The organism is Bacillus sp. PK3-067 (genome assembly GCF_056738645.1).
On sequence record NZ_CP096490.1, the window covers coordinates 4,540,118 to 4,597,788 of the forward strand.

Consider the following 57,671-nt stretch of genomic DNA (forward strand, 5'->3'; position numbering starts at 1 on the left):
CGAATGTATTTTTCACATCTAATTGTTTTTCTGCTTCTGGGTGCAATTGACCGATGAAACCAATTACTTCGCCATCTAATACGATGTCAGCTGTACGACCTGGGTGCATACCTCCACGTTTTGCTGGTGCATATGTGATTTGGTTTGCAACGCCAAGTACGTCGAATAGTCCTTCTAGTACACCTTTCACAACGAAGAAGTCTACTACTTTCTTCTCACCTTGCCATGCATGGTGAAGAGCAAGACCTGTCATAACACCTGCAAGATGTTGTTCTTCTTTCGGAAGTTCTCCTTCTTCTGTCGGTAAGAAGATAGAACCTACTTCGTATAAAGCAACGCTGTCGTTTTTACGAGCGACATTGTATGAAACTGCTTCTAGTAATTGCGGTACTAAGCTTAAACGAAGTTGGCTACGTTCTTCACTCATTGGAAGTGCAAGACCTACAGGCGCCTTTTCGTTTTGCTCAACCATATATTGTTTCGCTTTATCAGCGCTTGTTAATGAATATGTGATTGCTTCATATAAACCAGCACCCTCTAAGAAGCGGCGTACTTTACGACGTTTCGTTTGTGCTGATGTTAATTTACCACGAGTCATCGTTCCAGAAGGTAATGTAACTGGAATGTGGTCATAACCGTATAGACGGCCCACTTCTTCTACTAAGTCTTCTGAAATTGTAATATCAGGACGACGTGCTGGTACATTCACGTGGAATGTTCCTTCTACTTCTGTGAATGGGAATTTCAAGTTTGTGAACATTGTACCCATTTCACTCGCAGAAATATTTGTACCTAATACACGGTTTACTTTTTCAGCAGTAACAGATACTGTACGCTCTTGTACTTGTAAGTTGTCAGCTTCTACTACACCTTCAAGTGCTTCACCGCCAGCATATTTCGCCATTAAAGCAGCTGCGTGTTGAATTGCTTCAAATGTACGTGTTGGGTCGATTCCTTTTTCGAAACGTGCACTTGATTCACTACGAAGACCTAAGTCTTTTGATGTACGACGTACTGTTTGACCTGCAAAGTATGCAGACTCAATTAGAACATTTACTGTCTCATTTGTAACTTCAGAATCCGCCCCGCCCATTACACCAGCAACAGCTAAAGCTTTCGTGCCGTTTGTAATTACAAGGTGGTGGCTTTGTAATGTACGCTCTTGATCATCTAACGTTTCAATTTTTTCGCCTTCTTTTGCAAGACGAACAACGATTTCTTTTGAACCTAATTTATCGTAATCGAATGCATGTAACGGTTGACCGTATTCCATTAAAATGTAGTTTGTAATATCAACTACGTTGCTAATTGGACGAATGCCAGCTGCCATAAGACGAGTTTGCATCCACATTGGTGATGGACCAATCTTTACGTTTTTAACCATTTTTGCAATGTATAATGGGTTTTCTTCTTTCGCTTCTACACTTACAGAAATATAATCAGAAGTTTTTTCTGCTGTTTCTTGTAAGTCGATAGCTGGAAGTTTTACTTCGCGGCCATAAATAGCAGCTACTTCGTAAGCAACACCTAACATGTTTAAGCAATCTGCACGGTTTGGTGTTAAGCCAAGCTCAAGTACTTCATCGTGTAAGTTTAAAATTTCAAGTGCATCTGCACCAACTTCAGCGTCACTTGGGAAGATGAAGATACCATCTGCGTATTCTTTTGAAACTAACTTTCCATCAATACCAAGCTCTTGAAGAGCACAAACCATACCGTGAGAAGCTTCACCGCGTAGTTTTGCTTTTTTGATTTTGAAGTTACCAGGAAGTACAGCTCCAACTTTTGCAACTGGTACTTTTAAACCTTTTGCAATGTTAGCAGCTCCACAAATAATTTGAACTGGCTCTTCTTCACCGATATCGATTAAGCATTTGCTTAATTTATCAGCTTCTGGGTGTTTTTCACATTCTAATACGTGACCAACTACAACACCTTTTACACCTTTATTTAATACTTCAACGCCTTCTACTTCAATACCACTTTTCGTGATTTTGTCTGCTAGTTCTTGTGCTGTTACATCTTTAATATCTACATACTCTTGTAACCAACGATATGATACGAACATACTTATCCTCTCCTTCCCTTACGCTCGTTTGAATTGTTGTAAGAAACGTACATCATTTGTATAGAAATGACGAATGTCATCTACTCCGTATTTCAACATTGCGATACGCTCTGCGCCCATACCGAATGCGAAACCTTGATATTCTTTTGAATCATAACCAGCCATTTCAAGTACGTTCGGGTGAACCATACCTGCGCCTAGAATTTCAATCCAGCCAGTTCCTTTACAAGTGCCGCAGCCTTTGCCATGACACATCATACAAGAAATATCCATCTCTACAGATGGCTCTGTGAATGGGAAGAAACTTGGACGAAGACGGATTTCACGATCTTCACCGAACATCTTTTTCACGAATACTTGCAGTGTACCTTTTAAGTCACTCATACGAATGTTTTTATCAATTACAAGACCTTCAATTTGCATGAACTGATGTGAATGCGTCGCATCGTCGTCATCACGGCGATACACTTTACCAGGACAAATAATTTTAATTGGGCCTTTTTCTTTATTATTTTCCATCGTACGTGCTTGCACAGAAGATGTATGTGTACGTAGTAACGTTTCTTCTGTGATGTAGAATGTATCTTGCATATCACGCGCTGGGTGATCTTTCGGTAAGTTTAGTGCTTCGAAGTTGTAGTAGTCTTTTTCTACTTCTGTTCCTTCAGCTACTTCATAACCCATACCGATGAATACATCTTCAATTTGCTCAACAACAGCCGTTAACGGATGGTGACAACCTGTTTCAACAGGACGACCTGGCAATGTAACATCAATTGTTTCAGTAGCTAATTTCGCTTCAATTACTGCTTTTTCTAAGTTACTAATTTTGTCGTCTAGACGCGTTTGAATCGCTTCACGTACTTCATTTACTAATGCTCCCATACGTGGACGCTCTTCTGCTGATAATTTTCCCATGCCGCGTAATACTTCTGTAATTGGACCTTTTTTTCCTAAATACGCTACGCGTACGTCGTTTAAGCCTTTCAGCTCTTTCGCTTCTTCAATAAGCTCTAACGCTTTTTGCTTTAGCTCTTTTAAACGTGCTTCCATTTTGGAACCCTCCTAATTTTAAAAATAAAAAAACCTCGCTCCCAAAAAGGGACGAGGTAAATTCGCGGTACCACCCTAAATTGACAGAACATGTCTGCCCACTCATTAGTTATAACGATCAATTCTGACCGGAACGCCTTTACATATACATGGTCCTGGCGTCAACTCCAGAGGTGAATTCACTTTCGTCTACCATAAGAATGCTTTCAGTCTACGACATTCTCTCCCTATATGGCGATTTTGTAAGCTACTCTTCTCTATCAACGTTTTTCGTTATTTAACTTTTAATATAATGTACTTCAACTTATTATAAGAAGTTTTTTATTTGTTCGCAACCGGGCTTTGCAAATAATACGTTAAAATCCCTGCTGCAACCGCAACATTTAATGATTCTGCCCCGCCGTAAATCGGAATATACAAGTTTTGATCCGTTTTTGCAAGAATTTCTTGGCGTACGCCATTTCCTTCATTTCCTACAATTAATGCAAAACTGCCAGCCGGCGTTACTTCACCATACGGAACTCCATTTTCAAGAGCTGTTCCATATACAGGAACGTTATTTTCTTTTAACTTGTCTACCCATTCTTCTAAGTTCCCTTTTACAATTGGTAAGTGGAAAATAGAGCCTTGTGTAGAGCGGAGTACTTTACTATTGTAAACATCAACACAACCTTCTCCAAGCACAACGGCGTGAATACCAGCTGCATCAGCTGTACGAATAATTGTTCCTAAATTACCTGGGTCTTGCAGGCCATCTAATAAAAGGAATTTCCCATCAGTAAGAGCTACTTCTTTCTCATGCTTCTCACAAACAGCAAATACACCTTGCGTCGTTTCTGTTTCACGAAGTATTTTTACAATCGCCTCAGGTACGATGTACATTTCCACATCATTAACTGTCCAATCTTTCGGAAGGTCTGTCTGATCTGAAACGATAAGTTCTGTTACAATTCCTGTCTTCAAAGCTTCCTCGACTAAGTGGAATCCTTCTACAAAAAATAAACCTTTTTTATCGCGTTCTTTTTTCGTTTGCAGCTTTTTCCACTGCTTTACACGCGGATTTTGTACTGAATCAATGTTTTTCATAATATGTATTTCCCTCTCTTCTTGTCTTATCATTATAGCCTATTTTTCATACATATTTACATAAAAAAGAACAAAAACTAACATCAGTTTCAATTCTGAAGAAGAGGTGAAAGCAATGAGTTTTAATTTACGCGGTGCCGTATTAGCGAATGTATCTGGAAATTCACAAGATCAATTACAAGAAACAATCGTCGATGCAATTCAAAGCGGTGAAGAAAAAATGCTTCCAGGTCTTGGCGTTTTATTTGAAGTCATTTGGAAAAACGCTGATGAAAATGAAAAGCACGAAATGTTAGAAACACTAGAGCAAGGATTAAAAAAATAAGCAATTTGAAAATCACCTTTGCATAAGCTAAGGTGATTTTTTTGCAGAAAAATTTTTTCTTCTCCTAAACATTTCTACTTTACTAACGAACTATGATGGAGTACAATGTTCAAAATACATTTAAACCGATCGATTTTTCTTCATATACACCATAAGATAAAAGGAGTGAATGTTCTATGCACCGTATTACGCTTGAACAAATTTTTAAACACCACATTACACAAAAATACGTAAACCGTTCTGGAATGGTCCACGCGATCGCTGTCGCTTACCATGCGTTTCACCTAGCCAAAAAGCATCACGCCTCAGTCGATGCTGCCACAAAAGCTGGCTTCCTTCATGATATCGGACATCATACGTGGTACACAGGCGGCGAATGGGATTATGACTTATATAAAAAGAATGATATCCATGCAATTAAAGGCGCTGAAAGAGCACATAAATTACTTATTAGATTAGGAGAACATCCAAAACTAGCAAAAGAAATTTCTATTGCAATTCTTCTTCATACAGATTCTTTCTTAGTGGAACAAGAAATTGAAAGAACATCTCTTCAAAATATTATTAAATGGGCAGACGAAGCAGATGAAGAACCGGGCGGAGCGCATCATTATCGAACAATTTCTTATGAAAAAGCACTTAAAGCAATTCAGCAATTAGATCGATTGGTAGAGCGTGAATTGCAAATAGAGCAAGCAAAATTGAATAACAAGACAGAACATAGTTATCAATGAGAAAGAGGCATCACTACAGGGTGATACCTCTTTTATTATTTTATGGAAAATAAACCTTTATCCCGCATTAACGAGCAGTAAGACCCCCACCTCGAAATTCAGCAAAGACGAGGAAGTTAGGTGGAGAATCAACTGCCCGTAAAAGCCCGATTGGTGAGGGCTGATAATCAGTGGGGGATGAACCTCCCCAATGATTAAAGTTTCACTTTATATGTAATATTTAAATGTTACATTCAAAAACATCTTACTTTATAATTAAATATACAAATATAAAAGAGGTGATTTTACAAATGCAACCCGCTACACAGCTTTCTAATGAACAAAAACACTCGATGTCATGGGGACAATTTATTAGCTCTGTTTTATTCGCCTTTTTTGGAACTGGACTTATTACTATGTTCCTCGCAATGCCATTAACAATTTATACAGCAGGTCTTACAGATAAAAAACAAGTTGCCCTGTATGAATCTATTGCAAATACTGCAAGTACCGTATTACAACTAGCTGTATTGTTATTCTTCATTTTTAAATTCGAACCCGCAAAAAAATTACTACTAAAATCTTTTAACTTTAAAACACTGAAAGAATGGCGCACATACGTATACTTACTTCTTTTCTTCGTTATCAACATCATACTCAATTACATCTTGTTAAATTATGTGTTCCAAGACGCAACAAAGCAGCAATCTTCCGCACTAAGCTTAGACGTCTTTAAGCAATATCAAATATTATTACTTCTCAGCTTTGCAATACTCACACCCATTTTTGAAGAACTTATTTTCCGTGGTTTTATACTTCGCTTCTTCTCAGAACGCTTTCCATTTTGGATTGCAGCCATCGTAACAAGTTTCTTCTTCGGTATCGCTCATACATACTCACTTGGGGTAATGGTAATTACTTTCTTTATGGGATTATTAATGGCCATTTTATGTAAAAAAACAAAGTCCATTATTCCAGCTATGTTATTTCATATTATGAATAACATGTTGGCATTCTTGAGTTAAAAAGAGGTATCATCGCGATACCTCTCTTTACTCTTTTATCATAACTTCAAACTCTTCTGCGGTTAGCGTTTTTGATAATCCGTATCGTTATTACCCATTTCCTTCAATTTATATATACTCATTAATAATATCCAAAATAAACCTCATGTAGTAAAATATAACTTAATTCACATAAAGGAGTTTACATATGTTCAGTATTATTTGGATGCTTTTCACGCCACTTCTCTTACTATGCGGGATTGCTGGTGGTATTTTTTTAATAGTAACGGGGATTAAATATCGGAAATTACTCGTTGGTTTAATGGGGCTACTTAGCCTATCCTTTGTCACACTACCTTTTGTTCTTTTAAGTGTAGGGATTCATATCGATACAATTTTCCCGATTCCAACTGCTCTTTACTGGACCCTATTTTCTTTAACTGGATTATTAGCAGGGGTAAGTGGAGTACAAGCCAAAATTAAAAGTATACGTAATATGGGATTCATTATTTTTACCATTGGAATATTAGGTGTTATCTTCTGGGAGCTCATGTCTGTAGGTGATTCATTCTATATATAATATTTTTTAGCAACCTACAAATCGGAGGTAATACAGAAGTGTTTGGAATATTAACTTGGATGATTTTAGCTCTTACTTTAATGTTATACGCATTTATCGTTGGTATTTTTTTAATTATTTATGGTATTAAATGTCATAAATCACTCACTATTATAGCTGGTTTAATTAGCATATTACTTATCGTTGTTCCTATCGTTTGTATAGGTTCTGGAATAGATTTAGAGGGGATGGTTCCAATTTCGGGAACTTTATATTGGTGCTTCTTCTCTTTAGCTGGACTATTAGCTATTATAAGCGGCAGGCAAATATCGAGTATTTGTTCTATGGGGATAATTTTGTTTCTAGCAGGGCTGTGCTCCGTAACTGGTTATTATTTTTTATATCTCACTCTTTAAAAAGACAAAAAAGCAGGGAAATTAATTCCCTGCTTTTCTATTTGGTTTATTGCCTGATTGTAAGAAGAACGATAACACCCAAGCGATACCTGCTAGTATCGTTGCGATTAAGAAGGCATCGTTAATACCGTTAATTGCAGATAGCTTTGAAATTTGTCCATATAATAGTTGTGTGCTCATCGCGTCTCCTGCTTGAGCTGATCCAGCTAAGGCCGCTAAGCTTTGACCCATGCCGTGTACTTTATCAACTAAAATTGGGTTTGATGTTGTTAACATGTTGCCGTAATCAGCTACGTGAGCAGTCGTTTGTTGCGTCATAAGTGTAATTAAAATAGCTGTTCCGATTGAACCCGCTACTTGTCTTGACGTATTTTGCGTTGCTGTACCGTGAGAAATTAATTTCATCGGCAGCGCGTTCATACCAGCTGTCATAATTGGCATCATAATGAATGACATACCAATTGAACGTATAATATAATCCGTCATAATAACGCTATACGGTGTATCCATCGATAATTTTGTAAATTCATATGTCGCATACGTCGTAATTGCCAATCCAATTATCGCTAATGGACGAATACCATATTTATCGAATAATTTACCCGCTACTGGTCCCATGACCCCCATAATTAATGATCCTGGAAGAAGTAGTAAACCAGATTCAATTGGCGTAAAGCCACGAATGTTTTGCAGATATACTGGAAGCAATAACATACCTCCGAATAATGCCATCGTAACGATTGCATTAATTACTAAAGTAAAAGTAAATACTGGATATTTAAATACTTGTAAATCAAGCATTTTATTGTCCGTTGTTAACTCTCTCCAAATAAATAACGCTAAACCAATTACACCGATAACAAGTGAAATAATGACTTCTGCACTAGTCCAACTATTATTTCCAGCTTCACTAAATCCGTACAATAAGCTTCCTAGTCCAATACTTGAACTAACCACACCGAATATATCTAATTTCGTTTTAGACACCGGCTGAGCTAGTGTAAAGAATTTTAAAGATAGGAACGTAATAATTAAACCAATAATAAACATCGCATAGAACATTAAGTTCCAGCTATAGTTTTCAATCACCCAACCTGTTACAGTTGGTCCGATAGCTGGTGCTAAAATCATCGCTACACCTAGTAATCCCATCGCCGCTCCGCGTTTATGAGGCGGGAATAACGTCATGAAGATATTCATACCAACCGGCATTAAAATACCCGCACCAACTGCTTGAATTACGCGACCTGTCATCATCATTGTAAAGTTTCCTGAAGTAGCACAAATGATAGATCCTACCGTGAAGAATAACATTGCTGCTACGAATAATTTACGATACGTAAATCGTGAAACTAAAAAGGCACTAATCGGTACTAAAATACCATTTACAAGCATGAAGCCTGTAATTAACCATTGTGCTGTTGAAGTTGATACATTAAATTCATTCATTAACGGAGGTAATGCAACATTAATGATTGTTTGGTTTAAAATAGAAACGAACATGCCTAGAATTAATACAGCTACAACTGCTTTTACGTTCACATTCTCTACAGGCATAGACATTTGTTTTTTCGGCACTTCTTTTTCTTGTTTTACTTCTTCTTGCTTTCCTGTTTCTAACTCAACTACATTAGAAATTTCCGATTCTTGCTTTCGTTCAATTTCTTTCTCTTCTGTTTCAACTTTACTTACTTCTATTTTACTTACGGCTGGGACTTGTTCTTCTCCCATTTTCGTTTTTTTCTTTCGTAAAAGACGATTTACAAGGAAGAAGACGATTATACAAAATAGTGCATATCCTGCAATTACAATTGAGGACATCTCATCTCCCCCTTACTTATGAATACGAACTGTCACATTCATGCCAGGAACAATATTTACTGATTTGCTATGATCTAAAGAAATTTTAACTGGTACTACTTGTGTTACTTTCGTATAGTTCGCTGTTGCGTTGCTTGATGGCAACATAGAGAATGTATTCGCTGTTGTTAAGCCAACTTGTTCTACTTTTCCTGTTAACGTTGTATCTGGGTATGCATCTACATACACATCTACATCTTGACCTTTTTGAACATCATCAACATCTGTTTCTTCAATGTTTGCTGTTACCCATAAATTGTTCATATCAAATGCATAAGCAATCGGGCTACCCGCTCCAACGAAAGCATTTGTTGTCGCGTTTGATTGTACAACTGTTGCATTTTGTGGAATTGTTACATCTACTGTTTGTTCTCCATTAGCTGCCGCTACAGTAACAGTACCTAATTTATCGTTCTCATTATAATTTTTTCCTACTTCAGCTTTCCAGTCAGTTAGTTTACCTGCTACTGGTGAAGCAACCGGAATTACCTTTCCATCAATCTTTGCATTGTCTGTTTTTAAGTAATTTTCCGTTTGATTGTAATAGTAATAACCGCCAATACCGCCGCCAACTAGTACAATTAATGTGATAATGTTGATAATTACCATTCTTCGAAACTGATTCATTGCATTCCTCTCCTTATATCGCATATAATTTTTTTCTAAACTATTTATGTCCTTATTGTTTAGATTGTTTAATTGTTAATTATATTAACCTTTTAACAAAAAAATCACACCATCTGCAGCGTAAATCGAAATTTATCTACCTGCGAGCGGTGCTGATTTCTGAAGGACTATCGTTTATAATTATAAATAATTATTTTGAATCTACAACCGACAATTCACGTATGAAATGTCGTTTAAACAACAATATAATACCAATATGTTGTTTAAGTATAGAAAATTAAACGAGGGGAAATAAAAATGTCTATTAAAAATACAAATGATCCACGTGTAAAACGGACGAGACAACTCATACAGGATGCTTTTGTCGCTTTAGTAGGCGAAAAAGGCTTTGAAAATGTAACTGTGCAACATATCGCAGAACGCGCTCCTGTAAACCGCGCTACATTTTATAGCCATTACCACGATAAATATGACTTACTAGACAAAAGCATTGAAGAAATGTTAGAAAAGCTAACTGAAGTAATTAAACCGAGAAATAGAAATAAAGAAGATTTCCAACTAACATTTGATTCGCCACATCCAAGTTTTTTGGCCTTGTTCGAACATATTGCAGAAAACACTAACTTCTATAACGTCATGCTTGGTGATAAAGCTGCTGGAAACTATACGTATAAGATGATGAAAGCAATTCAAACGCATTTAACATTAAGCCTCTCTATTTCACAACCTAACGATGAAAAACTAATGGTTCCACGCGATATTCTCATTAGTTATGTTACTGGTGCCCACCTAGGAATGATTATGTCATGGCTAAAAAGAGGGATGATATATACCCCGCATTTTATGGCGATGCAATTAACTCGTTTAATTATTTTAGGGGCTCATACTGCTGCAGGATTAGAAAGGCCTTTTTAAAACATAAAAAAGCGAAGGAGAAGCTCCTTCGCTTTTTCTATTAATTAAATGTAATGTTATGTACAGCCTCTTTATCAAGACGTTTAATAACTTCTACAATTAACTTCACTGCATTTTCATAATCATCACGATGTAACATTGCCGCATGAGAATGGATATAGCGCGTTGCAATTGTAATTGCCATAGAAGGAATACCATTTACAGCAATGTGAATCGCACCCGCATCCGTTCCTCCGCCTGCTACTGAATCATATTGATACGGGATTTGTAATTCATCAGCAACATCAACTACGAAATCACGTAAACCTGTATGTCCAATAACAGAAGCATCATATAAAATGATTTGTGGTCCATCGCCCATTTTACTTTGTGCTTCTTTTGACGTTACACCCGGTGTATCTCCAGCGATACCAACATCTACTGCGAACGCGATATCTGGTTTAATATAATTCGCAGATGTTTTTGCGCCACGAAGACCAACTTCTTCTTGTACAGTTCCAACGCCATATACAACATTTGGATGCTTTTCATCTTTTAATTGTTTTAATACGTCAATTGCAATTGCACAACCGATTCGGTTATCCCATGCTTTTGCAAGTAACATTTTTTCATTCTTCATCACTTGGAATTCAAAGTAAGGTACAACTTGATCTCCTGGTCGTACGCCCCACTCCATCGCTTCTTCTTGGCTAGAAGCACCGATATCGATGAACATGTCTTTAATTTCAACTGGCTTTTTACGAGCTTCTGGAGGTAAAATGTGCGGTGGTTTTGAACCAATTACACCTGTTACATCTCCTTTACGCGTTACAATCGTCACGCGTTGCGCAAGCATAACTTGTGACCACCAGCCACCAACCGTTTGGAAGCGCAGGAAACCTTTGTCATCGATTTGTGTAATCATAAATCCAACTTCATCTAAATGACCTGCAACCATAATTTTCGGGCCGTTTTCTTCCCCTACTTTTTTCGCAACTAAACTCCCTAAATTATCAGTAGAAAGTTCGTCCGCAAACGGCTCAATATATTTCTTCATTACTTCACGTGGTTCACGCTCATTACCAGCAATACCACGTGCATCTGTTAATTCTTTTAGCATTGTCAATGTCGCGTCTAATTTTGTCATTGCCAACACCCTCCTTTTTCTTCAGTCAATTCATTATACAATAATTAAATTGAAATATTCAAAAATTAAATTAGTATCCTTGTGTTTGACGCTGATGATTTACTTCATTTTTATCTAAATATGCTTTTTCAATCTCTTCTTGTTCAAATTCAAGTGCTTGTCCAAGTCGAAGATAGCTCGTAAATAATTCAATATAGTTTGTAATAGATGGTTGATCTGTAAAACGAATTACTTTCGCATATGTGTCTAAGAAAATTTCCACTTGTGTTTTATTCGTCTGTGCACATTTATAGAATAGGAAGTTTTTATCAATACCTAAATCAATTCCGATTGATAAAATAAAATGCAAACCATCTACGTATTCTTCTAATATTACTTCACGTTCTGATGCCGGTTTGTTGCTCCAATATTTAAAACAACGTGTTTCATTTGCAAGTTCTCCAATTTCTACAAGAAGAGCTAACATTTTTTCTTTTAACAATTTTTTCGGTTGTAAGTCATGTTCTTTTGCAATACGGTCATCTAATTCTTTTTGTAATTTAAATAGTTGTAGTAAGTCCATTCTATTGTCCTCCTCCAACATCGCATTTTACGCAACAATGTTGTTTCATCTCAAAGTTCATTATTATGTTTCAGTTCTTATGAATAAGTCAGCTATCTAACTCTTTATAAAATAGCTTGTCCTTAATTTACAAATACGTTTCAGTCATCGCTCTTAAATTGTTCATCTGATGAAAGTTCCATATCATCTTTCCATTATAGCAGTGTCGTTTCAGCTAGGAAAGATACTCTTCTTTCCAAACGAGCAGAATTGAAAAAAGCCAGGAGTATTCTCCTGACTTCATATGTATATTCTTCTATACTGCTATAACTTTTATATTGATTTTGTCATATTGATAACAACATAGCCGTTAATCTTTAGAATTTCTTTCACTTCTAACTTCTATTTGAATACAAATAAAAAAACCTTAGAAGAAAATTCTTCTAAGGTTTCAACTAATTAATTAGTTAATGTTGTTTTTTGCAACTGTTGCTAATTCAGCGAAAGCTTTTTCGTCATGAACAGCTAAGTCAGCAAGCATCTTGCGGTTAACTTCGATGCCAGCATTTTTAAGACCGTGCATTAAGCGGCTGTAAGAAAGACCATTCATACGAGCTGCTGCGTTGATACGTGTAATCCATAATTTACGGAAGTCACGTTTCTTTTGACGGCGGTCACGGAATGCATACATTAGAGATTTCATAACCTGTTGGTTAGCAACCTTGAATAATGTATTTTTTGAACCGTAGTAACCTTTTGCTAATTTAATTACTTTTTTACGACGTTGACGAGTAACTGTACCACCTTTTACTCTTGGCATAATATTACCTCCTAATTGTTCTATATATCAGCCGAACTTATTTTAAGTTGTCAAGCATTTGACGAATGCGTTTGAAGTCACCAGCGCTTACTACACCAGCTTTACGTAGTTTACGTTTAGCTTTTGTAGATTTGTTAGCGAATAAATGGCTTGTGTAAGCGTGAGAACGTTTCAGTTTACCTGATCCAGTCTTTTTGAAACGCTTTGCAGCGCCGCGATGAGTTTTTTGTTTAGGCATAGGTATTTCCTCCTCTATCTATTACTTATCGTTTTTCGGTGCTAAAACTAAGAACATACTGCGTCCTTCCATTTTAGGCTTAGATTCAACTGTGCTAACTTCAGCACAAGCTTCTGAGAAGCGATCTAAAACACGTTGACCGATTTCTTTATGAGTAATGGCACGTCCTTTAAAGCGAATTGATGCTTTAACCTTGTCGCCTTTCTCTAAAAACTTGATAGCATTACGAAGTTTTGTGTTAAAGTCGTGTTCATCAATTGTTGGACTTAAACGAACTTCTTTCATGCTAATTACTTTTTGATTTTTGCGCTGCTCTTTTTCTTTCTTCTGTTGCTCAAAGCGGAATTTACCGTAGTCCATAATGCGGCATACTGGCGGTTTCGCATTTGGAGCAACTAATACTAAATCAAGATTAAGATTTGCAGCTAAGTCTAAAGCGTCATTACGAGACTTGATTCCAAGTTGATCGCCATTTGCGCCAACTAAACGTACTTCACGTGCACGAATTTGCTCGTTAATCATCATATCCTTGCTAATAGTAAGCCACCTCCAAGGTTTTCTCAGAACATATTTTGTAGTCATAGAACCCGAACAAAAAAAGTGCGGGCATACGACACCCACACTTGTAAAATCTTAAGTAAGAAATACATTTACCTGTTAACTGCGAATGCGTCCATCAGGTGAGAAGCGGGTGCTTCTACTTGTTCCACAAAACAATATTCTATTATCCTTGATGAGTTTATCATAGGACATGACGTCTGTCAAGAAGACGCGATGTGTTTTACTAACAACAAGAAATATTGTAACAAACAACTAACATACTTGCAATACTTTTTTATGATAAGTGTTACATGGTTATTTTTTCTAATTTTTCTCAAGTATATTACATAAAAAAGCCGCGGTATACCGCGGCTTTTTCTTATCGTTTTCCTTCTACTTTAATCATGTCAACAAAAGCATCTAATGCGATTGTTTCTGATTTTTGTTCACCATATTTACGTACGTTTACGCCGTTTTCAGTTACTTCATTGTCACCTACTACAAGCATGTACGGAATTTTTTGCATTTGTGCTTCACGGATTTTGTAACCGATCTTCTCTTCACGAGTGTCTAATTCAACACGGATACCAGCACGACGCAATTCGTCTTGTACTTTCTTCGCATAGTCTAAATGTACTTGCGGAGAAACTGGAATTACTTGTACTTGAACTGGAGCTAACCATGTTGGGAATGCACCTTTGTATTCTTCAATTAAGAAGGCTACAAAACGTTCCATAGTTGATACAACACCACGGTGAATTACAACTGGACGATGTTGTTTACCGTCTTCACCAACGTATGATAATTCAAAGCGTTCTGGAAGCAAGAAGTCTAATTGTACAGTTGAAAGTGTTTCGTCTTTTCCAAGAGCAGTACGAACTTGAACGTCAAGTTTTGGACCGTAGAATGCCGCTTCACCTTCAGCTTCATAGTAATCAAGACCCATTTCATCCATAGCTTCTTTTAACATACCTTGTGCTTTTTCCCACATCTCATCATCCGCATAATACTTTTTAGTATCTGCTGGGTCGCGGTAAGATAGACGGAATGAGTAGTTCTCTAAACCGAAATCTTTGTACACTTCTAGAGTTAAGTTTACAACACGTTTTAACTCTTCTTTAATTTGATCTGGACGAACGAAAATATGCGCATCGTTTAAAGTCATTCCGCGTACACGTTGTAATCCAGATAACGCACCTGACATTTCATAACGGTGCATTGTTCCAAGTTCCGCAATACGGATTGGTAATTCACGGTAGCTGTGAATATCATTTTTATAAACCATCATATGATGAGGACAGTTCATTGGACGAAGAACTAATTCTTCGTTATCCATTTCCATTGATGGGAACATGCCATCACGGTAGTGGTTCCAGTGACCAGAAGTTTCATAAAGCTCTCTGCTTCCTAGTACTGGAGTATATACGTGATCATAGCCTAAGCTTGCTTCTTTATCAACGATATAACGCTCGATAATACGACGAATTGTTGCACCCTTTGGTAACCAAAGTGGTAAACCTTGTCCTACTTTTTGGCTATTAGTAAATAGTTTTAATTCTTTACCTAATTTACGGTGATCGCGCTCTTTCGCTTCTTCAAGCATACGTAAGTGCTCATCTAATTCCGCTTTTTTAACGAATGCAGTACCGTAAATACGTTGTAGCATTTTATTATTGCTATCGCCGCGCCAGTAAGCACCTGCAACGCTTAATAATTTAAACACTTTAATTTTCCCTGTAGATGGAAGGTGAACACCACGACAAAGGTCGAAGAATTCGCCTTGCTCATAGATTGAAATAACTGCATCTTCTGGAAGATCGTTAATTAAATCTAATTTTAACTCATCGCCGATTTCTTCAAAGCGACGAATTGCTTCTGCACGTGGTACTTCATGACGAACGATTTCTAAGTTCTCGTTCACGATTTTTTGCATTTCTTTTTCGATTTTCTTGAAGTCTTCAACTGTAATTGCTTCTTCCATATCAATATCGTAGTAGAAGCCATTTTCAATTACTGGACCAATGCCGAGCTCAACCTTAACATCTTTATATAAACGTTTTAACGCTTGTGCTAAAAGGTGGGCTGTTGAATGGCGTAAAATATATAGGCCATCTTCAGAATCTAATGTAATGATAGAAACTGCACCATCTTCTTCGATTGGTGTAACAAGATCGATCATCTCATCGTTTAATTTTCCAGCTACAGCTTTTTTCTTTAAGCCTGGGCTAATAGAAGCTGCGATTTCTTCAGTTGTTACGCCTTTTGGAAACTCCTTCACAGCTCCATCAGGGAAAGTAATTTTAACTACATCTGCCATCACTGGTCACTCCTCTTTTTCTCAAAATAAAAAACACTCATCCCGTAAAAAGGGACGAGTGTTGAATTCGTGGTTCCACCCTTGTTCCAATTAACATAATTGTTAATTGCTCAAGTTCAACATAACGGTGTTGTCCGTTAGCAATTACTAGAAAAACCGTTCACTGCTAAAGTTTAGAGGTGGTAAGTAATAATCCCGTACTAGGAAGCTCACACCCTAAGGCTTCCCTCTCTGAAAATCGTAGAAAACTACTCATGTCCTCATCATGACATTTCAATATATTTCATTTATGTAGGTAATTATATGCTCAAAAACTTAGAAAATCAAGGGCGTTACCTTTATTTTTTAAATTTTTCACATTGCGCTCAAAATCATGTAATCCATGTAATTGGACCCGTTCTTGGAACACATTTCGCAAAGTAATAATCATATTATGGTCTTGTTCTTTCGTATATAAATAAATCTTTTTAGGCGAAATAGAAAGAAGCGGCGCAATTACTTTCGTATCAATATATACATCATTTTGCTTTAATAATTCCTCATCTATATATTGGACCAACTTCTCCTGTTTTAAACGTCTACCTTTATCATCATAAAAGATAAAGCTTTCATCAAAAATAAGATGCACGCAAGACAAACGTGATTTACGGCTACTTACTTGTTGCCGAAGCGTCTCAATGAACATTTGGTATTCTTGCTCCATCTTATATTCATCAATTGCCACTTCCGCAAGTTTAGCCACCATTTCCCTATATGTACGAAGACGAAAACGGATATATGATGAAAACGAGAATGAGAGCGGATCACAAAGCCAATTATTTAAAGAAGACTTAATATATGACTCAAATGCGTTACGCGTTAAATCCTGAGCTACACCTTTTCTTCTTCCCTTTAAAATCTCATGTGCCATGTGCAATATTTGATGACACTCTTCTTGTTCTTCATAAAAAAACTTTTCTTTTAAAATCGTATAAATCCACTCATTTTGTTTCACATTCACAATGAAATACACCATTACTGGCAATAAGATTTTTTCAATATAATTCGATTCACGTACTGGTATGTGAATCACCACTTTTTGTTCCTGTAAATACACACTCGTTTCCTTATATAACACTTCCGCTCTTTTCAGCAATTGTCTATATACGTGCATAGCATCATTTTTTTCTTCGAAGCAAATTTCAATCACTTTTGTCCCCCCTTTTATCCCCGCTCTAAAGGACTGTATCTATACGTTACAAATCCTATAAGAGTCCGTCCCGCGTGAATTTCACTCTTAGTAGAATCACATTTCCTATCGTTAGAAAATCCACTCAATATGGCTTGCTAATTTTATATATATTAAGGGAGGGAGAAAAAAATGATACAAGCTACTATGAATTTTTATTGTATACTTTACTTATCAATAAAAGGGGGTATCTGAATGTTTGAATATAAATTCGTAAAAGTCGAATTACATTGGGGGTTCACTCGCTCAAAACCAGCTGAAGACTACCAAGAAATTATTCAAGAACATGCTAGAGATGGCTGGAGGTTCGTACAGATTGTTGCCCCTACGTTTGGCAGTTCTGGACAACCTGAATATTTCGACCTCATATTTGAAAAGAAAATATCACTATAATACAAAAGAGCAAGCTTCTCAGCTTGCTCTTTTACTTATGACGACGGTTTTTCCCACCAATCGGAATTGGTTTCGCTAAATATTTAATTCGTTCCATAATACGTGCTGCCTTCATTTCTTCAGCCTCGCCACGCTGCGTATACGTTAAATGGTGTTCCAGTTGTTTAAAATCAAAATTAGACGTAAAGAACGTCGGTAAGTTTTCTAACATACGGAATTGTAAGATTGCACCGAGTACATCGTCACGGACAAAGCTTGACATCGCTTCTGCCCCGATATCATCTAACATTAAAACTTGTACGCGTTTAACCGCATCAATCTTCTCACCAATCGAATTATCTTGAATTGAACTTTTAATTTCACGTAAAAATTCCGGGAAGTATACGAGCATCGAACTTATTTTCTTTCGAGCAAGCTCGTTCGCTATTGCTCCTAACAAATACGTTTTTCCTACACCAAATTTACCGTACAAATATAAACCTTGTGCTTTTTTACCTGGTTCATATGTACTTAAAAATTCATTCGCTGCACCAATCGCATCGATACGTGCATTTAAATCAGAAGGATCTAAGTTTTCCATAGTTGCCTGTAAAATATCCGTTGGCATATATACACTTTGAACAAGTTTTTCATATTTCTTTCTCTCGTCATGCGCTACTTTTCTAACGCAGCGATCGTATTGAATATCAATCATCTTCCCTTGAATAACAAGCTTTGGCTCGTACCCTTGTAGCATATTTTTACATGAGCCTAAATCCGGACAATCCACGCAACCTACACTTTGTCCAATATATTCATATAACTTCACAAGACTGCGCTCAATCATAGAAGTCGTTACTTCACCCTTATGTTCATCTATAAATTCTTTCACACGCGGATGCGCCATTACTTCTGCCTTTAATACTTCATATCTATTTTTAAAGTTTTCATTTTCCATTAATTTTGCAAATGAATTTTGAATATGCTCCATTTTCTCACCTCAAAGAGCGTTCATTCTCTTCTATTAATCACGCTTATATTTTTTTAACACTTCTTCTAGTCGTTTTCGTTCATCTTCTAGCGTACTTGCATCTTTTTCTACACTTACATCTTTCTTCACTGTTTCTTTCTCTTGTTCTTTCGGCTCTTCTTCCTTAAGCCAATCTGGCACCATTTCTTTCCGCACCGTTTTCTTCGCCGTACGGCCTTTTTTCTTCGTCTCAGCCCACTCTTGATATTGACGGTTCTCTTCTTTCGCTAACGCCATCGCGTCCGCTACTGTACCGACCTTTTTACGTGCCCAATGCCCAGCAATCTTCTCGACATACGTTTTCGCAAGTTTCATATCTGAGCGTAGCATAACGTAATAAATAAGTACATTCACAACTCCTGGTGTCAATTTTTGATTAATCATGACATCTTCAACGATTTGCAAGTCCGCTTTCGTTGCCTCTGCACCACCAGAAATCTCTTTCAATAGTTGTTTTGGTGAGATTTCCTCTAGCTGCTTTATTAGCATCTCCTCTTGCGATGAAGGCTCTTTCTCTTTCATCGTACGTGCAGCATGAGGCTGTACTCTTTCACTTAATACCGGTAATGCTTGACCATTTTCAAATTGATACCAATCGCGCGCTCCTTTTCTAAGCCTTTCCATATCAATTGTTTGCATCTCTGTCACTGCACCAAGAACGATATTTTGCATCGATAACACATCTACACCATACACGTAAGCAAGTGTTATAACGCAGTCTCTCACTTGATCTGTAATCGCCTTTTTAGGAACAAGAGCGGACAATCCATCTACAAATAAAGAGAAATCAAAGAAATCATTCCAAACTTTCGGAGCGTCTCCCTTCTCGTTACTTGGCATAGTTGTCGTTTTTGGAATACGAAGGTCTTCTTGCGCATGCTCAAGTTGTCCTGGATTAAACGAACCAAACACATCATTGAAAGAACGCGTAACATTTTCATAAGAAGCAAAATCAAATTCTTCTTCTAAGAAATATTGCTTTACTTGATTATATTTTGTCCTGCTCAATCGATTGTATAAAAAGATACTTAAAACAATATCATCAAAAAACTGCTTCGGAGATAAAGGTGGTTGCAACTCATATATGAACATTCGAATATCTTTTTCTTTCTTAATATATACCTTCAAAAGCCCAATTGCCTCTAACTTTACTCGTTCCTCATATACTTCAGGAAGTTGCATTTGCATAGTCACCATAAGGGAATGATGCGTATTCTCTTTTCCAAATACACGATCTTGCTCAAGCTCTCCCCATAGTGTCATGTATAAGCTAAAAGCTCTACTACCTATTAACGGCTGATACAACATCGTTAACACTTTTCGGTCGTAATTGTGCAGTAGTCCTTTCGCACTTACTTTATAACGATCAATCGGCAATAGCTCCATCCATGACTGTTTTTCCATTCTTGCTTTTCCTTTCTCTCATCCAATCTATCCTCTACTTCATTCGTTCTATCTTCATTATATAAATTCTTAGTGAAAAAGAGCTATTAGCTTGCGCTTCTAGCTCTCTTATCCTATTACTTACGGTATGTAAAGAGAATAAAATACAACTTCTACTCTCTTTCTTTTTGCAGTATATCTTTTAATTCTTCAATAAATACATTTAAATCTTTAAATTGACGATATACAGAAGCAAAACGTACGTAAGCAACATCATCAATATCGCGAAGTTCTTCCATAACAATTTCACCAATCATATCACTTTTCACTTCTGATATACCTAAATTACGCAGTTCACGTTCCACGCTTTGTGTTACTTCTTCTAATTGTCTTAAAGATACTGGTCTTTTTTCACACGCTTTAATTAAACCGCGTAAAATCTTTTCTTTATTAAACTCTTCTCGTGTGCCTTCTTTTTTTACAACGATAAGAGGTGACTCTTCTACCCTTTCAAAGGTCGTAAAGCGACTTAAGCAGCTTTCACACTCTCTCCTTCTTCGAATAGAGCGCCCCTCGTCTACCGGACGCGAATCTAACACTCTTGTACCATTATGAGAACAGGATGGACAACGCAATTCATTCACTCCTTTACACTATACTCTTTATTTTTCTCTACTCACTTCACCTAAAATATATATACAATATTATATAACTCATTCTAACTCTCTTACCACTTTAAGTTCCAGCGCATCACTTTATCATCTCATCCTTAAAAATAAGATGGTATATAGGGCACTACCTCATTTGCAAGAGTCCAATTTATTCAACTAACGAGTACGTTATATTTTCCCTTTTTTATAAACTAAAAAAGAGGTGCATTATACACCTCTTTACATTTTAAATCAATTATGTTCTTTTTTAAAGAGCTTTTGTTTCTCTCTGCTTAATTTCGAAGCTACCAGTGCCTCGAGGAAGCTCGATGCTCTCACGCGTTTTCGCGTTTAAACCTTCTGCAATATATTCTGCAGCAACATTTGGATCAATACGATCCCCACAAGTATAAACATCAATACTTGCGTAACCGTGCTCCGGAAAGCTATGAATTGTTAAATGTGATTCTGAGATAATTACTACTCCACTTACACCTTGTGGTGCAAATTTATGGAAAGCAACCTCACGCACTTCAGCACCAGCTCTTAGTGCTGCATCCACAAATAATTGTTCAATATACGGCATGTCATTAAGCTTGTCGAAATCGCAATCCCAAAGTTCAGCGATCACGTGACGACCCATCGTATCCATAGTATCCATTCTACAGTTCCCCCTTGTAAATTTATTCTAACTGTTCGAATTGAAAACTAATTTGCAATTTGGCTTGCTCCACTACCACGGGGGAAAGTTAGTCCAGAGAGGTCCTAACCCTTTAAGTAGTGACTACGTACCTCAGCTCTTAAGTTTACGAGTGTTAGTATACTTTGTTTATTTTCATTTTGCAACAACAGTTTTTTCGATTTTCTGTCATATTTTCCTCTTTACTTTTCCCTAAAAAAAATAAACGATTCACAAATGCAGTAATCACAACGTTTCGTGGTATGTCCACTTTTTAAAATATACTTATATAATTTTTTTCCTTTTCAGAAAAAATTAAAAAAAGAGGGCAAATATCGCCTTGCCCTCTCCTCCCTTATTCACTTAAATGTGTTGCACATTTTCTTGTTTCGCTAACTCTTCAACAACTAACGTTACAAGATCTACAACACGACGAGAGTAACCCCACTCGTTATCATACCAAGCAAGTACTTTCACTTTACGATCACCCATTACCATTGTAGATAAACCATCGATAATAGCTGAGTGTGTATTTGTATTAAAGTCGATAGATACTAAAGGCTCTTCGCTGAATTCTACAATACCTTTTAACGCACCGTTTGCAACAGTTTTGAATGCATCGTTAATAGCTTCAACTGTCACATCGCGTTTTACATCTACTACTAAATCAACAAGAGACACGTTTGGTGTTGGTACACGAAGTGCCATACCATGAAGTTTTCCGTTTAAATGTGGAAGAACTTTTGCTAGCGCTTTCGCAGCACCTGTCGTTGTCGGAATGATTGATTGTCCGCAAGCACGTGCTCTTCTTAAATCTTTATGTGGGTTATCAATATTTTTTTGGTCATTTGTATAAGCGTGAACTGTCGTCATTAAACCATTTTCAATTCCAAACTGCTCATCTAACACCTTCACAACAGGCGCTAAACAATTTGTTGTACAAGATGCATTTGAAATAACAGTATGTTTTGTAATATCTAATTGGTCTTCGTTCACACCAACTACAATTGTTACATCTTCATTTTTACCAGGCGCTGTTAAAATAACTTTTTTCGCTCCAGCTTCAACGTGAAGAATTGCTTTTTCTTTCGAATTAAATTTACCAGTTGCTTCAATTACAACTTCAACACCTAAATCTGTCCAAGGCAATTCCTTTGGATCGCGGTTGTTTAAAAGGCGAATCATTTTTCCATCAACTAATAAGTGATCTTCAAATGCTTCTACTGTTCCGTCAAACTTGCCATGAACTGTATCATATTTAATTAAGTGTGCTAACGTTTCAGATGGATAGCTTGCATTGATTGCTACAATTTCGAATGCGCTTTCTTTTATTGCTTGACGAAATACCATTCTCCCAATACGTCCAAATCCATTAATTGCCACACGAGTCATAATATGTTATCCCCCTTGAATGCGTTATACTATTTATCTCCAATCCCAATAATAGTATAACACAAAAAGGGGATATGTCACTAAGCATTTTCATTAATTTCACAATTTTTTAGTCAATAATGTTCCACTTTTTTAAAATTACCTGCAATTGTGTTTTCGTTCCCATAATTGTGCCATCATTATTTATCACTTCATCTGCATTTTTCACTTTTTCTTCTAACGGCATTTGAGATTGAATACGAGCTGTTGCTTCTTCTTCTAAAAAGTTATTTCGTTTCATTAAACGTTCTAATTGCGTATGCGGCTTAACCGCTACAACTAAAATGCGGTCAACGAGACTTGTTAATTTGCTTTCAAATAAGAGAGGAATATCTAACACAACCGCTTGCATACCTTCCTTTATGTACATTTCCTTTTGCCTATTCATTTCCTCACGCACTGCAGGATGAACAATTTTATTTAACTGCAATCGTTTTTCTTCATTATAGAAAACGACACTTCCTAGTTTTGGACGATCTAGTTCTCCATCCTCTTGTAACACTTCCGTTCCAAATACTTCTACTATTTTGTTATATGCTGGTTTTCCTCGCTCTACAACTTCTCTTGCGATAATATCTGCATCAATAACTGGTATGCTCAGTTCACGAAACATTTGAGACACTGTACTTTTTCCGCTTGCAATGCCTCCCGTTAATCCAATTACTACTGTCATAATAATCCTCCTCATAATAAAAGGCGCGAAACTAATGTTCCACGCCCATACTTACATTTTCCAAATTCCAATAATGATGAGTAATACTCCAGGCAGGAATGTAAATTTTTGTAACCACTTCATATTTGATAAAACCGTTCCAAGTTTCATTCCAATAAATAAAAACAAAGAACTCATAACTGCAACTAATATCGCCATCATAGCGGGTGCATACCCTAATAAAGATGCACCAATTCCGGCACCAAATGAATCTACAGAAAGAGCTATACCAAGAAGTAATGCTTCTCCTGCAGAAATGGTGCCTGATTTATCAAAATCTGCAACAGTCGGTTTCCGTAAAATTTGAATCACTAGGCCTAGCGAGGCAATCTCTAATTTCCAGACCTTCTCCTCTTGCTTCGGTTCTTCTTTTCTCTCACTTCGAAAAAATTGATATAATACCCAAATCCCTATTCCAATAAGAACAAGCCCACCGATACGCGTTGCGATAACAGGTGAAAATACTTTCGCGATCATATGTCCAATTCCCATTGAAACAAGCATAACAGCCGCTGAACACATTCCGATAATTATAATTGATCTTAGTGGAATTCTTACGCTTCTTAAACCATATGTTAGCCCTACACTACAGCTATCTAAGCTTAATGTAAAAGCTAATAAAATAAGAGATAAATAAAGGTACATCGGTAAGCTCCTCCCTTATACATAGCTCTGCTGTATGTATATGACAAATGCCTATCCGATGTTATCTCTTTTCTATATTCTAGGCTGACAAATTGGGCAGTAATGCGTTCCTCGCCCGCCAACAACTGTTTTTTCTAATATCGTGCCACAAGTTACGCACGGCTCTCCTTTTTTCCCATATACATTTAGGAGTTCTTGGAACGAACCAATTTGCCCTTGTGAGTTGATATACGTCCGAATTGTACTTCCGCCACGCTTTACTGCTTCGCCTAGCGTTGTAACGGTAGCCTCATAAATTCGCTCAATTTCTTCTACTGTTAAAGACGAAGCTTCTCGTTCTGGATGGATTTGAGAACGGAATAAAACTTCATCTACATATATATTTCCAAGCCCTACTAAAAGACGCTGGTCCAGTAGCACAACTTTTATTTTACGATTTGTCTTTTGTAATCTTTCTTGCAAATACTGCGGTGTCATTTCAGCATCAAATGGCTCCGGACCTAAGTCAGCAAGAGGCATTTGGTTCATTTCTTCACCTTTCTTAAAGAGATGCATCGTACCAAACTTTCTCACATCTTTATAATGTAATTCCGTTCCATCTGTAAATAAGAAACGGACGTGCGTATGTTTATCAATCGGCTCATCCTCTTGATGTAATAAAAACTTACCTTCCATACGCAAATGTGAAACAATGACATAATTCGTTACATATAAAAGCAAAAACTTTCCTCTTCGCTTTATATTTTCAATCTTCTCGCCTTTTAGCATTTCTTTAAAGATTTCTGCATCATCCGGTCGTTTCACTATTTTTGGATAAGTAACAATAACATCTTCAATCGTTTTTCCTGTTACAAGATTTTCAAGTGTCCGTCTGACGTTTTCAACCTCTGGTAATTCAGGCATTTCATCACTTCCTTATTTTGCGTCGTACCAAGTTGGACCGTAAGAATAATCAACTTTCAGCGGAACTGCAAGTTCAATCGCATGTTCCATTACTTCAGGTACAAGCTGCTCTAATTTTTCGATTTCTTCTTTTGGTGCTTCAAATATTAATTCATCGTGTACTTGCAGAAGAAGACGCGCTTGTAATCCTTCTTCTTCTAAACGATCTGCCATAATAATCATCGCTTTTTTAATAATATCTGCTGCAGTACCTTGAATTGGTGTATTCATCGCTGTACGCTCAGCGAAGCTACGCAAGTTAAAATTACGACTCGTAATTTCTGGAATATAACGGCGACGATTTAATAATGTAGCTACATATCCTTTTTGTTTCGCATCTTTTACGATGTCCTCCATGTATTCTTGTACACCAGGGAAACTTTCTAAATACTTTTCAATAAATTCCGCTGCTGCTTTTCTTGTAATTCCTAAGTTTTGTGAAAGACCATAATCACTAATACCATACACAATTCCGAAGTTAACAGCTTTCGCTTGTCGTCTCATATTTGAAGTTACTTCATCTTTTTCAACGCCAAATACATCCATAGCTGTTTTCGTATGAATATCCATGTCATGTTGGAACGCTTCAACTAGCCCTTTATCATTTGCAATATGAGCTAATACACGCAGTTCGATTTGTGAATAATCAGCCGCATACATAATCCATCCTTCTTCTGATGGAACAAATGCCTGACGAATCTTTCTTCCTTCTTCTAATCGAATCGGGATATTTTGCAAGTTCGGATCCGTTGAACTTAATCGACCTGTTTGCGTTAACACTTGATTAAAGCGAGTATGAATTTTAGATGAATCTTCATGTACAACTTTCAGTAAACCTTCAATGTAAGTTGAATTTAGTTTCCCTAATTGACGATAATGTAAAATATTTGGAATAATTTCATGGTGATTCATAAGCTTATCTAGTACATCAGCTGACGTAGAATAACCTGTTTTCGTCTTTTTAATAACCGGTAAGTTTAAGTTCTCAAACAGAATAACACCAAGCTGCTTCGGTGAATTAATATTAAACTCTGTTCCCGCAAGCTTATAGATTTCCTGTTCCATTTCCTTTAATCTACCCGCAAGTTCTTCTCCCATATTACGAAGACGCTCTGTATCAACTTTTACACCCTTTACTTCCATATCAGCTAATACACGTGCAAGCGGCAATTCTAACTCTGTAAACAGTTCATATTGCTCATTCTTCTTTAACTCTTCAACGAATGTTTGCTTTACATCATATAATACATGCACTTTACGAGCCACATGCTCCGCGACTACCTTTAACTCTGGAACAGCACGTTTCGCACCTTTTCCGTAAACTTCTTCATCTGATTTCACAGCATGCGTTTCTTTCATTTTCGCTACAGTACGGAAATCTTTATCTGTATCAGCCGGGTCAAGTAAATAAGCAGCGATTAATAGATCAAAGTCAATCCCTTGCATATCTATCCCATTCCATTTCAGTGCAACGATTGCACGCTTCGCATCAAATGTATGCTTTCTCATCTCTCCATCTGCAAGCCACTCTTTAAAAGCATCTGACTTGAGAGCAATGTCTGTCTGAATAAAGTAACATCCATTTTCATTTTGAATACCGAAACCTTGAATGTCTGCTTTATGATAGTTATCTTCTTGTACTTCAACGATAAGCGCACTATCTTGCTGAAGCATTTCTTCTGTAACTTCTTCCACAATATCAAATGTAATATCATCTAATTCAGCTGGAGCTGTTTCTTCTGGCGTAACGCCTAATTTATTTAAAAGAGATGTAAATCCTAAACTCTCGAACATTGGAATGACATCACTTGCTTCATATCCTTTATACGCCATATCATCCACATGAACTGTAATCGGCGCATCTGTAATAATAGTTGCAAGATCCTTACTCATAAGAGCTTGTTCTTTATTTTCTTCCAGTTTTTCTTTTAATTTCTTCCCACTTACTTGATCTATATTTTCATACACCGCTTCAACCGTTCCAAACTGTGTTAACAATTTAATTGCCGTTTTTTCACCAACTCCTGGTACACCCGGTATATTATCTGACTGGTCTCCCATTAAACCTTTCATATCGATAATTTGCTTTGGTGATAAGCTGTATTTTTCAAATAAAGCTTCTTTCGTATATTCATCCACTTCTGTAATCCCTTTTCGCGGAATACATACAAGCGTGTTATCAGAAACAAGTTGAAGTAAATCTTTATCTCCTGAAATAACTTTTACACTCGCCCCTTGCTCACTCGCTTCTTTCGCTAACGTTCCCATGATGTCATCCGCTTCATAATTTTCTAATTCATAACGCGGTACATTGAACGCATCCAGCATCTCACGAATAAACGGGAACTGCTCTGATAATTCAGGTGGAGTCTTTTGACGTCCTCCTTTATACTCACTATACGTTTTATGACGGAACGTTGTTTTGCCTGCATCAAACGCCACTAACATATGAGTTGGCTTTTCTTCCTCTAATATTCTCATTAACATCATTGTAAAACCGTAAATTGCGTTCGTATGTATACCTTTGTCGTTATTTAAAAGCGGTAGTGCAAAGAAAGCACGATACGCGATATTATTACCATCTACTAATACGACCTTTTTTTCCAAAATTGAAACCTCCCCATACAAATTTGAAATGATTTTTTTCACAGAAAAAAACCGTTCCTTTCCTCTCTCTATATTAACATGACTAATAGAGAGAAGAAAAATAACGGCTATTTTCTTTCATATATAAAACAGACTTATATTGGCATAAAGGGAAGTGACGAGAACAGCTTAACTATTCTCGTCCAAAATTACTCCTTGGATGAAGGGGTTTTCATGTATTATATTAACAGAGCTTTATTAATATTTAATTAAGCCATTGTTAATATATTGTAAACATCCTTCATCCTATTTTTCAGTTGCTGATTTCAGTAAAACAACTGTAAACGTTGTCCCTTCTCCAACTTCACTATCTACTGTAATCGTACCTTGATGCGCCTCAACTAAATGCTTTACGATCGACAATCCAAGGCCGGTACCACCAGTATTTCTACTTCTTGCTTTATCCACCCGGTAGAAACGTTCAAAAATACGCGGAATTTCCTCTTTACTAATACCAATTCCAGTATCCGATACTTTTATATAAGCATTATATTTATCTTCCGCTAACTCTACTGAAACAACGCCTCCAGCCGGTGTATATACGATTGCGTTATTAATTAAATTAATAAAGATTTGTTTCAAACGACTTGGATCTCCAATAACAGAGGCACGTTTTAATACATTAACTTGTAAAGAGATTTCTTTTTCTCCTGCTTTATTATCAAGTACCATATGAATATCTTCAAGCAGCCCCTTCATATCAACGGTTCCCATATTTAATTTAAATCCTTGTTGTTCGATCTTCGACAAATCTAATAAATCTTCAATTAATCCTTGCATGCGCTCACTTTCTTTTAAAATAATGTGCAAGAAATGTTCGCAGAATTTTTTATTATCCATCGCTCCGTCTAAGAGTGTTTCTGAAAAACCTTTAATAGAAGTAATCGGTGTCTTTAATTCATGAGAAACATTCGCTAAAAAGTCTTTTCTCATTTGTTCTAATTTCTTTAACTCTGTTATGTCATGGAATACGAGAACAATCCCTTTCCATTCATGGTTTGTCCCGATAATCGGCGCTCCATATACTTCGAAATGCTTCCGTTCAATTCCAAGTGGCAATAACATTTGTTTACGCACTTTCACTTCTGTCATAAAGATTTCTTCTACAAGCTCAATAATTTCTGTATGATGAAACGATTCATAATATAAGCGATCTAAATATTCTTCATCTGTTACGTGGAAAGTTTCCTTATAAGAGCGGTTTACAAGGTTTATATATCCTCGGCTATCAATTAAAATCATTCCGCTTCCCATATTTTCAATTAACGTATGCAGACGATCTTGCTGCATTTCTTGTTCAAGTGTCATCTCTTGTAAATTTCGAGCTAAAATATTAATCGCTTTACTCAGCATTCCAGTTTCATCCGAATGACTTTCGTATGCACGTGCTTTATAATTGCCCTTTGCCAATTCAATTGCAACTTTCGTAACCGATTCAATTGGCCTAATATATTGCCCTGTAATTTTCATACCTAAAAATACAACTACGAGACAAGCAATGACAAATCCGATAATTAATAATCCCCACGTTTTTTGATGTACGTCTCTTAAAGGATCAATTATACTTTTCACCAAAATGTATCCTTGTTTTCCTTCTACATCTTGAACGAACACCGCATGATAAAATTCATTCTTTCGATCCGTTTCTTTCGTAATCACTTTACTTCGTTGTTTTGCCACTTCCGAAGAAAGTTCTTTAATCGTCTCTGGACTAAATGCCAATTCTTGTCCTTTTCTATATTGAACTTTCTTTTTTTCATCCAAAAATACGATAGAAGCTGGTATTTTTTCTTCTAACTTTTCAAATATGTATGGGTTTTTTAAGACATTATCAAAACCTTGCTCTTCTGCTAACGTCGCAACATACTCTGTCTCTTTTACCATTCTCTCTTTAGCATGATCTATATAGTAGTTTTCAAACACAGTTTCTAGTAATAAACCTAGTCCAACTAAAATAAATACAATAAGAGAAACAAATGTAAAAAGAAGCCTGGAACGAAATTTATTCATTCCCTTTTGGCTCCTCTAATTTATATCCTAAACCACGTATCGTTTTAATGTACGTCGGTTTTTTCGTATTTTGTTCAATTTTATCGCGCAAATGGCTAATATGAACATCAACAATTCGTGTATCACCAGCAAAATCGTAATTCCATACAGCACTTAGTAATTGATCACGTGTCAACACGCGACTTTTATTTTTCGCAAGATACACAAGTAGTTCAAATTCTTTTGGTGTTAATTCAAGCTTTCTTCCTTGGAAATAAGCCTCATAAAATTCCGGTAAAATTTTAAGTTCTGCAATTGTGATGCTATCTTCATCTGGCGCTTCTGCAACTTGTTCTTCTTGTTGTAATTTCGTACGACGCAAAATCGCCTTCACACGAGCAACAACTTCTCTTGGACTAAATGGCTTTGTCATATAATCATCCGCCCCAAGTTCAAGGCCTAGCACCTTATCAAACTCATCATCTTTTGCCGTTAACATTAAAATCGGCGTCATAACGCGCTGCAATCGTAATTCTTTACACACTTCCATACCATCCATTTTCGGAAGCATTAAATCTAATATAATTAAATCTGGGCGTTCTGTTGTCGCTTTTTGAAGCGCCATTTCTCCATCCATCGCTGTTATAACTTCAAACCCAGCTTGTTGTAAATTAAATTCGATTAAAGTTAAGATAAATTCCTCATCATCAACTACTAAAATACGATTGTTCATTCTTTTCCTCCAAGTTATAGACTTGAAACCTTCTTCATCCTAGTATTTTCCCCGTTATTCTCATCATACTAGAAAACAAGGTCCCTCTCAATATAATTGTCTATTCATGGAGAGCGTTTGTGTAGAATTGAGAAAATAGAAGTAATTACAATTCACCTGCAACTACACAGGATTTTGCCAAACTTTATAGATTGCTCTCTCTTCTTTAAAGCTCACTTCCGTATGAACTATAAAATCTTAATTTTGTGCTAGGAAAAACGAAAGAGCATACGCTATTTTATAATCTGGTGTTTCATATCCATCAAATACTCTTCCATACATTTCATTTGCTACCCCATCTGGCCCACACTTCAGCTTCTCTTACCGTTTCAAAGATCACGTCTTCTCTTTTCCACCTTACCTAAAAAACCACTCCTTTAATTGACTTCAATTACCGATAATCATATCATTAATCTTAATATATAAATTAATAATATACGGAGGTCTATTATGCGACTAATACTATCCATTCTATCTTTAGCAGTCACATGTATCCTTGCTTTTAACGCTCCGAGCTGGGATACGATTAAAACGGGGTGCTCAGAATTTGCTGAAGGGTTCAAAGAAGGGTTCTTCAACTAAAAATAGCGCTAGCATCCTTATTAAAGGTATGCTAGCGCTATTCATATTTTCATCTTTTTAAAAATTATCTAATGCTTTTTCCATAATAGAAACTGATTTAAAAGGTGGCGTTACTGTTAATGAACCTTTCACAACAGTTTCTCCTTTTTCATCATGAGCAGATACAAGCATATCAATTGTATGTTCCTCCTCAGAAACAGCCACAACTTCAAAGTGGATTTGTAACGTTTCATAATGGTGAACATGTTTCACGAATGTAAGGTCCTTTCTCGTAATATGACTTCCTGGACCCGGTAAATATTTCGTAACCGCCGTTGTAATCATTCCCGTTAGCATAATGCTTGGTACAATCGGCTTTTCATACGGAGTTTGGGATGCGTAATCATGCTGAATATATAATGGATTGGCATCATTCGTTAACCCTAAGTACAATAACAAATCTTTATCCTCAATTTTTTCAGTGATAGATAATTTCTCTCCTACTGTAATTTCATCCATTTTACGACCAATTTGAACTTTTTTCTTTAACATGTTACAACCCCCTCCGATTTTTTCACCTTATTATCCTACTAAAAGCGATACCTTATCCGAAATTTACTATGATGAGGGCAATGTATAGTATAAATCTACAGTTTCATTATAGGATATTACAAATGATAGCGTTTTCATATTATTTCAAAAAAACAATTCGGTAAATAGTAGAAAAAGATTCGGAATCCCGAATCTTTTTCACTACTATTCAATTATTAAACAAGAACTTTCATTACATTACGTACAGATTCTACAGAGCGATCTAACGCTTCTTTTTCATCTGCAAGAAGTTCTAATTCAATAATTTTTTCAATTCCGTTACCACCTAGAATTACTGGTACCCCTAAGTAAAGGTCACTATAACCATACTCACCTTCAAGGTACGCAATAGCTGGTAATATACGGCGTTGATCTTTTAAGATTGCTTCTGTCATTTCAACTAAAGAAGCTGCTGGTGCGTAATATGCACTACCGTTTCCTAATAAGCCTACAATCTCACCGCCACCTTTACGTGTACGTTCTACGATTGCTTCTAAACGCTCTTTCGGAATTAACGTTTCTAACGGAATACCGCCTGCATAAGAATAACGCACAAGAGGTACCATGTCGTCACCGTGTCCGCCAAGAACAAATCCTGTAATGTCTTTTACAGAAAGATTTAATTCTTGTGCGATGAATGTACGGAAACGAGCTGTATCTAATACACCCGATTGGCCGATTACACGCTCTTTCGGGAATCCTGCTTCTTTAAATACAGAATATGTCATTGCATCAACTGGATTTGTTAACACAACAATAATTGCATTTGGTGAATGTTTTGCAATGTCGCGCGTAATACTTTTCATAATTTTAGAGTTTGTTGCTACTAAGTCATCACGGCTCATACCAGGCTTACGTGCAATACCTGCTGTAATAACGACAACGTCAGAATCAGCAGTATCTGCGTAATCAGATGTTCCAATAATGTTAGCATCAAAACCTTGTACTGGGCTCGCTTCTAACATATCTAACGCTTTCCCTTTTGTTGGATTTTCCAGTTGTGGAATGTCCACTAATACAACATCTGCAAGTTCTTTTTGTGCTAATAAGAATGCCGTTGTTGCTCCTGTAAATCCTGCACCGATGACTGAAACCTTCTTGCGTTTGATTGTCATAATTTACCCCCCGCTTTAATTATGCGTTTTTGATTATCGCTACATCCATGTTTTTAATAAGTTCATTAGCGAACTCAGAACATTTCACTTCTGTTGCACCTTCCATTAAGCGTGCGAAATCATAAGTTACTACTTTTGAAGCAATTGTTTTCTCAACAGAAGCAGTTACTAATTTCGCAGCTTCGTTCCATCCTAAGTGTTCTAATAATAATACACCTGAAAGAAGAACAGAAGATGGATTTACTTTATCTAAACCTGCATATTTTGGAGCTGTACCGTGTGTAGCTTCAAAGATAGCATGTCCAGTCACATAGTTAATGTTTGCACCAGGTGCAATACCAATTCCACCTACTTGTGCAGCAAGTGCATCAGAGATATAGTCACCATTTAAGTTCATTGTTGCAACAACATCGAACTCACGTGGACGAGTTAAAATTTGTTGTAAGAAGATGTCTGCAATAGAATCTTTTACGATGATTTTTCCAGCCACTTCAGCGTCTGCCATCGCTTTATTCGCTGCATCTTTACCATCTTTTTCAACGATACGATCGTATTCAGCCCAAGTAAATACTTTGTCGCCGAATTCTTGTTCCGCTACTTCGTAACCCCAGTTTTTGAAAGCACCTTCTGTAAATTTCATAATGTTTCCTTTATGAACTAATGTAACAGAAGAGCGTTTTTCGTTAATTGCATATTGAATTGCAGCACGAACAAGACGCTTTGTCCCTTCTTCTGAAATTGGCTTAATACCAATACCAGATGTTTCTGGGAAGCGGATTTTATTAACACCCATTGCTTCTTTTAAGAAAGCAAGAACTTTTTCTGCTTCTGGAGATCCTTGCGCATATTCAATTCCAGCATAAATGTCTTCTGTATTTTCACGGAAAATAACCATATCAGTATCTTCCGGACGTTTTACAGGTGAAGGAACACCTTCAAAATAACGAACTGGACGTAGACATACATATAAATCTAATTCTTGACGAAGTGCTACGTTTAGAGAACGAATACCACCGCCAACTGGAGTTGTAAGTGGACCTTTAATCGCGATTAAATATTCACGAATTAAGTTTAAAGTTTCTTCTGGTAACCACTCGCCTGTTTGGTTGAATGCTTTTTCCCCTGCAAGCACTTCTTTCCAAACGATTTTCTTCTCACCATCATAAGCTTTTTCAACTGCTGCTTCTAGTACGCGAGATGCAGCTGCCCAAATATCAGGACCAATTCCATCTCCCTCGATAAATGGAATAATCGGATTGTTTGGTACATTCATAACACCATTAGTTACAGTAATTTTTTCACCTGTCGTCAATGTGATAACCCCCATGTTTGAAATTTCATATGTATGAAACTGAGGGAATAACCCCTCAGTTCAAACCGTTAGTCAAATTAAAATATTCTAATCATTACATCTTTCCGAAAAAATCAGACTTTTGAAAGCGTATTTTCACTATCAAAATAGTGTTATTCGCTTATCGTTGTGCAATTGGAACATACACTTGATGCGTTGGTCCATTATAATCAGCACGCGGACGAATTAAACGGTTATTTTCATATTGTTCTAGAATATGAGCTAACCAGCCTGACATACGGCTAATTGCAAAAATAGGTGTAAATAAGTCATGGTCAATTCCTAAACAATGGTATACAGAAGCTGAATAGAAATCAACATTTGGTGGAAGACCTTTTTCTTTTGTTACAATGTCTTCAATTTTGATAGACATATTATACCATTTCTCTTCTCCTAAAAGCACGCATAATCTCTTAGACATTTCACGTAAGTGTTTTGCACGTGGATCACCCTGCTCATACACACGGTGGCCAAAGCCCATGATTTTCACTTTATTTTGAAGAGCATTATGAATATATGACTCTACATTTTCTTCTTCACCAATCTCAGTTAACATCTTCATTACATTTTCATTTGCCCCACCGTGAAGAGGACCTTTTAATGCACCGATTGCTGCTGTAATACCAGAATATACATCTGAAAGTGTAGCTACGCAAACACGTGCAGTAAATGTAGAAGCGTTTAACTCATGATCTGCATGAAGTACAAGCGCCTTATCAAAAGCTTCAATTTCAACTTCATTTGGCTCGCGATCATTTAACATGTACAAGAAGTTTGCAGCTAATGATAAATCCTTTCTTGGCTCAACAATATCTAAACCTTTACGGATTCTCGCGTAAGCAGCAACTAAAGTTCCCACTTGCGCCTGTAATTTAACCGCTTTCAAATAATTGGACTTTTCGTCCATAATTTCAGCGCTCTCATCGTATAATGATAGCATGGAAATTGCAGTTCGTAAAACCGACATCGGATGTGCAATTTTTAAATCTACTTGTTTCAAATATGTTAAAATCTCACCTGGAACATTATAGTATTCTGATACAATTTCATTAAATTCCGCTAGTTCTTTTTCATTAGGAAGCTTGCGGTGCCATAATAAGTACACTACTTCTTCAAACGTAGCATTCTCAGCTAAATCATCAATATTATACCCAACATAAGTTAATGTATCATCAATAATAGAGCTCACAGATGATGTTGTTGCTACTACCCCTTCTAAACCTCGAATAACAGTCATGACATTCTCTCCTTTTCCTGAAAATTCTCCCAACCTTGCTCCTTATATCTATTTGCTCCCCTTATGAATTATGAACGCCCGTTCACTCTTTAGGCAAGCAAAATGCACGATCATGCAAATTTGTTGCGATGTTCCCCTCTTATTGTCCATTGTTTACATGGAAAGCATGAGCGTGAATGTCTCCCCGAATCCTCACGCTCAAAACAACAAGTTAGTGAGGAAAATACATTCCGAAGAGTTTTATGATAAAAACAACATAAAACAATATCATTATAAAATTGTTTTATGTTGTTTTTATTTTATCTGGTGTAAAGTCTCTGCTGTTATGTAACTTTTCAAAGTTTCTAATCCTATTATAAACAATTATCTGACTTTTGTGAACAGAAAGAATTCAAAAATTTTATATTACTATAAAATTCCTTATTTAAACATTTGTATAATACTCATAACCGCATAGGCAATTCCAGCCCCAATTAACGGACCAACAGCAACCCCATTAAATAGCGCAACCGCTATAATTGTCCCAAAAACAAGCGCAGTTGTAATGTGGGGATCCGTTGTCAACAATTGTACGCCGCCTTTCGCTAACAAAGCGACCGCTACACCTGAAGCTAAAGCAATCCACGCATAATAAGATTTTGCCGCTTCTCCAAGTTGTTTAAAACCTATTTCCCCCGTCGCAATCGGTACGAGCACCGCTATTGTAATGACCGTTACACCTAGGTTAATTCCTTTCGTTTGTAAATAAGGAAAGACCTTATCTCCTAAAAACGTAAACTTCAATAAAAATAACACACCAATAGCCACAGTAAGCGATTGGTTTTTCGCAATAAGTCCTATAATAAGTAGTATGAATAAAAATAACGTTGACTGACTAATCATGTTTGCACTTCCTTTCTGAAAATAATGAACTCATTTCCAAACAAAATACCTTTAAACCTATCGTTATACATGATATATCGATGCCTATTCAACATGAATCACTTCATTTTTTATGTATTTTAAAATGATAAATTGAGACTTTCACCATAAAAATTTAAGCGTGTATACATTTTAAAAAACAGGCGTCTCTTCTTTCTTTTCTAATTAGAAACAGGTAAAATAAAAAGAAGAGAAAATGAAGTTTTTACCATATAGTAGAAGCATCAACACCAAGCTTTCACAGTCACTCACATACTGAAAAAGCAGGAAAAATCCATCATTCCACTATAACATAAAGTGAAACTTTAATCAGTGGGGCACACTCGTTATAAGTTGAACGAATTAGGATAATCCAAATTGGAATGGGAGGTATACATCTTTGAACCGAAACTTACTATATATGATATTGCGACTCATATTTGTCATTGTAGCAACGGTAGCTGGGTTCTATGTATTACTATACATGTCAGGGCTTATCTATCCTTTTATTATCGCTTTTGCATTTGCTTATTTGATTAATCCTGTCGTCAATTTCCTTAATCAAAAACTACAATTTCCTCGCGCACTAGCAGTACTCGTTAGCTTAATTCTCGTATTTGGAGCTATCGTTGGACTTGTTACATATCTTGTGACTGAAGCAATATCTGCCACAACATACTTACTACAACTTGTTACAGTAAAGTTTCCAGATATCGTTACATTCGCTCAGCAATTTGCACTTAATCATATTATGCCTCTCTACGATGATTTAATCTCTAAATTTAATCATCTTGGAGAACCACAGCGCTATACAATTACACAAAACATTCAAAACTTAGGAACAGAAGCGACAACACAAATGAAAGAACTTTTAACCGCCATTATAAGCGGGTTAACGAATTTCATTAGTGCACTGCCAACAACTTTAACTGTCCTTGTATTCATTTTATTAGCCACTTTCTTCATTAGTTACGATTGGCACCGTCTTGCTCAGAAAGCAAGAAAATTGCTACCGAATCGTGTACATGGCTATGGAAAAACTATTTTTGTCGACTTAAGAAAAGCTTTGTTTGGTTTTGTGAAAGCACAACTTACACTCGTATCTATGACAACTGTCATTGTACTAATCGGGCTTTTAATATTACGCGTACCATACGCCATTACTATCGCGATTATTACAGGGGTTGTAGATTTACTACCATATTTAGGAACAGGCGCAGTCTTTGTTCCATGGGTTATATACGTATTTTTCACTGGCGATACCGCATTCGCCATTGGTCTTCTCATTTTATACATCGTCGTGATTGTCCAAAGACAAATTATGGAGCCGAAAGTACTTTCATCTAACATCGGTCTCGATCCATTAGCAACACTCGTCGCTCTATTTGTCGGCTTTAAACTTTTTGGCTTTTTAGGATTAATCATCGGCCCAGTCACCTTAGTACTACTTAATACATTACACAAAGCTAATGTCTTCCATGACTTGTGGAAATATATTAAAGGTTCACCTTCAAAATAATAGTTTCTAATTCATACACAACAAAAAACTTACCTGTAATCAGTGGGAAATTCCCACTGATTATTCCTTGTACTTATTTTTCATACTTATTACATAAAACAAGAGAATTGCACTCAAAAAAGATAATTCTCTTGTTTTTTTGCATGAAAAACGCATATTCCGTGGTGTTTTTACATATTTATTCTATTTATTTTATAATTATCATTTACATTTATTACTTTTTATGTAAATGAATAAATATGCAAAATAGCATAAAATACGACTTCAACTAACAATCTCCGCCTTTTTATATGAATTTTTTACACCAATCGTTCCTCTATATAAGAAAGCAAAACTTTAATTTAGCAGTGTTTCCCTCCATCTTATTCATCTAAATTAATAGCACTAAAAAATCACAAGTTTAATCGAAGTACACACAAGAGTTCAAACGAAAATTATATAGCAAATATAATAAGCGAACGTTTTGTTCATCCCCACTCATCATTCGCCCCACATCAGACACTTACGAGCAGCCCAGCTTTGAGATAGAAATCCCCCCCACAAATAGCGCGGTAAAACAAAGCTTCAATCAGCAAGTTCCTCTCCTTTTACAAGACAAAAAAATAGCACTTAGATTTCTACAATCTAAGTGCTATTTCTGAATAATAATAGTAGAATTCTTTCTAAATTTCCATTCCATCCACTTCATAACAAGCGGCTTCAATAAAGCTCTCGTAATAGGGATCACGCAGATAAACCCTAGCATATCTGTCACATACCCAGGAAGCACTAAGAGAATACCTCCTACAAATACAAAAATACCATCTAGTACCGCCTCACCTGGCATTTCCCCTCTATTCAACTTAGATTGAATCTCTCCAAGCACTTTAAACCCTTGTCTTTTCGCCAAATACACACCTACAACACCTGTAAATACAATCATAGCGAACGTAGACCATAAACCTATTACATGACTTGATCCAATTAAGACCGTAATCTCAATCGCCGGTATTAAAATAAACAAGAATAGTAACCACTTCATAGTTCTACACCTCTCTCACATCTCACTTTTAACGCCCTCACAATGCCTATATACATCATATGAAATATAGATACCCTTTCATATTAAAACCCATAACAAACAGCTTTTAAAAGCAATTCTAGGCGCTTCAAGCTAATTTTATCTCGTTTTTGTGTAAAAAAAAGAGAAGGACTCCGATCCTTCTCTCCGTATTACTTATAGCACTTCCGCATGTCCATTATAAACAATTCCGCGTGCTGCATCAACTGTTACTTCTTGGCCATTTTTTAAAGTTGCTGTTACGCCGTTTACACCAACGATAACAGGAATACCGATTGATACACCTACAACAGCTGCATGGCTTGTTAAGCCACCTTCTTCTACAACTAAAGCTGCAGCTTTTTCGATTGCAGGAATCATATCTTTATCAGTGCTTGTTGTAACAAGGATATCACCTTCGTTTACGTTCGCTACAGCTTCAGCAGCTGTTTTTGCTACAACTACTTTACCTTTTGCAGCTTTACGACCGATTCCTTGTCCTTTAGCAATTTCTTCACCAACAACGTGGATTTTCATTAAGTTTGTTGTACCAGTTTCAGCAACTGGAACACCAGCAGTAATCACTACAGTATCTCCAAGTCCGATTAGACCTGCATCCATACCTGTTTGAATTGCTGTATCTAACATTTCGTCAGTTGAAGCTGCGCGCTTCTCAGCCATAAATGCTTGTACACCCCAAACAAGTGCAAGACGACGTCCTACTTGCTCGTCAGATGTTACAGCTACGATTGGAGATTTTGGACGGTATTTAGAGATCATTTTCGCAGTATATCCACTTTCTGTTGGAGCTACGATTGCAGCTACATCAAGAGCAAGTGCTGTATGTGCAACAGATTGGCTAATTGCATCTGTAATTGTTGGAGTGAACTCTTTAATACGTTTTTTGAACATATCTTCATATTGTAATGATTTTTCAACACGTACCGCAATGTTAGCCATCATTGTTACTGCTTCTACTGGGTATTGTCCAGCAGCTGTTTCACCTGAAAGCATGATTGCATCTGTACCATCGAAGATTGCGTTAGCTACGTCACTTGCTTCCGCACGAGTTGGACGTGGGTTACGTTGCATAGAATCTAACATTTGTGTTGCAGTAATAACTGGTTTACCTAACACGTTACATTTTTTAATTAGACGTTTTTGTACTAACGGTACTTCTTCTGGTGGAATTTCTACACCCATGTCACCACGAGCTACCATTAAACCGTCAGAAACTTCTAAGATTGAATCGATGTTGTCGATACCTTCTTGGTTTTCGATTTTTGGTACGATTTGGATGTATTGAGCGTTATGCTCTTCTAATAATTCACGGATTTCTAATACGTCAGACGCTTTACGTACGAATGAAGCTGCAATGAAATCAACTTTTTGCTCGATACCGAAGATGATATCTTTTACGTCTTTTTCAGTGATACCAGGAAGCTTAATGCTTACGTTTGGTACGTTAACACCTTTTTTATTTTTTACAGTTCCGCTGTTAAGAACTTTTGTACGGATGTTTCCATCAGCTTTTTCGATTACTTCTAGTTCGATAAGACCGTCATCGATTAGAATACGAGAACCTGGGTCTACATCGTCATAAAGACCAGCATAAGATACAGAGAACTTCTCTGCAGTACCTAATACTTGCTCAGTAGAAAGAACTACTTCTGCACCTGTTACAAGCTCAGCTTGTCCGTCTACGAAGTCGTGAGTACGGATTTCTGGACCTTTTGTATCAAGTAAGATACCAACTGTTTTACCAGTTTTCTTTGAAGCTTCACGAATGTTTTTAATACGAGCTCCGTGCTCTTCATGGCTACCATGAGAGAAGTTTAAACGAGCAACGTTCATACCTGCTTCGATTAATTTCTCTAATTTTTCAATACTTTCACTAGCAGGACCTATAGTACATACAATTTTAGTTTTACGCATATTGCACCTCCGAAAATTATGAAACCGTTCCCAAATATCTGACATTACGCCGATTAGATGGATAATTCTTTAGATAATTGATACATGTCTTTATCGATTGTATGCTTTTGAGCTAACGCTTCGATAATGTCATGATCAACAAGTTTGTTATCTTGAATACCTACACAACGTCCGCCTTTACCAGCAATTAATAATTCAACTGCTCTTGCGCCAAGACGACTTGCTAATACACGGTCTTGTGCACTTGGTGATCCACCACGTTGTACGTGACCTAATACAGTTACACGAGTATCAAAGTTTGTTGCTTCTTCAATGTGCTTACCGATGTCAATTGCACTTCCAACACCTTCAGCTACAACGATAATACTGTGTTTTTTACCACGTTCACTACCACGCTTCAGACGAGCGATAACATCATCCATGTCATACTCTTCTTCTGGAATTAAGATCGTTTCCGCACCATCAGCTAAACCAGCCCATAATGCGATATCACCAGCGTGACGTCCCATTACTTCGATAACATATGTACGTTCATGAGATGTAGCTGTGTCACGAATTTTATCAATTGCATCAATAACAGTGTTTAAAGCTGTATCGAAACCAATTGTGAAGTCTGTTCCAGGGATATCATTGTCGATTGTACCTGGTACACCAACACATGGGAATCCTTGTTCAGTTAATTTTTTAGCGCCTTGGTAAGAACCATCTCCACCAATAACAACAAGTCCTTCGATACCGTGTTTCTTTAATTGCTCGATACCTTTTAGTCGTACTTCTGGATCTTTAAACTCAGGACATCTTGCTGTATATAATTTTGTACCACCGCGGTGGATAATATCGCCAACAGAACCAAGTTCTAATTTTTCAATGTGACCAGAAATTAATCCAGCGTATCCATGGTAAATACCATATACTTCAATATCATGGAAAATCGCTTTACGAACAACTGCACGAATGGCAGCATTCATACCAGGTGAATCTCCACCACTTGTTAATACACCAATACGTTTCATTTGTACTCACCTCATAAAGATTATTTGCCTTATAATAAAATAACACGAAAAAATATAAAAATACAATGGAGAAGATGTGTCTTTTCATAATAAAAACGTGCATTCGCGAAGTGGAACGCACGCTTTTCTTATTTTATCCAAATGGAAGCGTTTGAAAACGAAACTTGCCCAATTTTCATATATTTTTCATAACGTTTTTCGATTAATTCATCTTTCGAAATTCCGTTTAATTGTTCAAAAGTTTTTCGAATCATTAAGTCTATATTTTCTGACTGTTTCAAAATATTACGGTGAGCTCCGCCTCTTGCTTCTGGAATAATTTCGTCAATTACACCTAATTCTTTCAAATCTGCTGCTGTAATTTTCATTGCCTCTGCAGCTTCCTTTGCTTTTCCTGCATCTTTCCAAAGAATTGCCGCTGCACCCTCTGGTGTAATAACAGAATAAGTGGAATTTTCTAGCATATGAATGTAATCTCCAACTCCAAGGCCTAGCGCACCACCACTACCACCTTCGCCGATAACGATACAAATAACAGGTACCGTTAAACCTGCCATTTCAAATAAATTGCGGGCGATAGCTTCACTTTGACCACGTTCTTCAGCAGCTTTACCAGGATAAGCTCCTTTCGTATCAATAAAACAAATAATAGGACGATTAAACTTTTCCGCCTGCTTCATTAAACGTAATGCTTTTCGATATCCTTCTGGATGAGGCATTCCAAAGTTACGGCGAATATTTTCTTTCGTATCTTTTCCGCGCTGATGCCCAATTACAGTTACAGGCATCCCTTTATATTTCGCAATGCCGCCGACAATCGCTGCATCATCGCCAAATAGACGATCTCCATGACATTCGAAAAAATCAGTAAATAAGTGCTCAATATAATCGAGCGTTGTCGGTCGTTCTGCATGACGAGCAATTTGAACACGGTCCCATACTTTCAGATTGCCGTATATATCTTCCTCTAAATTTTCTAGCTTTTCTTCCAAAATACGAATCTCCTCGCTGAAGTCCATCTGGCTGTTTTTCGTATAGTCTTTCAGTTCACGAATCTTATTTCTTAGCTCAACAACTGGTTTTTCAAATTCTAGCTCTGCCATACAGCCATTTCCCCTCCTTGATGAACTTCTAAAATCTTGCGAAGTGATTCTCTCATATCATCACGATGCACCACCGCATCTAATTGACCATGATCTAGTAAGAATTCTGCCGTTTGGAAATCTTCTGGTAGTTTCTCACGCACCGTTTGTTCAATTACACGTCTACCAGCAAATCCGATAAGTGCACCTGGTTCTGCAAGATTATAATCACCAAGTGAAGCGAAACTCGCTGAAACCCCGCCCGTCGTTGGGTGAGTCATAACAGAAATAAATAATCCTCCTGCATTACTATGCTTTTTCAAAGCTACGCTTGTTTTTGCCATTTGCATTAAACTTAATATACCTTCTTGCATACGGGCACCACCCGAAGCAGTAAAGATAATAAATGGAACTTGTAAGTCGTACGCCTTTTCAACCGCACGGGCGATTTTTTCTCCTACTACAGAGCCCATGCTCCCCATTCGAAAACGAGAATCCATTACTGCAACAACAACAAGCATGTCATCAATTGTTCCTTCACCAGTTACAACCGCTTCGTTCAATTCAGTCTTCTTACGATCGCTCTCTAGTTTCTCTTCATAACCTGGAAACTCGAGTGGATTTAATGAAACCATTTCTTTGTCATACTCACGGAATGACCCTTCGTCCAATATACTATCAAGACGTTCCCATGCATTCATAGGATGATGATATCCACAATTCACACATACTTTTAAATTTTTTAGAAGTTCTTTCGTATACATGATTTTTTTACATTCCGGACATTTTGTCATAACGCCATCTGGTACATCTTTTCGTACTTGTTCTGAAGGTATTGCAGCGTACTTTTTCTTTTTCACGAATAAATCTCTTAGCACAATTTGACCCCCTTCGTTGAGAGCTAAGGTTAGCGTAAGAAGAAAATGGGGCTAACACCAAAGTTTGATGTTAGCCTTATCTTCTCAATCTGTCTAATAACCTCACTCTTTACGTTTAACTTTAACCGCTAAGCGGTAGAATGTTTGTCATAACGTGTCATGGTCATTTCGACAAATTTTATACATTACGAGTGAAACTGTATATTCTCTACTAATTCATCGTAAATTTTTAGTGCATCATTTTCTTGTTTTTCTTCCAAAGTAGCATAAAGCTTTCTATACATATCGATAGAATCTCTTGAAACTTTACAAGAAAGAGTTGCTACGTAATCATTTACGATCATCCAAATGCGATATAGTAAATAATTATCGACTTGTTCAATAAGTGTTTTAAAGAACGTTTGATGAAGCGTTGGGACTGAGCTTTCATTTCCTTCAAGTACTTGGTGTAATCTACTTAGTACTTTAGAAAACGTTTCTTTCGGTAAATTACATACAATTCGAATCATATCTTTCTCAAGTAATCGTTTCGTTTGTAATAAATCACGAATTGTTTTCTCATCTTGCAATAAGAACGGGGCAATTAATTGTACAAGACCGTTATCATAAAAGTTTCGAATAAACGTCCCTTCACCACGTCTCGTTTCAATCAATCCTACCAGTTCTAAAGCACGCAATGCTTCTCTTACAGAGGAACGTCCTACGTTTAAGCGTGAACTTAACTCACGCTCAGACGGCAAACGATCCCCCGCCACCAAACCATCCTCTTCCATAATGGAACGGATTTTTTTTACAATTTCGAGATATACTTTTGTATTTGATGATGTCAATGGAAATTCCTCGCTTATTCTTTACCAATCAGCGCTAATTGTTTTGTTTTTTCAGCGATCTCATTTGGATCTACTTGACGGCGAGCTACTCCTGTCTCCATTGCTGCTTTTGCAACGTAAGCCGCTACTTGAGGCGCTACACGCGCGTCAAATGGTGCCGGAATGATATAGTCTGCATTTAACTCATCTTCTGCTACAAGCTCAGCAATAGCCTGTACAGCTGCCATCTTCATTTCTTCGTTAATTTGTGTCGCATGTACGTCAAGTGCACCGCGGAAAATACCAGGGAACGCCAGTACATTATTTACTTGGTTCGGGAAGTCAGAACGACCTGTTCCAACAACAGCTGCGCCCGCTGCTTTTGCCAATTCTGGCATAATTTCTGGAACTGGATTCGCCATTGCAAAAATAATCGCATCGTCATTCATTGTACGAACCATCTCTTCTGTTAATGCACCTTCTGCAGATACACCAATGAATACGTCCGCACCTTGTACAACATCAGCTAAAGAACCTTCTATACGATTCTTATTTGTATATTTTGCAACTTCATCCTTCACCGGATTCATACCTGTAGGACGACCATCATAGATTGCGCCTTTACGGTCACACATAATAATGTCGCGTACACCATAGCGATATAAAAGTTTAATAATTGCAATACCTGCTGCACCTGCGCCATTTGCGACAACTTTAATGTCAGACATTTTCTTTCCAACTAATTTCAGTGCATTTACAAGACCTGCTACTGTTACAATAGCTGTTCCGTGTTGATCATCATGGAAGATAGGAATATTTGTTTCTTTTTTCAAACGCTCTTCAATAATGAAGCAGTTTGGTGCTGCGATATCTTCTAAGTTAACGCCGCCAAAAGTTGGCTCCATTAATTTTACAGTTTCAACAATTTTATCTACATCGTTTGTATTTAAGGCAATTGGGAATGCATCTACACCAGCAAAGCTCTTGAATAATACAGCTTTACCTTCCATTACTGGAAGAGATGCTTCAGGTCCAATGTTACCAAGACCAAGTACAGCTGTTCCATCTGTCACAACTGCTACCATATTTCCCTTCATCGTATATTCATATACCTTACTTTTATCGTCATAAATTTCTTTACAAGGTTCTGCAACCCCTGGAGAATATGCAAGACTTAAATCTTTTGCATTTTCTACTTTTACTTTTGATACAGTTTCTAATTTTCCTTGATGCACTTTATGCATGTGAAGTGCTTCTTCACGAAGTGTTGACAAACTATCCACTCTCCTCAAATTATTCTTGCTGATATCAATTTCTCCAAGTGGTCTGACCACGAACACTACTACTATAATAATCGAAGTGTAGGGAAATTGTCCATTATATTTTCACAACTACATTTTCTTCCCCGACAATTTCACGAAGTGCTCCTAAACATTCTTCACTTGGATGAATCGATAAACTCCGAGATAATTGTACCATTTTATGTTCCTTTTCATAATAAATTAGTACTTTCGCAAAACCTGAATAGTCGAACAATATTTTCGTAACCTGATTTAAAAGCTTTTTCTCATACTGAGACGGCAATTTCACGTAAACAGATGCGTCTTTCTTTTCTTCATAAACATCCATTTCCTCTAGCGGATATAGTCCATTTACAATCCATTGCAGCTTATGATTTCTTAGCTCAATCGTACCGTCAACTAAAACAATTGCTCCTTCTTGCAACTTATCCGAGAAATGTATATACGTTTCCGGGAAGAGGACCGCTTCCATTTCATCATTTTGATCACAGAATGTAATAAATGCCATCTTTTGAAACTTTTTCGTACGAATCACTCTCACACTTGTTATATACACAATAGCTCTTTGTACTTTTTTCTTGTGTCGCATCGCCTGAGCGAGAGATGGAATTTCTAATTCTTTTGCTAACTTCACATATTGCGCTGTCGGATAACTTGATAAATAAAAGCCAAGCGCTTCCTTCTCTTTATTTAGTTGTTCAATAAAAGATAACTCTTCTCCTTGTACATATTTTGATTTTGGAACAGCATCTCCTAAATCACGTGCGAGATTCGCGTACTCTAACGCCCCTTTAATACTTTTCCATAAATTCGTTCTCGAAACACCAAAATCGTCAAAACATCCCGACCAGACGAAAGCTTCTAAATTACGCTCCGTTACGAACTTTGACGGCATACGAAGACAAAATTCAAATAAATCTTCGAACATTTTTTCCTCTCGTTCTTCTAATAATGCCGTCACTGTAGCCATTCCAATATTTCGGATCGAAAGTAAACTGTAACGTATCGCATTCCCTTCTATTTGGAAGTTGTAGCCACTCCTCTGAAGAGACGGTGGCAAAACGTGAAAACCTTTCCGCTTCGTTTCTCGTATATACTGTACAATCTTATCTTCATTTCCAATTGCGCTTGATAATAATGCCGTCATAAATTCCAGCGTATAATTCGCTTTCAAATAGGCAAGCTGATATCCGATCATACTGTAAGCTACAGCGTGACTTCGGTTAAAACCGTAATTCGCAAATCTTACAATTAAATCATAAATTTTCTCTGCGGATGTCTCATCATAACCATTTCGCAAACATCCTTGGACGAAATGCTTACGTTCCTGATCTAAAATATCACGATTTTTTTTACTCACCGCACGGCGCAGTAAATCTGCTTCTCCGAGCGAAAAACCAGCTAACTTCGATGCAATTTGCATAATTTGTTCTTGGTATACAATGACGCCGTATGTTCTTTCTAAAATTGGCTTTAAATCCGGATGTAAATATTCAATTTTTCTTTTTCCATGTTTCGATTCAATAAAAGTCGGTATCTGTTCCATCGGTCCTGGTCTATATAACGAGTTAACAGCTACGATATCTTCAAACTCATTCGGTTTTAACCCGCGAAGTACATTTCGCATACCACCCGACTCAAGCTGAAATACACCTGTTGTATCCCCTCTCCCTAATAATTGGAACGTCTTTTCATCTTGAAGAGGTAAGTTTCTTATATCGATTTCTTTCCCTGTTTTGTTCGCGATAAATTTTATAATATTTTCAAGTAACGTTAAATTACGTAATCCTAAAAAGTCCATCTTAAGCAAACCAAGTTCTTCTAGCGCATCGGCTGGATATTGCGTAACATAAACATCGTTATGTCCTTCTTGAATTGCTACACTTCCTGTTAGCGGTTCTTGACTCATAATAACACCAGCCGCATGAATAGACGTATGACGTGGTAAACCTTCTACACGTTTTGCGATTTCAAATACACGCTCATGCAGAAGATTCCCTTGTATAAACTCACGAAGTGATTGTGATTCTTCATATGCATCTTTTAACGTTATACCAAGCTTTGATGGAATAAGTTTTGAAAATATATCAATATCTCGCGGCGGAAGCCCCATTACGCGGGCAATGTCTCTAATTGCCGCTTTTGCTGCAAGCGTACCAAACGTTACAATTTGCGCAACACGGAGCTGACCGTATTTATCTTTCACATAGCGAATCATCTCATCACGTCTTACGTCTGGAAAATCAATATCAATATCGGGAAGCGTCACACGTTCAGGATTTAAAAACCTTTCAAATAATAGATCGTATTCAATTGGATCAATATCTGTAATTTCTAATACGTATGAAACGAGTGAACCAGCTGCCGATCCACGACCTGGTCCTGTTAGAATATGATTTTCATGTGCATACTTCATAAAATCCCATACGATGAGGAAATAATCACTAAATCCCATACGAGAAATAACATTTAATTCATGATCCAAACGCTTTATATGCACTTCTTTCGGTTCACCATATCGTTTCCGCAAACCTTCTTCACAAACACGACGCAAGTATATATCACTCGTTTCATTAGACGGAACAGGAAACTTCGGAAGTTGATTTACATGGAACGGTATTTCTACTTGGCAACGCTCTGCAATTTTTATTGTATTTTGGATTGCTTCCGGCGCATGGGAAAATAGTGCTTCCATTTCATCCGATGACTTTAAATAATACTGATCTGTTTTCAGCCTCGGCCTATCTGGATCAGTCATTTTCGTTCCACTTTCAACAGATAGTAAACATTCGTGAACAAGCGCGTCACTTTGATTGATATAGCGCACATCGTTTGTTGCAACGACTGGAATATTAACCCTACTAATAAATTCAGGTAGTTTCTCTTGTAAAAGCAACTCATCTTGAATCGCATGATGCTGCAAACTCATATAAAAATGGCCAAACATATTTTGATACGTGCGAGCTACTTCTTCAGCCTGACTCTCATTGTCTTCTAGTAATAATTGCTCAATTTCGCCATCTTTACCTGGTGAAATTGCAATTAATCCTTTCGCATAATGCGCAAGCCACTTCTTAGGAATACCTTCTTTGGACTTTGTCATAATACTGCTAGAAATCTTTAATAAATTTTGGTAGCCTATTTCATTCTCAGCAAGTAATACAAGCGGATAAGACCTTTCTTCTTCTTCACTAAAAATAGAAGCGGTTAATCCAATAACGGGCTGTATACCATGTTTCTTACATGCTTTATAAAACGGAATAACGCCATACATAACATTTTCATCCGTAATAGCCAGCGATGAAAAACCGAGTTCTTTCGCCCTGACTACAAGCTCATCAATTTTACAAGCACTTTTTAATAAACTAAAAACGGTTTGACATTGTAAATGCACAAACTTCACTGTTGTACCCTCTCTTTACCTATTTGACTACTTTTATTATAGGTGATGAGGAAAGCGGAAATCAAAACATACTTCTTATACTTTGTCCATATATATGAAGAAGAAAGGGGAATGACGATGGATGTAAGAGAACATACTTTTTTCTCTCTGCTTATTATTAGTTATTTTATTGCCTTTGGGGTTATACTTGGCGGTTCATTAATTGGTGGATTTGGTGCGTTTCTTATCGGAAAACCAGCTCTAACTTACATTAATCAATTCGCCCAAAATTTAAGAATTTGGGCACTCGTTGCAGCAATCGGCGGAACATTCGATACCTTTTATAGCTTTGAAAGAAGTTTCTTTGGCGGAGATATGAAAGATATCGTAAAGCAAATTCTCCTTATTTTTTTCGCAACTGGTGGTATGCAAACAGGTCTCATTATTATTAAATGGCTAACGCAGGAACATGTATGAGAGTACCAAGTGCCAATACAGCAAAAAGATGGTACTTAGTATTAGCTGGGGCTGCTGTTGGAGGCGTGTTGAGCTGGTTTATTTTTTTGTACATATACGGTGTTTTTCAAGAAGAACAAGCTAGTAAAATAGCAGAACAAAGAGAAATTATAGAAAAACAAGAAGCAAAGCTCCACGTCCTTCTCGAAGATCAAGAAAAATTGAACACTGAAAATAAACGGCTCTTAACCATTCAAGAGATTAAAATAAAACTTATCAATCGAGAAAAATACGATTTAGACAATCTCACACTCGAAAATATGACTACATCTATCCATAATGACCTCCAACATCTTTTAACGAAAAACATTCAAAGTATCGCAAAAAATAAAGACCTACTTAAAAAGGTAATCGAAAATAAAACGTACAAACATTACGATCGGCTATACCGTTTTAAAGTCGATACAATATCTTTTGATACAGTGCTTGAAATTAGCATTACTATAGAGAAAGAAAAATAAAGAAGGAGGGCTTTAGCGCCGCTCCTTCTTTTCGTTCTAACATATAGTCTCTTATTTACAAATCTCACGTAAATCAGCAAAAAGACGATCCGCTTCTTCCCAAGAAGATGCCTTCGCACCAGAAGCCATCGGATGCCCCCCGCCGTTATATTGCATTGCTAATTTGTTTATAACTGGTCCTTTTGAACGAAGACGAACACGAATTACGTCGTCTTCCTCTAAAAATAGAACCCACGCCTTTAATCCATCAATATTGCCAAGCGCTCCAACAACACCAGATGCTTCAGAAGGAAGTACATCAAACTCTTCTAATACTTCTTTCGTTAATTTAATGTAAGCTGCTCCTTCTTCTACCATCGTAAAGTTTTGTAAAATATAACCGTTTAAACGAGCAATTTTTTCTTTTGTCTTATACATCTCATTGTATAAATCTGTGAATTTCACACCCATGTCAACAAGCTCACTTACGTAACGAAGTGTTTTTGCTGTCGTATTCGGGAATAAGAAACGACCTGTATCTCCAACAATTCCTGCTAAAATAAGGCGGGCTGCTTCTTTTGTTATTTTTAATCCTTTATCTTTTCCATAGTTATAAAACTCATAAATCATTTCACTTGTAGAACTCGCTGTCGTATCTACCCACGTAATATCTCCATACGGATCTTCATTTGGATGATGATCAATTTTAATTAACATCTTCCCTTTTGTATAGCGTTGATCGTCAACACGTTCTTGATTCGCAGTATCACAAACAATAACAAGCGCATTTTCGTATACACTATCTTCAATATCATCCATTACTCGTAAGTATGCTAGTGACGGCTCATTATACCCAACCGTATAAATATTTTTCTCTGGAAACGATTCTTGTAGAATTGTACCAAGACCACCCTGTGAACCTAACGCATCTGGATCCGGACGCACGTGGCGATGAATAATAATTGTATCAAACTCTTTAATTGCTCCTAAAATTTGCTCATGCATATGTATAATCTCCTTTTTAATCAACTTCTTCACTTTATCCTCCATTATAACGGAAAGTATTTCATACATGCGAACAATTGCTTTATAATAAAAGTTAGAAAGTTTAGATATTTCTTTTTCTTTTCTATTATTTTTCACAAAGCGATGGGAGTGTTCATTATGCCAGTATTAGTCTTCTGTATTATCGTCTCATTTATGTTGTACCTCTTTTACAAAACAAAATACTTTCGTACAAACCGCCCAATGGAGAAAGGTTGGCTCTCAGGAAAATCCGCAATGGCACTCGGTTCATTCGTTTTATTTTTCGGGATAAACCAATTCTTTTTAGAACTTTCAACCGCTCGTATTATCGTTGGTGTTTTATTCGTTCTATTTGGTAGTGCAAGTGTATTTAACGGGTTTCGCCAATACAAACATTTCTTGCCATTAGCAGTTAAAGAAGCTGAAGTCTATGAAGCAACGTAAAAAAGCATCAATATTGTGATGCTTTTTTACGTCCCTTAACTTTCAAAATCATATACGCAAGAAACGCAGATGGTATATTAAATGGGTTCCCTTGTACGTGAAAATGTAATTGTTCTTCTCCAAAAGACATTTTTTCATATAGCTCTCGCTGAGATAATCCTGTCTTTTCCTTTTTTTCATGTAAACCTTGTAAATATAAATATTGAATCGGTATCATTACAAGAAAGTAAAATAGTGCGATACTACCAAAAAAGAGTACGGCTGACGACATAATGCATACCACCTCTCGCGATTCCATTTTCTTACAATATAATCATAACACAATATACAACTGAATTGAATTATTATTCCGTCTTTTCTCACATTACTTTTCCACTCCATCCCATACATATTTCACTAAAACTCCCATCTAAAATCATGCCTTTCAAATTTAAAACAACAAAAAAAGATGGAACAAATCAAAACGATTTGTTCCATCTTTTTATTTATCGATTAACTGAACCATAAGTAATGCTTTTCCAACAACATTACCTTCATGATGCACCTCTACATCGACCTTACCAAATTTACGTCCAATTTCTAATACTTTCGGATGAACAGATACAACATTATCAATTTGAACCGGCTTTACGAAATAAATCGTTAAGTTTTCAACAATTAAATCACTTTTCTTTTGCGCACGAATGACGCGATTTGTCGCTTCTGTCACAATTGTTGCAAATACACCGTACGATAACGTCCCGATTGAGTTCGTCATTTGCGGCGTCACCGAAAATTGATATAGATGCTCATTCTTCGCTTCTTTTGGTGTCATAAATTGATTCGTTACAATATCATCAATGGTTTCTCCAACTTGTGGCTGACGTTGAATCATTTGCAGTGCCTGAAGTACATCTTGACGGCTAATAATACCTTGCAGTTTGTTTCCTTCCTCAACGACAGGAAGTAATTCAATTCCTTCCCACACCATCATACGTGCCGCAGCTGCGACAGACATTTTACCGTTCACTGTAATTGGGTGTTTTGTCATTACTTTATCAATTGGTGTTTCTTTCGCTACTCCGATCATATCTTTTGAAGTTACGATTCCTAGTACTTTGTTACTTTCATCGACAATTGGATATCTTCCGTGCATTGTCTCTTCGTTATATGCATGCCATTGCTGTACTGTATCACTCGGCTTTAAATATAACGTTTCTTCAATTGGCGTTAAAATATCTTCAACGAGTACAATTTCTTTCTTAATAAGTTGGTCATAAATTGCACGATTAATTAACGTTGCGACCGTAAATGTATCGTAGCTACTTGAAATGATCGGCAGCTTTAATTCGTCTGCTAATTTCTTCACATGATCTTCCGTATCAAATCCGCCCGTAATTAATACAGCGGCTCCAGTTTCTAGCGCTAATTCATGTGCATTGGTACGGTTACCAATAATGAGTAAATTCCCAGCTTCTGTATAGCGCATCATCGCTTCTAATTTCATAGCTCCGATTACGAATTTATTTAATGTTTTATGTAGTCCTTCTCTGCCTCCAAGTACTTGACCGTCGACAATGTTAACGACTTCTGCATATGTCAGTTTTTCGATATTCTCTTTCTTCTTTTGTTCAATTCGAATTGTTCCGACACGTTCAATTGTACTAACATATCCTTTATTTTCTGCATCTTTAATTGCACGGTAAGCGGTCCCTTCACTTACACTCAAATCTTTCGCAATTTGTCTTACAGAAATTTTATGGCCTACTGGCAGGCTATTAATATGTTCTAAAATTTGGTTATGCTTGGTAGCCAAATGGTTTCACCATACTTTCTTTTCCCTAAATTCTTCATGTGTTGTACTTTTAGTATACTATATTTTCAAAACTGTTACACTCTCTCTTTGCATACCTGTACTATTTTTTTTATAACAAAATGACGCTTACATTCCACCAGTCATTCTATTACAACAATGTAATGCTATTGTCATCTCATTCGATAGTTCGCCCACTTAATTGCCTATACAATTAAGACAAGAAATAAAACAAAGGAGCGAACACATGATGAAAAAACTTTTAGAGGTTGTAGGTGCTGTATTTTTAGCTTTCGTAGATGGGAAAAAAGTTGCAATGGAATTGAATGAAACACCTGAACAACCACGTACCAAAAGAGAAGAATCACCAAAACAAATACAAGCATTAAAAGCTGTCCTACACACGTAAAAAACCCTTCACTTTTCTTTTCAAATGAAGGGTTTCTTTTCTATAGTGTAATACTTTCTCCAGCTTCTAATACTTTCCCTGTACAATTTTGTAGCTTTTCTACAAATTGATATGGATCTTGTTCAATAACTGGGAACGTATTGTAATGCATCGGTACAACAGTTTTCGCATTAATCCATTTTGCCGCTAGTACAGCATCTTCTGGCCCCATTGTGAAATTATCACCAATTGGTAAAAATGCTAGATCAACTTTATTTAATTCCCCAATTAACTTCATATCAGAGAATAGTGCAGTATCTCCTGCGTGGTATACAGTTTTCTCTTCTGCTGTAAATAAAATACCTGCTGGCATACCTGTATATGTAATCGTCTTATTTTCTTCATCAATATAACTAGAGCCGTGGAATGCTTGTGTAAACTTCACTTTTCCGAAGTCAAATTCATGTGAACCACCAATATGCATCGGGTGTGTATTTACACCTTGCCAACTTAAAAATGTTGCTAGTTCAAATGGCGCTACAACAACTGCATTATTTTTCTTCGCAAGTTCTACTGTATCTCCAACATGATCACCGTGTCCATGCGATAAAAGAATTGCATCCACTTTTACATCTTCAGTTTTTAAATCTGTTTTCGGATTACCTGTTAAAAACGGGTCAATTAAAATAACTTTTCCATTCGCCTCAATTTTCACAACTGAATGTCCATGATAAGATACTTTCATTATTACATTCCTCCCCTGTTCACATTCTCACTTTGTATTCTACATGATTTTTCAATTCCCTGTCTTTTCTAACATCTATTTACTTGTCATAACGCTTTCTTCCGAGTTAAAGTTATATTTGTAATTAAATATCTCGGGGGTGCCAATCGATGAATGCTAGATTAGAAAATTTAATGCAATGGCTAAAAGAAAAAAACGTAGAAGCTGCGTTCTTAACTTCTACACCAAACGTCTTCTACATGACAAACTTCCACTGTGAACCACACGAAAGATTACTTGGTATGTTTGTATTCCAAGAAAAAGAACCTATTTTAATTTGCCCTAAAATGGAAGAAGGTCAAGCACGTAACGCTGGCTGGGCACATGAAATTATCGGATTTACTGATACTGACAGACCATGGGATATGATTGCAAAAGCAATTAAAGACCGCGGCATCAATGCAAATGCAGTTGCAATTGAAAAAGAACATTTAAACGTAGAGCGCTACGAAGAATTAACGAAATTATTCCCAAATGCAGCTTTCAAATCAGCTGAGGAGAAAGTTCGCGAACTTCGTTTAATTAAAGATGAAAAAGAACTTTCTATTTTACGCGAAGCAGCTAAAATGGCGGACTATGCTGTTGAAGTTGGTGTAAATGCAATTAAAGAAGATCGTAGTGAACTAGAAGTATTAGCAATTATTGAACACGAATTAAAAACAAAAGGCATACATAAAATGTCATTTGATACGATGGTATTAGCAGGTGCGAACTCAGCTCTTCCACACGGTATTCCTGGCGCAAACAAAATGAAACGCGGTGATTTCGTACTATTTGATTTAGGCGTAATCATTGACGGTTATTGCTCTGATATTACACGTACAGTGGCATTCGGCGAGATTTCTGAAGAACAAACTCGTATTTACAACACTGTACTTGCTGGACAACTACAAGCAGTTGAAGCATGTAAACCAGGTGTTACACTTGGCGCAATCGACAACGCTGCTCGTTCTGTTATCGCAGATGCAGGTTACGGAGACTTCTTCCCACACCGACTTGGTCACGGACTTGGAATTAGCGTACACGAATATCCAGATGTAAAAGCTGGTAACGAGTCTCCATTAAAAGAAGGTATGGTCTTCACAATCGAACCTGGTATTTACGTACCAAACGTAGGTGGCGTTCGTATTGAAGATGATATTTACATCACAAAAGACGGATCAGAAATTTTAACGAAATTCCCGAAAGAGTTACAATTTGTAAAATAATAGAAAAAGGCAGCGGGAGTGCTGCCTTTTTCTATTTCCCTACTATTTCAAATTTCTCTACAATCATTTTTGCTGGATAACTTTCAAGTATTTGAGAAAACCATACTTTTATTTTATCCCCTGTTTTTAACTGTTTATATGCGTCTTTGTCCTTAAAGCTCAAGACTATATGTGCTGGATGCTCTTTATTCATTTGTTGTTCTATATAATGTTGCAACTCTACTTTTGTTTCAACCGTTTTATCATCGGCAAAAAACATCGTGTCATTTCTTAATATGATATACCCTTCTTTAGGTACTTCTTTTACCGTTACTTGCTCTACTTGTTTTGTATCACACGCTGATAATACGACTAGAAATACACTTAAAAACATAACAATTTTCATATGCCTATTCATTTTTAACTCCTTACTCTAGGCTATTTCAAATTTAACACCATCTTCTCCTCATACTTATCATCCCATTTAATCACAACTTCTATAGGTTCATCTTTAGAGACAGGCGCGCAACTTACACAAGAAGACTTCATTTCAACCTTTGCTCCTCTATGAACTTCTGACGTTTGTGTCATTGTACTAAAGGCTCCATTAATAGCAATCTCTAAGTTTTTAAATTCTGTCTTTCCATCCCCGCCCTTATATTGAAACGTAAACATTCCATCTTCACTGTCATCCTTAATATGCCCTTTATATTGTCCAGTCCAACTTTTGCTCTCGCTAGAAAAAGTAAAATACCAAATCGAGCAGCTTCCTAAAAAGAAAATACTAATGAAAAAGAATAACGCTCTCTTCATCATGCCCCTCCATTCAAATGCACTTATTTATTGTCTATTTCTTCCTTCTATTATACTATTAAAATACAGAATTTTCTAAAATATGGGGTTTATATGTTACAACAACAGTTAGAAGAAATTCGTAATAATAATTACATACTGGATAACACACTTAACATTGATTCTTTAAGTTCCAATATGCTTGAGCAAATTGGCGATACTGATAGCTATTTAAGGGACAAACTCATCTACTCTACTTTTTTTCATCTCATCAAGAAGGAATATCTTTCACACACACAATTACAGAAACTATTATTAGAAAGCATCGGTGAAAAATATTTATTGTATAAGATTCATTCAGATGATGAAGATGCGGTATTTACCCGAGCATTTACAACATTATTAATCGCCCTCATTATTGATGCTGATACAAATCATAATTTCTTATCACAGACTGATATTTCAAATGTAAAAGATCAACTAATTCTATATATGAACAACGAACATGATTTCCGGGGATATGTGCAAAAACACGGCTGGGCACATAGTATCGCTCATGCTTCTGATACATTTGAGGCGCTTGTGAATAGTCCTAAACTGGAAACTTTATATTACGAAGAAATATTACAAACTTTATTAAACAAAGTTTGTGTTCATTCCATCTATTACAAATATGAAGAAGATGAACGTATCGTTTATCCGATTGTCGCAATGCTACAAAATGGCTTAAAGGAAGAAGCACTCATATTAGCCCTTCGTGATTTAGTAGCTCAATTACCCGTTCAAAAACAAACATTACATATTGAATCATACGAGTTTCTATACGGAAATATAAAATCTTTCTTACGCAGCTTATTTTTCAGACTGCGCAAGCTTTCTATATGCGAAGAAACAGAATGCGA

Annotated in this window: 57 protein-coding genes, 1 pseudogene and 3 other annotated features (2 of these 61 running past the window's edge); of the genes and pseudogenes, 15 read left to right on the forward strand and 43 right to left on the reverse strand. The window is 36.7% G+C overall.

Annotated features, from left to right (window positions below; genetic code table 11):
• The 3 genes from pheT to M1D73_RS23365 all read right to left on the reverse strand — a co-directional run.
• Nucleotides 1-2,068, reverse strand: the 5' portion of a protein-coding gene (gene pheT, locus M1D73_RS23355) for a phenylalanine--tRNA ligase subunit beta (RefSeq protein ID WP_121868099.1). The gene continues 353 nt to the left of window position 1, outside the view; 2,068 of the gene's 2,421 nt are visible here — the first part of the coding sequence; it begins with the start codon at nt 2,066-2,068; the stop codon falls past the left edge of the window.
• A gap of 18 nt (nt 2,069-2,086) precedes the next feature.
• Nucleotides 2,087-3,121 carry a phenylalanine--tRNA ligase subunit alpha gene (gene pheS / locus M1D73_RS23360; RefSeq protein ID WP_000388219.1) on the reverse strand — a complete coding sequence of 345 codons (1,035 nt, stop codon included), beginning with the start codon at nt 3,119-3,121 and terminating at the stop codon, nt 2,087-2,089.
• 44 nt (nt 3,122-3,165) lie between these two features.
• Nucleotides 3,166-3,394: a binding site (T-box leader), on the reverse strand.
• 48 nt (nt 3,395-3,442) lie between these two features.
• The gene (locus M1D73_RS23365; RefSeq protein ID WP_002026395.1) at nt 3,443-4,240 is read right to left on the reverse strand and encodes a TrmH family RNA methyltransferase; all 798 of its coding nucleotides are present in this window, start codon (nt 4,238-4,240) and stop codon (nt 3,443-3,445) included.
• Nucleotides 4,241-4,322: 82 nt separating this feature from the next.
• Between M1D73_RS23365 and sspI the strand changes: the two genes are divergently transcribed.
• The 5 genes from sspI (at nt 4,323) to M1D73_RS23390 (ending at nt 7,224) form a co-directional block, all read left to right on the forward strand.
• A complete protein-coding gene (gene sspI, locus M1D73_RS23370) occupies nt 4,323-4,532 on the forward strand; it encodes a small acid-soluble spore protein SspI (RefSeq protein ID WP_000009509.1) in 210 nt (69 codons plus the stop codon).
• 176 nt (nt 4,533-4,708) lie between these two features.
• Nucleotides 4,709-5,266 (forward strand): HD domain-containing protein, encoded by a 558-nt coding sequence (locus tag M1D73_RS23375; protein WP_000554786.1) that lies wholly within the window; start codon nt 4,709-4,711, stop codon nt 5,264-5,266.
• A 290-nt stretch (nt 5,267-5,556) separates the two neighbouring features.
• Nucleotides 5,557-6,270, forward strand: coding sequence for a CPBP family intramembrane glutamic endopeptidase (locus tag M1D73_RS23380; protein ID WP_001182108.1), 714 nt, complete (start codon nt 5,557-5,559; stop codon nt 6,268-6,270).
• A 187-nt stretch (nt 6,271-6,457) separates the two neighbouring features.
• Nucleotides 6,458-6,829, forward strand: coding sequence for a hypothetical protein (locus M1D73_RS23385; protein ID WP_000491395.1), 372 nt, complete (start codon nt 6,458-6,460; stop codon nt 6,827-6,829).
• A gap of 38 nt (nt 6,830-6,867) precedes the next feature.
• Nucleotides 6,868-7,224, forward strand: coding sequence for an ammonia permease (locus tag M1D73_RS23390; RefSeq protein WP_121868100.1), 357 nt, complete (start codon nt 6,868-6,870; stop codon nt 7,222-7,224).
• Nucleotides 7,225-7,245: 21 nt separating this feature from the next.
• Here M1D73_RS23390 and M1D73_RS23395 read toward each other — a convergent pair whose 3' ends face one another.
• Nucleotides 7,246-9,045 carry a DHA2 family efflux MFS transporter permease subunit gene (locus tag M1D73_RS23395; RefSeq protein ID WP_121868101.1) on the reverse strand — a complete coding sequence of 600 codons (1,800 nt, stop codon included), beginning with the start codon at nt 9,043-9,045 and terminating at the stop codon, nt 7,246-7,248.
• A gap of 12 nt (nt 9,046-9,057) precedes the next feature.
• The gene (locus M1D73_RS23400) at nt 9,058-9,711 is read right to left on the reverse strand and encodes an HlyD family secretion protein (protein WP_001071419.1); all 654 of its coding nucleotides are present in this window, start codon (nt 9,709-9,711) and stop codon (nt 9,058-9,060) included.
• A 297-nt stretch (nt 9,712-10,008) separates the two neighbouring features.
• On the opposite strand from M1D73_RS23400, the gene M1D73_RS23405 reads away from it, so the two are divergent.
• Complete coding sequence (locus tag M1D73_RS23405; RefSeq protein WP_000023672.1) at nt 10,009-10,626, forward strand: TetR/AcrR family transcriptional regulator; 618 nt, start codon at nt 10,009-10,011, stop codon at nt 10,624-10,626.
• 40 nt (nt 10,627-10,666) lie between these two features.
• Here the strand turns inward: M1D73_RS23405 and M1D73_RS23410 are convergent, their stop codons facing one another.
• From M1D73_RS23410 to ytxC, 7 genes are all read right to left on the reverse strand, one after another.
• Complete coding sequence (locus tag M1D73_RS23410) at nt 10,667-11,752, reverse strand: M42 family metallopeptidase (RefSeq protein ID WP_000163555.1); 1,086 nt, start codon at nt 11,750-11,752, stop codon at nt 10,667-10,669.
• 70 nt (nt 11,753-11,822) lie between these two features.
• Nucleotides 11,823-12,314 carry a dUTP diphosphatase gene (locus M1D73_RS23415; protein ID WP_000365050.1) on the reverse strand — a complete coding sequence of 164 codons (492 nt, stop codon included), beginning with the start codon at nt 12,312-12,314 and terminating at the stop codon, nt 11,823-11,825.
• A 442-nt stretch (nt 12,315-12,756) separates the two neighbouring features.
• Entirely contained in the window at nt 12,757-13,113 is a 357-nt protein-coding gene (gene rplT / locus M1D73_RS23420; protein WP_001138362.1) for a 50S ribosomal protein L20, read from the reverse strand.
• A 37-nt stretch (nt 13,114-13,150) separates the two neighbouring features.
• Nucleotides 13,151-13,351, reverse strand: a complete 201-nt coding sequence (rpmI, locus tag M1D73_RS23425) for a 50S ribosomal protein L35 (RefSeq protein WP_001125945.1) — start codon at nt 13,349-13,351, stop codon at nt 13,151-13,153.
• A 21-nt stretch (nt 13,352-13,372) separates the two neighbouring features.
• On the reverse strand, nt 13,373-13,876 hold the full coding sequence (infC, locus tag M1D73_RS23430) for a translation initiation factor IF-3 (RefSeq protein WP_000973215.1): 504 nt from the start codon (nt 13,874-13,876) through the stop codon (nt 13,373-13,375).
• 63 nt (nt 13,877-13,939) lie between these two features.
• Nucleotides 13,940-14,060: a sequence feature (ribosomal protein L20 leader region), on the reverse strand.
• 210 nt (nt 14,061-14,270) lie between these two features.
• Entirely contained in the window at nt 14,271-16,208 is a 1,938-nt protein-coding gene (gene thrS, locus M1D73_RS23435; RefSeq protein WP_000786083.1) for a threonine--tRNA ligase, read from the reverse strand.
• Nucleotides 16,209-16,255: 47 nt separating this feature from the next.
• Nucleotides 16,256-16,484 (reverse strand) — a binding site (T-box leader).
• Nucleotides 16,485-16,515: 31 nt separating this feature from the next.
• Entirely contained in the window at nt 16,516-17,397 is an 882-nt protein-coding gene (gene ytxC / locus M1D73_RS23440; protein WP_000569629.1) for a putative sporulation protein YtxC, read from the reverse strand.
• Between the two features lie 234 nt (nt 17,398-17,631).
• Between ytxC and M1D73_RS23445 the strand changes: the two genes are divergently transcribed.
• Nucleotides 17,632-17,829 (forward strand): DUF4177 domain-containing protein, encoded by a 198-nt coding sequence (locus M1D73_RS23445; protein WP_000464456.1) that lies wholly within the window; start codon nt 17,632-17,634, stop codon nt 17,827-17,829.
• A gap of 31 nt (nt 17,830-17,860) precedes the next feature.
• Here M1D73_RS23445 and dnaI read toward each other — a convergent pair whose 3' ends face one another.
• The 12 genes and pseudogenes from dnaI to M1D73_RS23505 form a co-directional block, all read right to left on the reverse strand.
• The gene (gene dnaI / locus M1D73_RS23450; protein WP_000400104.1) at nt 17,861-18,799 is read right to left on the reverse strand and encodes a primosomal protein DnaI; all 939 of its coding nucleotides are present in this window, start codon (nt 18,797-18,799) and stop codon (nt 17,861-17,863) included.
• 33 nt (nt 18,800-18,832) lie between these two features.
• The gene (locus tag M1D73_RS23455; RefSeq protein WP_000415049.1) at nt 18,833-20,242 is read right to left on the reverse strand and encodes a replication initiation and membrane attachment family protein; all 1,410 of its coding nucleotides are present in this window, start codon (nt 20,240-20,242) and stop codon (nt 18,833-18,835) included.
• Nucleotides 20,243-20,394: 152 nt separating this feature from the next.
• Nucleotides 20,395-20,856, reverse strand: a complete 462-nt coding sequence (gene nrdR / locus M1D73_RS23460) for a transcriptional regulator NrdR (RefSeq protein WP_001203687.1) — start codon at nt 20,854-20,856, stop codon at nt 20,395-20,397.
• A gap of 283 nt (nt 20,857-21,139) precedes the next feature.
• Nucleotides 21,140-21,523 carry an adenosylmethionine decarboxylase gene (speD, locus tag M1D73_RS23465; protein ID WP_002003660.1) on the reverse strand — a complete coding sequence of 128 codons (384 nt, stop codon included), beginning with the start codon at nt 21,521-21,523 and terminating at the stop codon, nt 21,140-21,142.
• Between the two features lie 390 nt (nt 21,524-21,913).
• Nucleotides 21,914-22,942 (reverse strand): glyceraldehyde-3-phosphate dehydrogenase, encoded by a 1,029-nt coding sequence (locus tag M1D73_RS23470; protein WP_000198974.1) that lies wholly within the window; start codon nt 22,940-22,942, stop codon nt 21,914-21,916.
• 109 nt (nt 22,943-23,051) lie between these two features.
• Nucleotides 23,052-23,654 (reverse strand): dephospho-CoA kinase, encoded by a 603-nt coding sequence (coaE, locus tag M1D73_RS23475; RefSeq protein WP_000219314.1) that lies wholly within the window; start codon nt 23,652-23,654, stop codon nt 23,052-23,054.
• 51 nt (nt 23,655-23,705) lie between these two features.
• Entirely contained in the window at nt 23,706-24,338 is a 633-nt protein-coding gene (gene ytaF, locus M1D73_RS23480) for a sporulation membrane protein YtaF (RefSeq protein WP_000281747.1), read from the reverse strand.
• Between the two features lie 72 nt (nt 24,339-24,410).
• On the reverse strand, nt 24,411-25,241 hold the full coding sequence (mutM, locus tag M1D73_RS23485; protein ID WP_001114478.1) for a DNA-formamidopyrimidine glycosylase: 831 nt from the start codon (nt 25,239-25,241) through the stop codon (nt 24,411-24,413).
• A 12-nt stretch (nt 25,242-25,253) separates the two neighbouring features.
• Entirely contained in the window at nt 25,254-27,887 is a 2,634-nt protein-coding gene (gene polA, locus M1D73_RS23490) for a DNA polymerase I (protein ID WP_000412802.1), read from the reverse strand.
• Between the two features lie 285 nt (nt 27,888-28,172).
• Complete coding sequence (gene phoR / locus M1D73_RS23495; protein WP_121868103.1) at nt 28,173-29,936, reverse strand: sensory box histidine kinase PhoR; 1,764 nt, start codon at nt 29,934-29,936, stop codon at nt 28,173-28,175.
• The gene (phoP, locus tag M1D73_RS23500; RefSeq protein ID WP_001065220.1) at nt 29,929-30,648 is read right to left on the reverse strand and encodes a two-component system response regulator PhoP; all 720 of its coding nucleotides are present in this window, start codon (nt 30,646-30,648) and stop codon (nt 29,929-29,931) included. Before phoP ends, phoR begins: the two co-directional genes overlap by 8 nt.
• Before the next feature lie 162 nt (nt 30,649-30,810).
• Nucleotides 30,811-31,027, reverse strand: a pseudogene (locus M1D73_RS23505) (hypothetical protein).
• A gap of 110 nt (nt 31,028-31,137) precedes the next feature.
• Here M1D73_RS23505 and M1D73_RS23510 point away from each other — a divergent pair.
• Nucleotides 31,138-31,269 (forward strand): hypothetical protein, encoded by a 132-nt coding sequence (locus M1D73_RS23510; protein ID WP_001237022.1) that lies wholly within the window; start codon nt 31,138-31,140, stop codon nt 31,267-31,269.
• Between the two features lie 57 nt (nt 31,270-31,326).
• On the opposite strand, the gene M1D73_RS23515 is transcribed toward M1D73_RS23510, so the two are convergent.
• The 5 genes from M1D73_RS23515 to M1D73_RS23535 form a co-directional block, all read right to left on the reverse strand.
• Entirely contained in the window at nt 31,327-31,800 is a 474-nt protein-coding gene (locus M1D73_RS23515) for a MaoC family dehydratase (RefSeq protein WP_000914180.1), read from the reverse strand.
• 215 nt (nt 31,801-32,015) lie between these two features.
• The gene (gene mdh, locus M1D73_RS23520) at nt 32,016-32,954 is read right to left on the reverse strand and encodes a malate dehydrogenase (protein ID WP_000153230.1); all 939 of its coding nucleotides are present in this window, start codon (nt 32,952-32,954) and stop codon (nt 32,016-32,018) included.
• Nucleotides 32,955-32,973: 19 nt separating this feature from the next.
• Nucleotides 32,974-34,266 carry an NADP-dependent isocitrate dehydrogenase gene (icd, locus tag M1D73_RS23525; RefSeq protein ID WP_000206898.1) on the reverse strand — a complete coding sequence of 431 codons (1,293 nt, stop codon included), beginning with the start codon at nt 34,264-34,266 and terminating at the stop codon, nt 32,974-32,976.
• A 160-nt stretch (nt 34,267-34,426) separates the two neighbouring features.
• The gene (gene citZ, locus M1D73_RS23530) at nt 34,427-35,575 is read right to left on the reverse strand and encodes a citrate synthase (RefSeq protein ID WP_121868104.1); all 1,149 of its coding nucleotides are present in this window, start codon (nt 35,573-35,575) and stop codon (nt 34,427-34,429) included.
• A gap of 387 nt (nt 35,576-35,962) precedes the next feature.
• Complete coding sequence (locus M1D73_RS23535) at nt 35,963-36,424, reverse strand: DUF441 domain-containing protein (protein ID WP_000625507.1); 462 nt, start codon at nt 36,422-36,424, stop codon at nt 35,963-35,965.
• 418 nt (nt 36,425-36,842) lie between these two features.
• Between M1D73_RS23535 and ytvI the strand changes: the two genes are divergently transcribed.
• Nucleotides 36,843-37,961, forward strand: coding sequence for a sporulation integral membrane protein YtvI (gene ytvI, locus M1D73_RS23540; protein WP_001081388.1), 1,119 nt, complete (start codon nt 36,843-36,845; stop codon nt 37,959-37,961).
• Nucleotides 37,962-38,592: 631 nt separating this feature from the next.
• On the opposite strand, the gene M1D73_RS23545 is transcribed toward ytvI, so the two are convergent.
• From M1D73_RS23545 to dnaE, 8 genes are all read right to left on the reverse strand, one after another.
• Nucleotides 38,593-38,982, reverse strand: coding sequence for an FxsA family protein (locus M1D73_RS23545; protein WP_000871628.1), 390 nt, complete (start codon nt 38,980-38,982; stop codon nt 38,593-38,595).
• Nucleotides 38,983-39,177: 195 nt separating this feature from the next.
• Nucleotides 39,178-40,935 (reverse strand): pyruvate kinase, encoded by a 1,758-nt coding sequence (gene pyk, locus M1D73_RS23550; protein WP_121868105.1) that lies wholly within the window; start codon nt 40,933-40,935, stop codon nt 39,178-39,180.
• A 53-nt stretch (nt 40,936-40,988) separates the two neighbouring features.
• A complete protein-coding gene (pfkA, locus tag M1D73_RS23555; RefSeq protein WP_000821157.1) occupies nt 40,989-41,948 on the reverse strand; it encodes a 6-phosphofructokinase in 960 nt (319 codons plus the stop codon).
• Between the two features lie 128 nt (nt 41,949-42,076).
• Nucleotides 42,077-43,051, reverse strand: a complete 975-nt coding sequence (accA, locus tag M1D73_RS23560) for an acetyl-CoA carboxylase carboxyl transferase subunit alpha (protein WP_000818804.1) — start codon at nt 43,049-43,051, stop codon at nt 42,077-42,079.
• The gene (gene accD, locus M1D73_RS23565; protein ID WP_000942856.1) at nt 43,039-43,908 is read right to left on the reverse strand and encodes an acetyl-CoA carboxylase, carboxyltransferase subunit beta; all 870 of its coding nucleotides are present in this window, start codon (nt 43,906-43,908) and stop codon (nt 43,039-43,041) included. The genes accA and accD overlap by 13 nt, the downstream gene beginning before the upstream one ends.
• Before the next feature lie 185 nt (nt 43,909-44,093).
• Nucleotides 44,094-44,738, reverse strand: coding sequence for a FadR/GntR family transcriptional regulator (locus M1D73_RS23570; protein WP_000204448.1), 645 nt, complete (start codon nt 44,736-44,738; stop codon nt 44,094-44,096).
• A 14-nt stretch (nt 44,739-44,752) separates the two neighbouring features.
• Nucleotides 44,753-45,961, reverse strand: a complete 1,209-nt coding sequence (gene ystJ / locus M1D73_RS23575) for an NADP-dependent malic enzyme (RefSeq protein WP_161508111.1) — start codon at nt 45,959-45,961, stop codon at nt 44,753-44,755.
• Nucleotides 45,962-46,094: 133 nt separating this feature from the next.
• The gene (dnaE, locus tag M1D73_RS23580; RefSeq protein WP_000673727.1) at nt 46,095-49,421 is read right to left on the reverse strand and encodes a DNA polymerase III subunit alpha; all 3,327 of its coding nucleotides are present in this window, start codon (nt 49,419-49,421) and stop codon (nt 46,095-46,097) included.
• Between the two features lie 42 nt (nt 49,422-49,463).
• On the opposite strand from dnaE, the gene M1D73_RS23585 reads away from it, so the two are divergent.
• Both M1D73_RS23585 and ytrI read left to right on the forward strand, forming a co-directional pair.
• Nucleotides 49,464-49,877, forward strand: a complete 414-nt coding sequence (locus M1D73_RS23585; protein WP_002005839.1) for a YtrH family sporulation protein — start codon at nt 49,464-49,466, stop codon at nt 49,875-49,877.
• Nucleotides 49,874-50,377, forward strand: coding sequence for a sporulation membrane protein YtrI (gene ytrI / locus M1D73_RS23590; protein ID WP_001265736.1), 504 nt, complete (start codon nt 49,874-49,876; stop codon nt 50,375-50,377). The genes M1D73_RS23585 and ytrI overlap by 4 nt, the downstream gene beginning before the upstream one ends.
• Before the next feature lie 51 nt (nt 50,378-50,428).
• Here ytrI and M1D73_RS23595 read toward each other — a convergent pair whose 3' ends face one another.
• Nucleotides 50,429-51,361, reverse strand: coding sequence for a DHH family phosphoesterase (locus M1D73_RS23595; RefSeq protein WP_000545136.1), 933 nt, complete (start codon nt 51,359-51,361; stop codon nt 50,429-50,431).
• Nucleotides 51,362-51,520: 159 nt separating this feature from the next.
• On the opposite strand from M1D73_RS23595, the gene M1D73_RS23600 reads away from it, so the two are divergent.
• Complete coding sequence (locus M1D73_RS23600) at nt 51,521-51,826, forward strand: YtpI family protein (protein ID WP_001144776.1); 306 nt, start codon at nt 51,521-51,523, stop codon at nt 51,824-51,826.
• Between the two features lie 7 nt (nt 51,827-51,833).
• On the opposite strand, the gene M1D73_RS23605 is transcribed toward M1D73_RS23600, so the two are convergent.
• Nucleotides 51,834-52,097, reverse strand: coding sequence for a DUF3949 domain-containing protein (locus M1D73_RS23605; RefSeq protein ID WP_440046475.1), 264 nt, complete (start codon nt 52,095-52,097; stop codon nt 51,834-51,836).
• Nucleotides 52,098-52,307: 210 nt separating this feature from the next.
• Nucleotides 52,308-53,621 carry a CBS domain-containing protein gene (locus M1D73_RS23610; protein ID WP_000201572.1) on the reverse strand — a complete coding sequence of 438 codons (1,314 nt, stop codon included), beginning with the start codon at nt 53,619-53,621 and terminating at the stop codon, nt 52,308-52,310.
• A gap of 244 nt (nt 53,622-53,865) precedes the next feature.
• On the opposite strand from M1D73_RS23610, the gene M1D73_RS23615 reads away from it, so the two are divergent.
• Complete coding sequence (locus M1D73_RS23615; protein ID WP_000976303.1) at nt 53,866-54,027, forward strand: hypothetical protein; 162 nt, start codon at nt 53,866-53,868, stop codon at nt 54,025-54,027.
• 40 nt (nt 54,028-54,067) lie between these two features.
• Here M1D73_RS23615 and M1D73_RS23620 read toward each other — a convergent pair whose 3' ends face one another.
• Nucleotides 54,068-54,751, reverse strand: coding sequence for a metal-dependent hydrolase (locus tag M1D73_RS23620; RefSeq protein ID WP_000868927.1), 684 nt, complete (start codon nt 54,749-54,751; stop codon nt 54,068-54,070).
• A gap of 149 nt (nt 54,752-54,900) precedes the next feature.
• Between M1D73_RS23620 and pepQ the strand changes: the two genes are divergently transcribed.
• Nucleotides 54,901-55,998 carry a Xaa-Pro dipeptidase gene (gene pepQ / locus M1D73_RS23625; protein ID WP_000994026.1) on the forward strand — a complete coding sequence of 366 codons (1,098 nt, stop codon included), beginning with the start codon at nt 54,901-54,903 and terminating at the stop codon, nt 55,996-55,998.
• Nucleotides 55,999-56,029: 31 nt separating this feature from the next.
• Here the strand turns inward: pepQ and M1D73_RS23630 are convergent, their stop codons facing one another.
• A complete protein-coding gene (locus tag M1D73_RS23630; protein ID WP_001079377.1) occupies nt 56,030-56,395 on the reverse strand; it encodes a DUF3221 domain-containing protein in 366 nt (121 codons plus the stop codon).
• A gap of 20 nt (nt 56,396-56,415) precedes the next feature.
• Nucleotides 56,416-56,790: a hypothetical protein gene (locus M1D73_RS23635; protein WP_000816718.1), complete on the reverse strand. Its 375-nt coding sequence runs from the start codon at nt 56,788-56,790 to the stop codon at nt 56,416-56,418.
• 93 nt (nt 56,791-56,883) lie between these two features.
• On the opposite strand from M1D73_RS23635, the gene M1D73_RS23640 reads away from it, so the two are divergent.
• Nucleotides 56,884-57,671 carry the 5' portion of a DUF2785 domain-containing protein gene (locus tag M1D73_RS23640; protein WP_000941475.1) on the forward strand. It continues 40 nt past the right edge of the window, so 788 of the gene's 828 nt are visible here — the first part of the coding sequence; its start codon is at nt 56,884-56,886; its stop codon lies off the right edge, out of view.

Coding starts and splice junctions, on each gene's coding strand:
- pheS (WP_000388219.1), bottom strand. CDS start 3,121: ATGGAAGCACGTTTAAAAGAGCTAAAGCAAAAAGCGTTAGAGCTTATT.
- M1D73_RS23365 (WP_002026395.1), bottom strand. CDS start 4,240: ATGATAAGACAAGAAGAGAGGGAAATACATATTATGAAAAACATTGAT.
- sspI (WP_000009509.1), top strand. CDS start 4,323: ATGAGTTTTAATTTACGCGGTGCCGTATTAGCGAATGTATCTGGAAAT.
- M1D73_RS23375 (WP_000554786.1), top strand. CDS start 4,709: ATGCACCGTATTACGCTTGAACAAATTTTTAAACACCACATTACACAA.
- M1D73_RS23380 (WP_001182108.1), top strand. CDS start 5,557: ATGCAACCCGCTACACAGCTTTCTAATGAACAAAAACACTCGATGTCA.
- M1D73_RS23385 (WP_000491395.1), top strand. CDS start 6,458: ATGTTCAGTATTATTTGGATGCTTTTCACGCCACTTCTCTTACTATGC.
- M1D73_RS23395 (WP_121868101.1), bottom strand. CDS start 9,045: ATGTCCTCAATTGTAATTGCAGGATATGCACTATTTTGTATAATCGTC.
- M1D73_RS23400 (WP_001071419.1), bottom strand. CDS start 9,711: ATGAATCAGTTTCGAAGAATGGTAATTATCAACATTATCACATTAATT.
- M1D73_RS23405 (WP_000023672.1), top strand. CDS start 10,009: ATGTCTATTAAAAATACAAATGATCCACGTGTAAAACGGACGAGACAA.
- M1D73_RS23410 (WP_000163555.1), bottom strand. CDS start 11,752: ATGACAAAATTAGACGCGACATTGACAATGCTAAAAGAATTAACAGAT.
- M1D73_RS23415 (WP_000365050.1), bottom strand. CDS start 12,314: ATGGACTTACTACAACTATTTAAATTACAAAAAGAATTAGATGACCGT.
- rplT (WP_001138362.1), bottom strand. CDS start 13,113: ATGCCAAGAGTAAAAGGTGGTACAGTTACTCGTCAACGTCGTAAAAAA.
- rpmI (WP_001125945.1), bottom strand. CDS start 13,351: ATGCCTAAACAAAAAACTCATCGCGGCGCTGCAAAGCGTTTCAAAAAG.
- infC (WP_000973215.1), bottom strand. CDS start 13,876: ATGATGATTAACGAGCAAATTCGTGCACGTGAAGTACGTTTAGTTGGC.
- thrS (WP_000786083.1), bottom strand. CDS start 16,208: ATGGCAGATGTAGTTAAAATTACTTTCCCTGATGGAGCTGTGAAGGAG.
- M1D73_RS23445 (WP_000464456.1), top strand. CDS start 17,632: ATGTTTGAATATAAATTCGTAAAAGTCGAATTACATTGGGGGTTCACT.
- dnaI (WP_000400104.1), bottom strand. CDS start 18,799: ATGGAGCATATTCAAAATTCATTTGCAAAATTAATGGAAAATGAAAAC.
- M1D73_RS23455 (WP_000415049.1), bottom strand. CDS start 20,242: ATGGAAAAACAGTCATGGATGGAGCTATTGCCGATTGATCGTTATAAA.
- speD (WP_002003660.1), bottom strand. CDS start 21,523: ATGGATACGATGGGTCGTCACGTGATCGCTGAACTTTGGGATTGCGAT.
- M1D73_RS23470 (WP_000198974.1), bottom strand. CDS start 22,942: ATGACTCGTGTGGCAATTAATGGATTTGGACGTATTGGGAGAATGGTA.
- coaE (WP_000219314.1), bottom strand. CDS start 23,654: ATGACAGTAGTAATTGGATTAACGGGAGGCATTGCAAGCGGAAAAAGT.
- ytaF (WP_000281747.1), bottom strand. CDS start 24,338: ATGTACCTTTATTTATCTCTTATTTTATTAGCTTTTACATTAAGCTTA.
- mutM (WP_001114478.1), bottom strand. CDS start 25,241: ATGCCTGAATTACCAGAGGTTGAAAACGTCAGACGGACACTTGAAAAT.
- phoR (WP_121868103.1), bottom strand. CDS start 29,936: ATGAATAAATTTCGTTCCAGGCTTCTTTTTACATTTGTTTCTCTTATT.
- phoP (WP_001065220.1), bottom strand. CDS start 30,648: ATGAACAATCGTATTTTAGTAGTTGATGATGAGGAATTTATCTTAACT.
- M1D73_RS23510 (WP_001237022.1), top strand. CDS start 31,138: ATGCGACTAATACTATCCATTCTATCTTTAGCAGTCACATGTATCCTT.
- M1D73_RS23515 (WP_000914180.1), bottom strand. CDS start 31,800: ATGTTAAAGAAAAAAGTTCAAATTGGTCGTAAAATGGATGAAATTACA.
- mdh (WP_000153230.1), bottom strand. CDS start 32,954: ATGACAATCAAACGCAAGAAGGTTTCAGTCATCGGTGCAGGATTTACA.
- M1D73_RS23535 (WP_000625507.1), bottom strand. CDS start 36,424: ATGATTAGTCAGTCAACGTTATTTTTATTCATACTACTTATTATAGGA.
- M1D73_RS23545 (WP_000871628.1), bottom strand. CDS start 38,982: ATGAAGTGGTTACTATTCTTGTTTATTTTAATACCGGCGATTGAGATT.
- pyk (WP_121868105.1), bottom strand. CDS start 40,935: ATGCGTAAAACTAAAATTGTATGTACTATAGGTCCTGCTAGTGAAAGT.
- pfkA (WP_000821157.1), bottom strand. CDS start 41,948: ATGAAACGTATTGGTGTATTAACAAGTGGTGGAGATTCACCTGGTATG.
- accA (WP_000818804.1), bottom strand. CDS start 43,051: ATGGCAGAGCTAGAATTTGAAAAACCAGTTGTTGAGCTAAGAAATAAG.
- ystJ (WP_161508111.1), bottom strand. CDS start 45,961: ATGCATAAAGTGCATCAAGGAAAATTAGAAACTGTATCAAAAGTAAAA.
- ytrI (WP_001265736.1), top strand. CDS start 49,874: ATGAGAGTACCAAGTGCCAATACAGCAAAAAGATGGTACTTAGTATTA.
- M1D73_RS23595 (WP_000545136.1), bottom strand. CDS start 51,361: ATGCATGAGCAAATTTTAGGAGCAATTAAAGAGTTTGATACAATTATT.
- M1D73_RS23600 (WP_001144776.1), top strand. CDS start 51,521: ATGCCAGTATTAGTCTTCTGTATTATCGTCTCATTTATGTTGTACCTC.
- M1D73_RS23605 (WP_440046475.1), bottom strand. CDS start 52,097: ATGTCGTCAGCCGTACTCTTTTTTGGTAGTATCGCACTATTTTACTTT.
- M1D73_RS23615 (WP_000976303.1), top strand. CDS start 53,866: ATGATGAAAAAACTTTTAGAGGTTGTAGGTGCTGTATTTTTAGCTTTC.
- M1D73_RS23620 (WP_000868927.1), bottom strand. CDS start 54,751: ATGAAAGTATCTTATCATGGACATTCAGTTGTGAAAATTGAGGCGAAT.
- pepQ (WP_000994026.1), top strand. CDS start 54,901: ATGAATGCTAGATTAGAAAATTTAATGCAATGGCTAAAAGAAAAAAAC.
- M1D73_RS23630 (WP_001079377.1), bottom strand. CDS start 56,395: ATGAATAGGCATATGAAAATTGTTATGTTTTTAAGTGTATTTCTAGTC.
- M1D73_RS23635 (WP_000816718.1), bottom strand. CDS start 56,790: ATGAAGAGAGCGTTATTCTTTTTCATTAGTATTTTCTTTTTAGGAAGC.